Annotated in this window: 61 protein-coding genes and 1 riboswitch (2 of these 62 running past the window's edge); of the genes, 47 read left to right on the top strand and 14 right to left on the bottom strand. The window is 33.9% G+C overall.

All coding sequences use genetic code 11. The features are described from left to right. A protein-coding gene (locus ACWA1B_RS06045) for a hypothetical protein (RefSeq protein WP_456905066.1) crosses the window boundary here: on the top strand, positions 1-238 show its final stretch. 566 nt of this gene lie to the left of the window's left edge; only the last 238 of its 804 coding nucleotides appear in the window; the start codon falls outside the window, past its left edge; it ends in the stop codon at positions 236-238. A gap of 68 nt (positions 239-306) precedes the next feature. Here ACWA1B_RS06045 and ACWA1B_RS06040 read toward each other — a convergent pair whose 3' ends face one another. Beyond that, positions 307-783 (bottom strand): DUF6680 family protein, encoded by a 477-nt coding sequence (locus ACWA1B_RS06040; protein ID WP_456905064.1) that lies wholly within the window; start codon positions 781-783, stop codon positions 307-309. 259 nt (positions 784-1,042) lie between these two features. Further along, positions 1,043-1,288: a hypothetical protein gene (locus ACWA1B_RS06035; RefSeq protein ID WP_456905062.1), complete on the bottom strand. Its 246-nt coding sequence runs from the start codon at positions 1,286-1,288 to the stop codon at positions 1,043-1,045. Positions 1,289-1,325: 37 nt separating this feature from the next. On the opposite strand from ACWA1B_RS06035, the gene ACWA1B_RS06030 reads away from it, so the two are divergent. After that, positions 1,326-1,520 (top strand): hypothetical protein, encoded by a 195-nt coding sequence (locus ACWA1B_RS06030; RefSeq protein WP_456905060.1) that lies wholly within the window; start codon positions 1,326-1,328, stop codon positions 1,518-1,520. Between the two features lie 3 nt (positions 1,521-1,523). On the opposite strand, the gene ACWA1B_RS06025 is transcribed toward ACWA1B_RS06030, so the two are convergent. Beyond that, positions 1,524-2,159 carry a hypothetical protein gene (locus ACWA1B_RS06025; protein ID WP_456905058.1) on the bottom strand — a complete coding sequence of 212 codons (636 nt, stop codon included), beginning with the start codon at positions 2,157-2,159 and terminating at the stop codon, positions 1,524-1,526. A 5-nt stretch (positions 2,160-2,164) separates the two neighbouring features. Further along, positions 2,165-2,677: a hypothetical protein gene (locus tag ACWA1B_RS06020; protein WP_456905056.1), complete on the bottom strand. Its 513-nt coding sequence runs from the start codon at positions 2,675-2,677 to the stop codon at positions 2,165-2,167. 97 nt (positions 2,678-2,774) lie between these two features. On the opposite strand from ACWA1B_RS06020, the gene ACWA1B_RS06015 reads away from it, so the two are divergent. Beyond that, positions 2,775-2,993 carry a helix-turn-helix domain-containing protein gene (locus ACWA1B_RS06015; protein WP_456905054.1) on the top strand — a complete coding sequence of 73 codons (219 nt, stop codon included), beginning with the start codon at positions 2,775-2,777 and terminating at the stop codon, positions 2,991-2,993. Between the two features lie 257 nt (positions 2,994-3,250). Next, positions 3,251-4,222 carry an IS1595 family transposase gene (locus ACWA1B_RS06010; protein WP_456906490.1) on the top strand — a complete coding sequence of 324 codons (972 nt, stop codon included), beginning with the start codon at positions 3,251-3,253 and terminating at the stop codon, positions 4,220-4,222. A 166-nt stretch (positions 4,223-4,388) separates the two neighbouring features. On the opposite strand, the gene ACWA1B_RS06005 is transcribed toward ACWA1B_RS06010, so the two are convergent. Further along, the gene (locus ACWA1B_RS06005; protein WP_456905052.1) at positions 4,389-4,547 is read right to left on the bottom strand and encodes a hypothetical protein; all 159 of its coding nucleotides are present in this window, start codon (positions 4,545-4,547) and stop codon (positions 4,389-4,391) included. 62 nt (positions 4,548-4,609) lie between these two features. On the opposite strand from ACWA1B_RS06005, the gene ACWA1B_RS06000 reads away from it, so the two are divergent. From ACWA1B_RS06000 to ACWA1B_RS05990, 3 genes are all read left to right on the top strand, one after another. Further along, a complete protein-coding gene (locus ACWA1B_RS06000; protein ID WP_456905051.1) occupies positions 4,610-4,882 on the top strand; it encodes a hypothetical protein in 273 nt (90 codons plus the stop codon). Positions 4,883-5,073: 191 nt separating this feature from the next. After that, positions 5,074-5,220, top strand: coding sequence for a hypothetical protein (locus ACWA1B_RS05995; protein WP_456905049.1), 147 nt, complete (start codon positions 5,074-5,076; stop codon positions 5,218-5,220). Positions 5,221-5,543: 323 nt separating this feature from the next. Then, complete coding sequence (locus ACWA1B_RS05990) at positions 5,544-5,948, top strand: hypothetical protein (protein WP_456905047.1); 405 nt, start codon at positions 5,544-5,546, stop codon at positions 5,946-5,948. Between the two features lie 249 nt (positions 5,949-6,197). On the opposite strand, the gene ACWA1B_RS05985 is transcribed toward ACWA1B_RS05990, so the two are convergent. From ACWA1B_RS05985 to ACWA1B_RS05975, 3 genes are read right to left on the bottom strand one after another with little or no spacing between them, the layout of a single operon-like run. Then, the gene (locus tag ACWA1B_RS05985; protein WP_456905045.1) at positions 6,198-6,809 is read right to left on the bottom strand and encodes a dual OB domain-containing protein; all 612 of its coding nucleotides are present in this window, start codon (positions 6,807-6,809) and stop codon (positions 6,198-6,200) included. Positions 6,810-6,813: 4 nt separating this feature from the next. Continuing rightward, positions 6,814-7,293 (bottom strand): DUF488 family protein, encoded by a 480-nt coding sequence (locus tag ACWA1B_RS05980; RefSeq protein WP_456905043.1) that lies wholly within the window; start codon positions 7,291-7,293, stop codon positions 6,814-6,816. A 5-nt stretch (positions 7,294-7,298) separates the two neighbouring features. Beyond that, entirely contained in the window at positions 7,299-7,844 is a 546-nt protein-coding gene (locus tag ACWA1B_RS05975) for a DUF488 domain-containing protein (RefSeq protein ID WP_456905041.1), read from the bottom strand. A 279-nt stretch (positions 7,845-8,123) separates the two neighbouring features. On the opposite strand from ACWA1B_RS05975, the gene ACWA1B_RS05970 reads away from it, so the two are divergent. The 8 genes from ACWA1B_RS05970 to ACWA1B_RS05935 all read left to right on the top strand — a co-directional run bounded on the left by ACWA1B_RS05970 (position 8,124) and on the right by ACWA1B_RS05935 (position 15,853). Continuing rightward, on the top strand, positions 8,124-8,867 hold the full coding sequence (locus ACWA1B_RS05970) for an SDR family NAD(P)-dependent oxidoreductase (RefSeq protein WP_456905039.1): 744 nt from the start codon (positions 8,124-8,126) through the stop codon (positions 8,865-8,867). Positions 8,868-9,220: 353 nt separating this feature from the next. Continuing rightward, the gene (locus ACWA1B_RS05965; protein ID WP_456905037.1) at positions 9,221-10,528 is read left to right on the top strand and encodes an epoxide hydrolase family protein; all 1,308 of its coding nucleotides are present in this window, start codon (positions 9,221-9,223) and stop codon (positions 10,526-10,528) included. A 34-nt stretch (positions 10,529-10,562) separates the two neighbouring features. Next, on the top strand, positions 10,563-10,976 hold the full coding sequence (locus tag ACWA1B_RS05960; protein ID WP_456905035.1) for a cupin domain-containing protein: 414 nt from the start codon (positions 10,563-10,565) through the stop codon (positions 10,974-10,976). A 326-nt stretch (positions 10,977-11,302) separates the two neighbouring features. Continuing rightward, positions 11,303-12,313 carry an alpha/beta fold hydrolase gene (locus ACWA1B_RS05955; RefSeq protein WP_456905033.1) on the top strand — a complete coding sequence of 337 codons (1,011 nt, stop codon included), beginning with the start codon at positions 11,303-11,305 and terminating at the stop codon, positions 12,311-12,313. Between the two features lie 130 nt (positions 12,314-12,443). Continuing rightward, a complete protein-coding gene (locus ACWA1B_RS05950; RefSeq protein WP_142449052.1) occupies positions 12,444-12,854 on the top strand; it encodes an organic hydroperoxide resistance protein in 411 nt (136 codons plus the stop codon). A gap of 93 nt (positions 12,855-12,947) precedes the next feature. Beyond that, complete coding sequence (locus ACWA1B_RS05945) at positions 12,948-13,709, top strand: DUF1223 domain-containing protein (RefSeq protein WP_456905031.1); 762 nt, start codon at positions 12,948-12,950, stop codon at positions 13,707-13,709. A gap of 379 nt (positions 13,710-14,088) precedes the next feature. Further along, positions 14,089-15,105, top strand: coding sequence for a sensor histidine kinase (locus tag ACWA1B_RS05940; RefSeq protein ID WP_456905029.1), 1,017 nt, complete (start codon positions 14,089-14,091; stop codon positions 15,103-15,105). Beyond that, entirely contained in the window at positions 15,086-15,853 is a 768-nt protein-coding gene (locus ACWA1B_RS05935; protein ID WP_026729638.1) for a LytR/AlgR family response regulator transcription factor, read from the top strand. Before ACWA1B_RS05940 ends, ACWA1B_RS05935 begins: the two co-directional genes overlap by 20 nt. A 207-nt stretch (positions 15,854-16,060) precedes the next feature. Here the strand turns inward: ACWA1B_RS05935 and ACWA1B_RS05930 are convergent, their stop codons facing one another. Together ACWA1B_RS05930 and ACWA1B_RS05925 are read right to left on the bottom strand one after the other, a co-directional pair. Continuing rightward, on the bottom strand, positions 16,061-17,650 hold the full coding sequence (locus tag ACWA1B_RS05930; protein WP_456905027.1) for an ABC-F family ATP-binding cassette domain-containing protein: 1,590 nt from the start codon (positions 17,648-17,650) through the stop codon (positions 16,061-16,063). Between the two features lie 209 nt (positions 17,651-17,859). Next, positions 17,860-18,258, bottom strand: a complete 399-nt coding sequence (locus ACWA1B_RS05925) for a DoxX family protein (protein WP_456905025.1) — start codon at positions 18,256-18,258, stop codon at positions 17,860-17,862. 163 nt (positions 18,259-18,421) lie between these two features. Here ACWA1B_RS05925 and ACWA1B_RS05920 point away from each other — a divergent pair, with 163 nt between their 5' ends. The 16 genes from ACWA1B_RS05920 (at position 18,422) to ACWA1B_RS05845 (ending at position 34,789) form a co-directional block, all read left to right on the top strand. After that, a complete protein-coding gene (locus tag ACWA1B_RS05920; RefSeq protein ID WP_456905023.1) occupies positions 18,422-18,994 on the top strand; it encodes a Crp/Fnr family transcriptional regulator in 573 nt (190 codons plus the stop codon). A 368-nt stretch (positions 18,995-19,362) separates the two neighbouring features. Next, entirely contained in the window at positions 19,363-19,917 is a 555-nt protein-coding gene (locus ACWA1B_RS05915; protein ID WP_456905021.1) for a YceI family protein, read from the top strand. Between the two features lie 4 nt (positions 19,918-19,921). After that, positions 19,922-20,140, top strand: a complete 219-nt coding sequence (locus tag ACWA1B_RS05910; RefSeq protein ID WP_456905019.1) for a tautomerase family protein — start codon at positions 19,922-19,924, stop codon at positions 20,138-20,140. Between the two features lie 5 nt (positions 20,141-20,145). Further along, positions 20,146-20,877, top strand: coding sequence for an SDR family NAD(P)-dependent oxidoreductase (locus ACWA1B_RS05905; protein WP_456905017.1), 732 nt, complete (start codon positions 20,146-20,148; stop codon positions 20,875-20,877). 5 nt (positions 20,878-20,882) lie between these two features. Beyond that, positions 20,883-21,332, top strand: coding sequence for a nuclear transport factor 2 family protein (locus ACWA1B_RS05900; RefSeq protein WP_456905015.1), 450 nt, complete (start codon positions 20,883-20,885; stop codon positions 21,330-21,332). Positions 21,333-21,349: 17 nt separating this feature from the next. Beyond that, positions 21,350-22,435 (top strand): NAD(P)H-dependent flavin oxidoreductase, encoded by a 1,086-nt coding sequence (locus ACWA1B_RS05895; protein ID WP_456905013.1) that lies wholly within the window; start codon positions 21,350-21,352, stop codon positions 22,433-22,435. A gap of 391 nt (positions 22,436-22,826) precedes the next feature. Continuing rightward, positions 22,827-22,927: riboswitch (SAM riboswitch) on the top strand. Positions 22,928-23,211: 284 nt separating this feature from the next. Continuing rightward, the gene (locus tag ACWA1B_RS05890; protein WP_456905011.1) at positions 23,212-24,210 is read left to right on the top strand and encodes a redoxin domain-containing protein; all 999 of its coding nucleotides are present in this window, start codon (positions 23,212-23,214) and stop codon (positions 24,208-24,210) included. 42 nt (positions 24,211-24,252) lie between these two features. After that, entirely contained in the window at positions 24,253-25,737 is a 1,485-nt protein-coding gene (locus ACWA1B_RS05885; protein WP_456905009.1) for an aminotransferase class V-fold PLP-dependent enzyme, read from the top strand. Positions 25,738-26,140: 403 nt separating this feature from the next. Then, positions 26,141-27,172: a methionine ABC transporter ATP-binding protein MetN gene (metN, locus tag ACWA1B_RS05880; RefSeq protein WP_456905007.1), complete on the top strand. Its 1,032-nt coding sequence runs from the start codon at positions 26,141-26,143 to the stop codon at positions 27,170-27,172. Beyond that, entirely contained in the window at positions 27,165-27,818 is a 654-nt protein-coding gene (locus tag ACWA1B_RS05875; RefSeq protein ID WP_456905005.1) for a methionine ABC transporter permease MetI, read from the top strand. Before metN ends, ACWA1B_RS05875 begins: the two co-directional genes overlap by 8 nt. A 62-nt stretch (positions 27,819-27,880) precedes the next feature. Then, positions 27,881-28,699 carry a methionine ABC transporter substrate-binding lipoprotein MetQ gene (gene metQ / locus ACWA1B_RS05870; protein WP_456905003.1) on the top strand — a complete coding sequence of 273 codons (819 nt, stop codon included), beginning with the start codon at positions 27,881-27,883 and terminating at the stop codon, positions 28,697-28,699. Between the two features lie 523 nt (positions 28,700-29,222). Beyond that, positions 29,223-29,474: a hypothetical protein gene (locus ACWA1B_RS05865; RefSeq protein ID WP_456905001.1), complete on the top strand. Its 252-nt coding sequence runs from the start codon at positions 29,223-29,225 to the stop codon at positions 29,472-29,474. A gap of 529 nt (positions 29,475-30,003) precedes the next feature. Next, positions 30,004-31,233 (top strand): DcaP family trimeric outer membrane transporter, encoded by a 1,230-nt coding sequence (locus tag ACWA1B_RS05860; protein ID WP_456904999.1) that lies wholly within the window; start codon positions 30,004-30,006, stop codon positions 31,231-31,233. Positions 31,234-31,277: 44 nt separating this feature from the next. Further along, complete coding sequence (locus tag ACWA1B_RS05855; protein WP_456904997.1) at positions 31,278-32,726, top strand: aspartate ammonia-lyase; 1,449 nt, start codon at positions 31,278-31,280, stop codon at positions 32,724-32,726. A gap of 22 nt (positions 32,727-32,748) precedes the next feature. Further along, entirely contained in the window at positions 32,749-33,816 is a 1,068-nt protein-coding gene (locus tag ACWA1B_RS05850; RefSeq protein WP_456904996.1) for a type II asparaginase, read from the top strand. 229 nt (positions 33,817-34,045) lie between these two features. Then, a complete protein-coding gene (locus ACWA1B_RS05845) occupies positions 34,046-34,789 on the top strand; it encodes a ZIP family metal transporter (protein ID WP_456904994.1) in 744 nt (247 codons plus the stop codon). A 12-nt stretch (positions 34,790-34,801) separates the two neighbouring features. Here ACWA1B_RS05845 and ACWA1B_RS05840 read toward each other — a convergent pair whose 3' ends face one another. After that, the gene (locus tag ACWA1B_RS05840) at positions 34,802-35,752 is read right to left on the bottom strand and encodes a BamA/TamA family outer membrane protein (RefSeq protein WP_456904992.1); all 951 of its coding nucleotides are present in this window, start codon (positions 35,750-35,752) and stop codon (positions 34,802-34,804) included. A gap of 377 nt (positions 35,753-36,129) precedes the next feature. Between ACWA1B_RS05840 and ACWA1B_RS05835 the strand changes: the two genes are divergently transcribed. From ACWA1B_RS05835 to ACWA1B_RS05815, 5 genes are read left to right on the top strand one after another with little or no spacing between them, the layout of a single operon-like run. Next, complete coding sequence (locus ACWA1B_RS05835) at positions 36,130-37,464, top strand: TolC family protein (protein WP_456904990.1); 1,335 nt, start codon at positions 36,130-36,132, stop codon at positions 37,462-37,464. Between the two features lie 11 nt (positions 37,465-37,475). Further along, positions 37,476-38,537, top strand: coding sequence for an HlyD family secretion protein (locus ACWA1B_RS05830; protein WP_456904988.1), 1,062 nt, complete (start codon positions 37,476-37,478; stop codon positions 38,535-38,537). 3 nt (positions 38,538-38,540) lie between these two features. Then, positions 38,541-40,109, top strand: coding sequence for an efflux MFS transporter permease (locus tag ACWA1B_RS05825; protein ID WP_456904986.1), 1,569 nt, complete (start codon positions 38,541-38,543; stop codon positions 40,107-40,109). A gap of 30 nt (positions 40,110-40,139) precedes the next feature. Then, positions 40,140-40,835 carry an ion channel gene (locus tag ACWA1B_RS05820; RefSeq protein WP_456904984.1) on the top strand — a complete coding sequence of 232 codons (696 nt, stop codon included), beginning with the start codon at positions 40,140-40,142 and terminating at the stop codon, positions 40,833-40,835. Positions 40,836-40,871: 36 nt separating this feature from the next. Further along, positions 40,872-41,966 carry an AI-2E family transporter gene (locus ACWA1B_RS05815; RefSeq protein WP_456904982.1) on the top strand — a complete coding sequence of 365 codons (1,095 nt, stop codon included), beginning with the start codon at positions 40,872-40,874 and terminating at the stop codon, positions 41,964-41,966. 87 nt (positions 41,967-42,053) lie between these two features. On the opposite strand, the gene ACWA1B_RS05810 is transcribed toward ACWA1B_RS05815, so the two are convergent. Beyond that, a complete protein-coding gene (locus ACWA1B_RS05810) occupies positions 42,054-42,674 on the bottom strand; it encodes a hypothetical protein (protein WP_456904980.1) in 621 nt (206 codons plus the stop codon). Between the two features lie 181 nt (positions 42,675-42,855). Continuing rightward, on the bottom strand, positions 42,856-43,431 hold the full coding sequence (locus ACWA1B_RS05805; protein ID WP_456904978.1) for a phospholipid scramblase-related protein: 576 nt from the start codon (positions 43,429-43,431) through the stop codon (positions 42,856-42,858). Between the two features lie 473 nt (positions 43,432-43,904). Between ACWA1B_RS05805 and ACWA1B_RS05800 the strand changes: the two genes are divergently transcribed. The 11 genes from ACWA1B_RS05800 (at position 43,905) to ACWA1B_RS05750 (ending at position 56,618) form a co-directional block, all read left to right on the top strand. Beyond that, a complete protein-coding gene (locus ACWA1B_RS05800) occupies positions 43,905-44,309 on the top strand; it encodes a hypothetical protein (RefSeq protein ID WP_456904976.1) in 405 nt (134 codons plus the stop codon). Between the two features lie 102 nt (positions 44,310-44,411). Then, on the top strand, positions 44,412-46,067 hold the full coding sequence (locus tag ACWA1B_RS05795) for a peptidase domain-containing ABC transporter (RefSeq protein ID WP_456904974.1): 1,656 nt from the start codon (positions 44,412-44,414) through the stop codon (positions 46,065-46,067). Between the two features lie 2 nt (positions 46,068-46,069). Then, positions 46,070-47,425: an HlyD family secretion protein gene (locus ACWA1B_RS05790; RefSeq protein ID WP_456904972.1), complete on the top strand. Its 1,356-nt coding sequence runs from the start codon at positions 46,070-46,072 to the stop codon at positions 47,423-47,425. Then, entirely contained in the window at positions 47,406-48,824 is a 1,419-nt protein-coding gene (locus ACWA1B_RS05785) for a TolC family protein (RefSeq protein ID WP_456904970.1), read from the top strand. The genes ACWA1B_RS05790 and ACWA1B_RS05785 overlap by 20 nt, the downstream gene beginning before the upstream one ends. Before the next feature lie 333 nt (positions 48,825-49,157). Continuing rightward, positions 49,158-51,143: an ATP-binding protein gene (locus ACWA1B_RS05780; RefSeq protein ID WP_456904968.1), complete on the top strand. Its 1,986-nt coding sequence runs from the start codon at positions 49,158-49,160 to the stop codon at positions 51,141-51,143. A 74-nt stretch (positions 51,144-51,217) separates the two neighbouring features. Next, positions 51,218-51,583: a response regulator transcription factor gene (locus ACWA1B_RS05775; protein ID WP_456904966.1), complete on the top strand. Its 366-nt coding sequence runs from the start codon at positions 51,218-51,220 to the stop codon at positions 51,581-51,583. After that, positions 51,583-52,797, top strand: coding sequence for a YaiO family outer membrane beta-barrel protein (locus tag ACWA1B_RS05770; RefSeq protein WP_456904964.1), 1,215 nt, complete (start codon positions 51,583-51,585; stop codon positions 52,795-52,797). Before ACWA1B_RS05775 ends, ACWA1B_RS05770 begins: the two co-directional genes overlap by 1 nt. A 1-nt stretch (position 52,798) precedes the next feature. Beyond that, a complete protein-coding gene (locus ACWA1B_RS05765; RefSeq protein ID WP_456904962.1) occupies positions 52,799-53,620 on the top strand; it encodes a hypothetical protein in 822 nt (273 codons plus the stop codon). Between the two features lie 10 nt (positions 53,621-53,630). After that, positions 53,631-55,064 (top strand): glycosyltransferase family 2 protein, encoded by a 1,434-nt coding sequence (locus ACWA1B_RS05760; RefSeq protein ID WP_456904960.1) that lies wholly within the window; start codon positions 53,631-53,633, stop codon positions 55,062-55,064. Positions 55,065-55,105: 41 nt separating this feature from the next. After that, positions 55,106-55,918 carry a helix-turn-helix domain-containing protein gene (locus ACWA1B_RS05755; RefSeq protein ID WP_456904958.1) on the top strand — a complete coding sequence of 271 codons (813 nt, stop codon included), beginning with the start codon at positions 55,106-55,108 and terminating at the stop codon, positions 55,916-55,918. Between the two features lie 79 nt (positions 55,919-55,997). Next, positions 55,998-56,618, top strand: coding sequence for a DUF417 family protein (locus ACWA1B_RS05750; protein WP_456904956.1), 621 nt, complete (start codon positions 55,998-56,000; stop codon positions 56,616-56,618). 58 nt (positions 56,619-56,676) lie between these two features. Here ACWA1B_RS05750 and ACWA1B_RS05745 read toward each other — a convergent pair whose 3' ends face one another. Next, positions 56,677-57,288 carry the final stretch of a glycoside hydrolase family 97 protein gene (locus tag ACWA1B_RS05745; RefSeq protein WP_456904955.1) on the bottom strand. 1,332 nt of this gene lie beyond the right edge of the window, so the window shows 612 of its 1,944 coding nt (coding positions 1,333-1,944); its start codon lies off the right edge, out of view — the gene reads right to left on this strand; it ends in the stop codon at positions 56,677-56,679.

Genomic DNA, 57,288 nt, shown 5'->3' with positions numbered 1-57,288 from the left:
TGCTTATCTTCCATCATTTGCAGGAAAAAAAATTATATTAGTTCCCAAATTTTTGATTGGAGGAGAGAGAGCTTACACAAGTGCGTTTAATTGGTTTATATCTAGTAACTATCTATCTAAAGAAATTTTAGCTGGAACATTAAAGACTAGTAATTCAAAAGGATTTATTAATAAATTAAAAAATGGGACCAGAAGAGCGATTATTAAAAATATGGTAAGTATACCCACTTTACACTAGAAAACAAATAACAACTTTAATCCGCTATTCTTGGCGGATTTTTTAATTTCGGTAAGTTATGACAAGAGTTATTCTTCTCTTTTTGCACCAAAGTGTTCAGAATTTTTTAAAACTCTGTAATATTCAGAATAATATTGACGTTGAAAAACTAAATCATCCTCTCTTTGCTGAGTTGAATAGTATCTGCCAATGTCAATCGAGTCAAGATTGTTATATTTTAAAACTTTCGCCATCTGAAAAAGCATTTCATTTAAGTACTTCCCATTGTCTGAGAGTTCTGGATGATTCGGCAAAGTCACTTCATAGAATTTCTTCCATTTCTCAAGAACTTTCGTGTTATTATAATAAACAATGTCAATCTGATTTAAAGCTATGATGAATTCATTACTTCGAGGATACATACCTCGTTGCCCCATTAGAATCTTAAAAATTTCCATTTTCCTATTTTTATCTTCTTTTACTTTATCAAGCAATTTTGTTACTTGAACTGCAATTAAAGGAGAAGATAAGACAGACAGAATAGTAATGATTTCGTATGCACTCATAATTGATTTTTAAGCAAATTTAAAAATAAAAAAGGTAAGCGCAAACTTACCTTTATAAATGAATCACACAAACCAAAACAATCGAAGCTTGATGTTGAAGTTAAAGTGATAAATCTTCTTTTGCAATCTTTTTCCCATCCTCTGAATTTTAAGTTAATAAAAATTGAACTCTATTTATTTTTGTCAGAATGGGCATTGCATTTTTCAAATATATTAAAAGCGTAATAACACAAACTAGGTATAAATACCTGTTTTTAAATTAGAAAAGTTTAGAATTATTAATTCTTGATTGCCAAGAATCATCACTAATTAAAATGAAAGCTGAGCCTAAAGGTTTTATTTCATCAGACAATCCACTTTTACCATCTTTAAGATACTCTTCTAAATTGTTTATAACAATATAGCTGTCTTTTGATTGGGATAAAGCGCACGTAAAAACTTGAGGATAAGGTAATTTCTCAAATTTTATTGTTTCAAAAACTAAATAATATTGAAATTTAAGCATTATGTACAAATTTAAGATTAATACAAAAGATAAATATATGAAAAGGTCTAAAACTATCATAGACCCTCACACACAAACAATAGGAAAAATTGATATTTCAGATATTTTAAACTCTTCAATTCCTCGTGAACTTCATTATATTGGTGCTGGCAGAATTGAAAAACTAAAACAAGGAGAAAGTATTACAGTGACAGTGCATACCATAACTACTATTCAAATTCAGAAATACTAATAATTAGTCTGTTGGAATAATATTAGGAGCAGAATCTCCAATTATATAAACATACCTCTTAGTACTGCTATTAGTGTCGTAAAAGATTATAAACCTAAGATAGCTATCTAACAGAATTGATCCAAAGTTTGAATCATAGACATACATGTTCGCTTCCGAATTAAAATTTTTGAAAACTTGTCCTCTGCATAGCCATTTATTTTGCCCGCGCTTAAACCGCACTATATCCTTATCAAAAAACAAATAACTATTAGATTTTTCTTCTTTAATTGTTTTCCATTTTCCGTTTTCAAATATTTGTTCTTCAATTAATGGAACATTATAACTACCACTCAAAGCAGTGGTAACATTAATTTGATAGCTGTTTGAAGAGTTGTTGTTTTGTTTGGTAGAAATCAAAGGCAAATTTAGAGGCGTTTGTATTGGATAGACATTATCTCTTGGCAATGTACCAGCCTTTCCTGTATAAGGGTTAATATTACCCTCGGTTGTATAATTATTATTGACAGTGTAATCACGGTTAGTTCTATAATGTGCAGGAACAACAGTACCATCTGTACGGACATAAGAATTTACCCAAACATCTTGCGCAAAAGAGCTTAAACAGGATAAAAACAGCAATAAAAAACACTTTTTCATAGCGTTTAAAAATTGGTTTTAGTAATTTCTCCTGTATAACTTCCTGTCATAGTGCCAACACTTGTGACATAATTAAAATCAAAAGTATAGTTTGTGCTTGAGTTTTTTGTCAATATAACTCTACTCACTACACCTATGAAATCTTTTTCATTAGTTACCACGTTGCTTGTGCCGTCTGCATTGTATTTAATTAAACTTGAACCTAGTAATCTAGAACCGCTTTCTCTATATGAATAAGTTGTCGGGAGTAAATCAGAATCACCAGAAAGAGAGTTTGCATTTGAATATCTTATGCCAAAACCTAGACGATTAGTTAAAGGTGTGTTTTGCATTTCCACAGTGAAATCTACTACTCCAGTTTTAATACTTCTTGTGATTTTAACATTATCAAAGTAATATTTTGAACCGTTTATTTCAACGAAATTAGTTTTGTTTCCAGAACTATCGCTTGATTCTTTATTATCCGATGAACAACTTAAAAAGATGATTGCTAGGAAAACTAATGCAAGTTTTTTCATGGTGAAATTGTTTAAAGTTTTAGCAAGAATACAAAAAACATTAAAAAGACACAAATATGTGTCAAGTTATTTTGTGATATAAATAGAAATTTAAATCGTGATAGAAAATGATGAAATAGCACTAGTAAAATCTGTAGGTGAAAAAATCCGAATGAGGAGGTTAGAAATTAACTTGTCTCAGGAAACACTATCTTATGACGCAAATATACCACGTAACCAAATTGGCAGAATAGAGCGTGGAGAAATATCTACAACAGTCACAACACTTCATAAAATCTGCAAAGCTCTTAAAATTGAAATAAGAGATTTGTTTTAACAAAACATAAATTTTTATAGCCAACATACTCTGCAAATAAAAGCGGAGGCACCTCATATGATTATATCTTTCCTATGGCATTTACATGGGCTTGATAACATACTATTATATGAAATTTAATGAGTTTGAACATAAGAAATATCCTGCTTACATTTGTATTGCGGTCTAAAAAATAGTTAAAATTAGAATTTAGTTACACTAAAATTTTGTTTAAGTGTAAAAAAGTTCTAAATTTGATAAAGAAAAAATCAAGACCTATGTTTAATAAGGATTTTAATTCGATACTTGAAGTGGCAAGGGAATTTGCTACAGAAGAAAAGTGTATAGAACATTTAGAAGCACTTTATTGGAATAATGTTCCTATAAGCCCTTTTCACGAAGATAGCACTGTGTACAAATGCAAAGGCAATAAATACAAATGCAAAACAAGCGGAAAGTATTTTACAGTTAAAACAGGCTCTATGTTTGACAACACTAAAATTGAATTGCCTAAATGGTTTATGGCTATCTTTTTAGTTACAAACCATAAAAAAGGAATCAGTTCTGTACAGCTTGGAAAAGATTTGCAAATCAGCCAAAAATCTGCTTGGTTTATGCTTATGAGAATCAGAAAATGTTTTGGAATTGAAAACGATATTGATGATAAGTTTGAAGGTATTTGTGAAGCTGATGAATCATTTTTTGGCGGAAAAAATAAAAACAGACATAAAGACAAAAAAGTAGAACAATCCCAAGGTAGAAGCTTTAAAGACAAAACACCTGTAATCGGAGTACTGCAAAGAGGAGAATCTGAAATAATCGACGGCAAAAAAGTGATGATTTCACCAAGTAAAGTGAAATGTATTGTTGCGCCAAACACTAAAAGAGAATCAATACAACCGTTTATAAAATCATTTGTAGAAAAAGACAGTGTTTTAATCTCAGATGAATGGCACGGATACAGAGGATTAGAAAATCATTACGACCATCATATAGTAGACCACGCAAAGAAACAATATGTAGACTTTGATAACCCAGAAATACACAGCAACTCAATCGAGGGATTTTGGGGAATAATGAAAAGAAGCTACAATGGAATCTATAATTGGTGGTCAAGAAAGCACATTCAGAATTACGTTAATGAACATGTATACAGATTTAATCTAAGAGAGCAGAGCAACTCAGAAAGATTCAATTATATCATTGCAAACTCGCAAATAAGAACGAAGTACAAACAATTAACAGCATAAAAAAATGGAAGATGACTATTATCACTTGAAACATAATTACGACTACGCCGAGTTTTTAAAATTTCTCAAAAACGAGGGAAGCGAAAAAGCAAATCGAATGCTATCTAAGTTAGAATCTTTGAATCAAAAAGATTCACAAGAATATGCACATTTTAAAGCAGAACTTTTATATAAGCTCTTTTTGCAAGTTTTCTAATTCTCTTATTAATTTCCACATATATTCTTTTTCTTGTGGATTTCGTGGAGTGTTCGTATATTCTCGTGACAAAATTTTAATGATTACTGATTGAGCCTTAATAATTTCAATTAGTTTTTCTGTTTCCATAATAAAGAGTTTTACTCAAAGATAGAATTTATTCACTAATTTTGAACTTTAAATATTATGATTTGAAAATATTAGAAAAAGATAAGCTTTTGCAGGACGAAAGCATACACAAGACAGAATTTGAGAAACAATGGTATTTCAGTCTTGAAGATATGGCAACATACTTAGAAGAGGATTTATCAGAGGTTGAAAATATAGAACTTCCATTATTAATTGATGGAAAACGAAAGACAGTTAAAACAGCAACTTTTGAAGATATTGAAAAAGGGCGTAAAAAAGAAGAACTGTCAGAGTTTAATAAAGCGCTTCTAAAAGCTAGACACTTTAAGAAATAAAACAGGTATTTGTACGTATTTTGTAATCTAAACTAAAAAAATTAACACTTATTTTATAGTTCGAATCTATATTTTTCATAATATTACAATAACCAAAAAATAATTTCCAAATTTAATTGACTGATTTTAAATATTATAGTGTACCTTTGCACCCATTTTTAAAATTATTCAGTTTCTAAAAACAAACTATTATGAAAACTACCACAATTGACATGAGCAAAGCAACTGGTAATAATGTTTTTACTGGTGCTGTATGGACAAAAGCAACAGCCAAAGAAATATCTGAGGCATTTGCAGCAATCGCCAGAGTTAATAATTCACGCGTAGAGATGGCTTAATATGACATACGATATAACCGAACAAGAGCTCTATAATAGAGCTTTTTTTAATTTTCACTTTGATGGAATTTTGATAAATGCTGTTTTCGAGAATTACGATGAATCAAGTCACGACTACATGTTTATAGTATTTACGGAGGATGGTCATTATTTAGACGATCTAACACACGCTGATTTTATTAATCCACTAAGTGAAATATTATACAGATTCGATAATAATCGTAAATTAAAGTATAAGATATTAGTAACTTGTTAATTATAAAGCCTCTTTAATTAGAGGCTTTTTTATTTATGTATATTTGAGAAACTTAAAAAACTCAATTATGGAAGTCTTTATAGGTGTTGCAGGATTACTTATAGCGTGGTTAACATACCATAAAACTTTCAATTCTAAGCCTGATGAAGAAAGAAATAATCTATTAGGTGTTTTTATCACCACTCAAAAACTACATTTAGAGGTACAATCCATAATTCAAAAATACATTGACGACAATGATGGAGCAGAGCACTTAATTTACCCTAACATAACATTTCAGAAAATGTTGGATATGTATAAACAAGAGTTTGAAAAAGGATTATCTGATAAAGTTTATCAAGAGTTAAAGAATAATCAAACCTATACTAAAAGTAATATTGCTACTTTTCAAAATATGATTGACACTCAACATAATGCATTATTACAATTTAAAAATCAATTACTATTTTTAACGCCACCCGCAAAAAACTAGAAAACAGAAAATTCTAGTGTAAAGTGGGTATACTTACCAAAAATATTAATAAACATTTCAAAAAGCCTAAAGGTGAATTAGTTGATTTTGTAAAAAAATACAATGGTTCTCTTTTAGAATTTCAAATGCATATTAAGAATAATTTTCCAAATATAACTGATAATCAATTATTATTAATGCTCAGTTGATTTGAATTATGCTACGATTGCTCCAAATTTAAAAAGTCCAACATCGTAAATGTTGGACTTTTTAATACCATCCGGAAAGCTGAAGATAGCATCTCTTCTCCATAGAAGGATTATCAGGTGGATTCCACCATTTAGCTAAAGATAATCGTATTAATGTACCAGCTGGAATGGTATCGATGGCAAGAACTTCACCTTTATATGGAACTTTTTTATTTCTTTTTAGAATACTGTTATAATTGTAACTATAGCAAGGTTTTCCAAAATTATCACTTAGGGTTAGATCTTTATCAGTTTGCCAAAATCCAACACTATTTAAAGGAAGATCATTTGGGTTATCTAAAAAACCTTTTCCATTATTCCATTTTAGTTTTGAATCATAAACATCATTTAAATCGCCTTTCCAGATTTTACAATTATCTATAATATATTGATTTGGATTTACTGTTTCAATATGCGTTTTTAAAATCACTCGAACATCTTCTATATGAGGAGGAATGCCAGGAGTTGGTTTATAAGTAATGTCCCATATTTGACCTACTTTGAATTGAGCGTTATGTGGTTGATAGCCACCATTTAAGTCCATTAGACGTAAATATTTATTTGTATTAATTTCAATTCCTCCCACGCAAAAATATTCTCCCCATTTTGTTTTTGCCACAATTAGTACATCCATGATATTACAAATGATTAATAATTAAGTTAAATTCATTCTTTATCTTTTCTGTAATTAAAGACCTATGACAAGCACTAGAGTTTTCTTCTACACAGAATAAAACTATTTTTGAGGAATTTTGCTTTTGAAGGTGATCGATAAAATATTTTAAATCAAAATTATCTAAGATAAGATTTCGGTACGCATTTTTAAAAGAGGTATCTAATTCTTCACGACTTTGTTTTAGCTCATTTTTTTCGACATCTGCTTTTTTCTGTAATTCTCTTACTTGAATTGATGGGGCTAAATCTAATTGATGAATATATTTTATGTTTAAAAAGAATAATTTTTCTTGTAATTTAGTACTATTTACGAATGAATATTTTGCTCCTCTAACACCTCTTCTTTGTCTTACATCGATAAATGTATCAATTTTATTATTAATAAGCTTTTTAAAGAAAGCATCTTCAGTTGAATTATAAACACCGATAGTATAAATTTCCATAATTACTAATATTTTTTTCTTGATGTTAAAATTTCATCTCCAAATAAATTTGTTAAGTTCTTACCTTGCATTAGCTCACTCATTACTTTCTCTTGATCTTTAGTTGTATTTATATCAATAATATGATTAATGGAGATATTGTGTTTTAATAATTCTTGGCCTATTAACTTACTTCTATGACAAGTTTCAGGTTTTGATTCACTACACATTAATGCAATTACTACTTTTTCACCATTTGCTTCTAAAATTGTATTTATTCCTACTTTGAAAAAGTCTTTTTCTTTAACTTTTTCGTAATCAACTTTTCCTTTTACGTAACAGCTTATGTCAGAAGGTAAACCACCTAAATAATCTCCCGCATAGACATATGTTACATTGTTTTGTGTGAGCTCAGCTTCTAGCAAATCTTTATTAAAATGAGGATTAAATTTAGAATATGGTTTAGACCTTACATCAAACAAAAATTCTATTTTATAAGTATGTAATTCTTCAATAAATTTTTCTAAAGTTTTGTTTCCATGTCCAATAGAATATATTGTATTGTGGTCCATATTTTTTCTGATTAAATTGAGTATCACAAATATAAAAACCATTATTGTGATGTTCAGTTAAATTAATCTTTAATTTATATTCATATTATAAGTTTTAAGGGGATTTGTAAATTTTTAAAACATTTTGACAAGTTTAGTGAAAAATTGAAATCTTAAATAGAGTATTTCTACGGTATTTCATAAAACAAAATCTAAACTCGAGTATACTCCATGATACCACCAAAAAACCAACCTAATTTCCAATCTAACTTTGTCTCATTAATTTAAAAACATAAAACAATGGACAATTTAAAAGATAAAGTAGCCGTAATAACAGGCGGAAACAGCGGTATAGGTTACGCCACAGCAAAACAATTAAAAGAGCAAGGCGCTCAGGTTATTATTACCGGAAGACGAAAAGAAGCAATTGAAAAAGCAGCACAAGAATTAGGCGTAAAAGCAGTTACAGCAGATCAGTCAAATGTTTCAGATATTGAGAATCTGGTTGCTAAAGTAAAAGCAGATTTCGGTACGGTTGATATTCTTTTTATCAATGCCGGAATTGCGGGTCTGGGAACTATCGAACAAACTTCTGAGGAATTGTATGATAGTATTATGAATGTCAACTTGAAAGGCGCTTATTTTACTTTAAGCAAATTTATTCCGGTTTTAAAAGACGGTGCTTCAGTGGTATTTCTTTCTTCGAATACTGCGAGTATGCCGGGGCCGGGATCTTCGGTTTATTCGGCGAGCAAAACGGCTTTGAATTCGGTTATGAAATCGGCGGCGTTGGAATTAGCGCCACGAAAAATAAGAGTGAATTCTGTTAGTCCGGGACCAACAGAAACAGAAGTAATGAAAAAAGTCGGTTTAGACGAAACCACCGTAAAAGGTATTATGGATGTTGTAGTCGAAAAAGTGCCGCTTAAAGAAATGGGCAAAGCGGAAGATGTTGCTAAAATGGTTTCCTATTTAACCAGCGACGCAGCAAAATTCATCACCGGTGCTGATTTTATTATGGATGGGGGAATGGTGCTTGCTTAAAAGTTATGAATTATGAGTTGATTTTTAACCGCAAAATTTTTTAACCGCAAAGCGCGCTACGGTTTACGCAAAGGTCGCAAAGTTATGAACACATAGCTTTGCGATTTTTGCGTTTTTTTAAGCCAGATGAGTTGAAAATCCTTGCTCCCGATAGCTGTCGGGATTGCAGTTAAATCACCAGCATTCAAAAACTCATAATTCATAATTCATAATTCAAAACTCCTAACTCACAGACTGTCCATTTCATCTCAAACTTTGTCCGCTTGGACTGTTTTCTGATTTCGTAAGAAGGGTTATCGAAATACTTTTGACGAAGAAATTAACTGATAACTCATAATTTAAAAATCAAAAAAATGAAAACACTTCAAAAAAACAGACACAGTTTTATAAACGCAATTGCAACCGGCGCTTTTATATTGGCAGCTTCCGTTTCTTTTGCTCAAAATAAAGACAAACAATCTCCATCAGATGCTACTTTAATTCGTCCGTACCACATCAGTATTTCAGAGGAAGCGATTACAGATCTTCGTAATCGTGTAAATGCTACCAGATGGCCGGAAAAAGAAACGGTAACAGATCAAGCGCAGGGAGTAAAACTAGATCAGATTCAGAACTTGGTTAAATATTGGGGAACCGATTACGATTGGCACAAAACAGAAGACAAATTAAATGCACTTCCTCAATTTGTAACCAACATCGACGGACTGGATATTCAATTCATCCACATCAAATCAAAACAGAAAAATGCTTTACCGTTGATCATTACTCACGGATGGCCGGGTTCATTTTTTGAACTTTTAAAAGTAATTGGACCATTGACAGATCCAACTGCTTATGGCGGAAAAGCCGAAGATGCTTTTGATTTGGTTATTCCATCAATGCCAGGTTATGGTTTTTCTGAAAAACCAAAAGGAACAGGTTGGGGGCCAGAAAAAATTGGAAACGCCTGGGATGTTTTAATGAAACGTTTGGGGTACAAACATTATGTTTCGCAAGGTGGTGACTGGGGGTCTGTAATTGCTGATGCTATGGCGCGCCAAGCTCCGGAAGGTTTATTGGGAATTCACGTAAACATGCCGGCAACAGTTCCTGCAGATATTGCCAAAGCTTTAAAAAATGGTGATTCAGCTCCCGCAGGATTATCGGTTAAGGAAAAAGCGGCGTTTAATTCGCTTAACAAATTATATACAAAAGGTGGTGGTTATGCCGGAATGATGGTAACGCGTCCGCAGACTTTGGGTTATGGATTGACAGATTCTCCAGTTGGTTTGGCTTCATTTTTCTTAGACAAATTTAACGATTGGACCTACAGCGGAGGAAATGCCGAAAAATCGCTTACAAAAGACGAAATGCTGGATGATATTTCATTGTATTGGTTGACCAATACGGCTAATTCTTCGGCACAATTGTATTGGGAGAACAACAACAATAATTTCAATGCTTTGGAACAAAAAACAGCCGATATTAAAATTCCGGTTGCGATTACAGTTTTTCCTGGAGAGATTTATCAGGCACCAAAAAGCTGGGCTGAAAAAGCATATAAAAACCTGTCTTACTACAATGAAGTGAACAAAGGCGGACATTTCGCATCATGGGAAGAACCACAAATCTTTACAGTTGAACTTCGCGACGCTTTTAGAGGACTAAGAGGAAAACACTAATGCTAAAAATTAACGAATCACTAAATAAAAAGTTATGGAAACGAAAAAACAAAAAACCTGGGTTATAATTGCGATCATCATTTTAGGAATAATAGCCTTTTTGATTCCGAATCAAATTGCAGCTCAAAACGGAATAAAACGTATCGATTTACAAAAACACGATTTAAGCGTTCCGGGACGCGAAGCGGTTCAGGCCAGAATAGATTTTGAAGCACATTCGGCTTTTGGGAAACATTTCCACCCAGGAGAAGAGATTATTTATGTACTCGAAGGTTCATTAGAATATGAAGTTGAAGGTCAGGCGCCGGTCACACTAAAAGCCGGAGAAGTACTTTTTATTCCTGCAGGCGTGGTGCATTCAGCAAGAAATAATACAAATGCAAAAGCTTCTGAACTGGCAACTTATGTTGTAGAAAAAGGAAAACCTATTTTGGTTTTGAAGAAATAGTTTCAAGTTCCAATTTTCAGGTTTCAGGTTGAACTACGAATAGTTTAACCGCAAAGAACGCTAAGGCATACGCAAAGTTTTGTTCAACATCTAGCTTTGCGTTCTTTGCGCTTTTACAAAGCCTTACGAGCAAAAAAAACTTTGCGTGCTTTGCGGTTAAATCACAGCATTCAATAACTCATAATTCATAACTCATAACCAAAATCCTGTCCATTTCACCTCAAACTTTGTCCACTTCACCTTTTTTCTGCTTTTAAAACGAGGATTGTCAAGATACCTTTGACGAAGAAATTAACTGATAATCAACTAGTCAAAAAAATAAAATTATGAAAACGCTATTAAAAATTACAAACAACATTTTTGCAAAATCAATCTTAATTGCCATTCTTTTTATGAATGTGAATGTAACGAATGCACAAGCTCCAAAACAAACAATCGAAGCAAGCAGTTCACTTGGAACTTTAAAACAAATCAACGCTGGTTTATTAAACGTAGGTTATACAGAAGCAGGTCCATCAAATGGCACTCCGGTGATTTTACTTCACGGCTGGCCTTATGATATTCACAGTTATAACGAAGTCGTTCCGATTTTGGTTGCAAAAGGATATCACGTTTTTACGCCTTATTTAAGAGGTTTTGGAACAACAACCTTTCTTTCAAAAGATACCTTCAGAAATGGCCAACAAGCAGCTTTAGCGAGTGATATTATTGCTTTTATGGATGCGCTTAAAATAGACAAAGCCGTAATTGGCGGATTTGATTGGGGAGCGAGAACAGCAGTTGTGGTTTCAGCACTTTGGCCAGAACGCGTAAAAGGTTTGGTTTCTGTAAGCGGTTATTTGGTGGTAAATTTAGAAGCGAATTTAAAACCACTTCCGCCAACAGCCGAATTAGGATGGTGGTACCAATATTACTTCGCAACCGAAAGAGGAAAACAAGGTTATACTCAAAATACGTACGATTTCAATAAATTAATCTGGAAAATTGCTTCTCCGTTATGGAATTTCGATAAAGCAACTTACGATCAAACTGCGCAATCTTTTGACAATCCAGATCATGTGGCGATTGTGATTCACAATTACAGATGGAGACAATCTCTTGAAGCAGGAGAATCAAAATATGACAATCTTGAAAAACGTCTGGCTTCAAAACCTGCGATTAAAGTTCCAACAATTACAATTGGAAGCGATTTCGACGGCGCTTTCGCGGATGGAAAAGCGTATGCCAACAAATTCACAGGAAAATACGAACACAGAATATTAAAAGGAATCGGGCATAATGTGCCACAAGAAGATCCAAAGGCATTTGCTCAAGCAATAATAGACGTTGCTAAATAATGCTGAATTGTAAATGGTGAATGGTTAATTATTTTTCGCAATTCACTTTTACATTCAATAAAAATCAACATAAGGCATATAAAAATTAACAATTAACAATTTACAACTCACAATTAACAATTAAAAAGTCATGGAAACAAAAGTTTTATACACAGGAAAAACACACACAACAGGTGGTAGAGAAGGAGCTTCTCAAAGTTCAGATGAACAATTGAATATCAAATTAAGTTCGCCGGGATCTTCACGTCCGGGAACAAATCCAGAACAATTATTTGCTGCGGGCTGGTCAGCTTGCTTTATTGGAGCTTTAGGAATCGCTGCTTCAAAACAAGGAATTAAACTTCCAGCTGATACTGCAGTAGACGCTGAGGTTGATTTATGTGTAACGGAAGGCGAATATTCTTTACAGGCAAGATTAAATATCAGTTTGCCAGGTTTGGATCTCGAAACTTCTAAAGCATTAGCAGCTCAGGCGCATCAAACTTGTCCTTATTCAAAAGCGACAAGAGGGAACATTAATGTTGAGCTTAATATTCTTTAAAAAGTTATAAGTTATGAATTAGGAGTTATGAGTTGTTTTTGAAACTAACTTTTAACTCCTAACTGATAACGTCTAACTCTTAACTTTACAATCATGAAAAAGACAAAAATAATAAGCGCTTTTATAATACTGTTTTTCTTAATTGGGAATAGTATTTTCAGCCAAAATAATAAAGACAAAAAAGGTTTTGCTTTTTTAGAATTATACACTTCTGAAGGCTGTTCAAGCTGTCCACCGGCAGATGAATTGATGGGAAAAATCCAGAATCAATACAAAGACAGCAATGTTTATGTTTTATCGTATCATGTTGATTATTGGGATAAACAAGGCTGGAAAGATGTTTTTAGCAATGCAGCAAACACAAAACGACAATATGATTACGCTAAATTCATGGAAAAAGATCCTATTTACACGCCACAACTTATTATCAACGGCAAAATAGACTATATCGGTTCTCAGGAAACAGCAGTTCAAAACGGAATCCGGACAGCGCTTCTAAAACCTGCTGTTGCGGAAATAACTCTGGAAGCCAGCCAGCAGGAGAATAAACTGAATTTAAATTACAACATAAACAAGATTTCAAAAAACAATCGTTTGTATGTTGCTGTGGTTCAAAAATCGGCTAAAAGCAATGTGAAAAGAGGAGAGAACGCCAATCGTGTTTTGTCACATTTTCAAATTGTCAGAAGTCTGAATGGTTTCGCTTTGACCGGAAATCAAAAAGGGAATGTTTCCTTGTCTTTACCAAAAGGTTTTAATTCTAAAGATTTTGAAATTATTGGCTTCGTTCAGGACATGAATTCGGGAATTATTTTGGGAGCAAACAGAGCAGTTTTTACACAAAATTTATTGTAAAATAGAGGAGAGGTTAAGATGGTTTTTGTTGTAAAGTAGAAATGTCTTTTAAGAAGATAGTTGAATTATTCTGTCAACTGGAAAAACTTCTATTTTGAGCAGAAATTAGTCTGGAAAATAGCTTTTTTTTAACTCTGACGAAATGTCAGTATGTGGTTTTGTTTATATGTTAAACTTCTGAATACCAGTTTTTTTAATTTTTTAATATAAAGTAAAAGATTAATATTGATGTGTGCTGAAATAGAGATGAAGCATGATTTTAAATTCTTTGTTTTTTGCTATAAAAACCCCGTTATTTTATCGTTATCTTTGGCAAAGTATATCGAACTTGAAACTTGTCCCGATAGTTATCGCGATAAAACTTGAAACAAAAAAATATATGGAAAAAGTAAAACGCTTTCAGGTTTCCCAACGTGTAATTTGGGGAAGTTCTATAGCACTTGCAATTCTTGCCTCAATACCCAAATTGTTCGACATGGTTTCAACACCTGGCGATCTGGTAATCAATTCTTCGATTACTTTGTTATTTTCCCTTTTTATTTGGTATTACAATATTTACAGCTTGCCAAAATTTTCAGCCCAACGCACTAATAAAAGCTTGTTTAACTGGAAGTTATTGTTGAGTGTTGTATTGGGGATTTTGCTTATGGTTGTACTGGTGATCGCGCATCAGGAGCTTTTTCAGGTTTCGAAAATGGATGCACCAATAATGTTTGAACTGCGTGGTGTTTTGATTAATCTGATTGTATATATGTTTTTGCATTTGCTTTTTCAGAATTATCAGACGCAACAAATTGGAGTTGAGCTTGAACGAACCAAAGCCTTAAATCTTGGTGCGCAATACGAACTTTTGAAGCAGCAGGTGAATCCGCACTTTTTATTTAATAGTTTAAATACGCTAAAATCAATGGTGGATATGCAGGATCCGCAGAGTTCTGATTTTATTTTAAAATTATCTGATTTTTACCGTTTTACACTAGAGAGCCGAAAGCTTGACTTGATATCCTTGAAAGAAGAAATTCAGATTCTGGATTCGTATGTTTATTTGCTTAAAGCACGATTTGAAGACGGATTTGAAGTGATAAATGAGATTGATCAAAAACAATACGATTGTGCCATTCCGCCTTTTTCGTTGCAGTTGCTGATTGAAAATTGCATCAAGCACAACGTAGTTTCTTTGGATAAGCCACTGCGAATTAAATTGTATACTGAAAATGATTTTCTGGTAATTGAAAACCCAATTCAATTGAAAAGAGGGGCTTTGTCAACAGGCGTTGGGTTGGATAATATTAATCAGCGTTTTATGCATTTGGTTCACAAGGAAATCGAAATTGATAAAAACGACACGACTTTTAAAGTAAAAATACCCCTTATTTATGAATATCGTAATAATTGAAGATGAAGTAAAAACGGCCAAAGCACTTGGTCAGCTTATTTTGAGTATCAGACCTGACGCTCAGATTTTATCGTACATTCAAAGTATTGATGGCGCGGTGAGTTATCTTATGGAAAATGATCAGCCCGATCTTATTTTTATGGACATTCAGCTGGCGGACGGACTTTGTTTTGAGATTTTTAAAAACGTTGAGGTTTTGTCTCCGGTGATATTCTGTACGGCTTTTGACGATTATGCGATTGAAGCTTTTAAATCAAACGGAATTGATTATGTATTGAAGCCTTTCTCGCGAGACAGCATTTCGCAGGCTATTAAAAAAGCGGGAGAATTGAAGAATTTCTTCCAAAGAAATAAAAAGATGATGCCCGATTTCGATTATCTTTTAACAAGAACAGGTGAAAATACAGGTAAAAGCAGTTTTTTGGTTTTTAAAAACAATAAATACCAAACGATTCAGACAGAGAATATTGCGTTTTTCTTCATCAAAAATGAAACGCCAACGATTATGACCTTTGATAAAAATGAATATCAGATCACGCAGTCGTTAGATGAGGTGCACAAGCTGTTGTCGCCAATTCAGTTTTTCAGAATGAACAGGCAATATTTAGTGAATTTTTCGGCAATAAGAGAAGCGGAGCATTACTTTTCGCGCAAGCTGATTATTAAACTTACCATTCCAACAGAGGAGAAATTATTGGTGGGAAAAGAGAAAGCGACGGCTTTTTTGAGCTGGCTGGAAAACCGTTGATAATTATTAAATGTAAATAGTTTAACCGCAAAGCACGCTAAGATTTTTACATTCAAGACTTAGTATAACCGCAAAGCACGCAAAGCTATTTGTAAAAAACTTTGCGAACTTGGCGTAAACCTTTGCGTCCTTTGCGGTTAGATTATCTATCTTTCAGTATGAAATGTTTATAAAATAGATTTTAAGTTTTTGTTTATATGAGTATTTCTAAAGTAAACAAATACTGTTGTTTACGTTTATTTCTTTTAAGAATATTTCATCGTGTGAAACTACAATTAAAGTTCCCTGATATTCATTTAAAGCAGCAGTCAGAATTTCGATATTCTGCAAATCGAGATTGTTTGTTGGTTCATCTAAAATGATTAAATCCGGGGCTTGGTTTGTGATGGTCAAACCACAAAGCATTAAACGCATTCTTTCTCCTCCGCTTAAAAATTGGCAAGGTTTATCCCAATCTGATTTGCCGAAAAGAAAACGGTTCAGCCTCATTTTGATATCGTGTTCTTCTAAACCTGAAGCATTGCTTTGTCGCGCCTGTTCATAAACCGTTAACGTGTTATTGATTAAGGAATAATCCTGGTCGATATAAACGCTTTTGCAATCTGCAATTTTCAGATTTCCTGATTTTGGCTCTAATTCTTTTAAAATTAATTTAATCAGCGTTGTTTTTCCGGAACCGTTATTTCCTTTTAAAGCAAGCCTATCGCCGGAAAGAATCTGAAAATTCAAATCGGTTTTCCAAATTTTTTCTGCGTTGTAACTATAATTCAGCGATTCAGAATTTACTAGTATTTTTCCTTTGTGCAAATGCGAATTATCAAGTCCGAATTTCATTTTGTCCAAACTCGAAACATTTTCACGCAGTTCGCGCAATTCCTGTGAAATACCGCCAATTTTCTCTTCATGAACGCTTTTAGTTTTCGAAGTACTGTTTTCGGCCTTATTCTTTAGCGTATTCATCATAATGCGGGCAACTCCGGCTTTTTCCTGTTTCTTTTTGCCTTTAGCATCTGATTTTTGTTGCCTTTCAATCGTTTCGCGTTGTTTTTCTTTGGCTTTTTGAAGTGCCTTTTCTTTCGAATGGATATCAAGTGCTAAAGCATTCTTTTCGATTTTTTTCTGTTCAAGGAAAAAATCATAATTACCGCCGTAACTTTTGATTCCGTTTGACTTTAATTCGCAGGTTGTATCGAGCAAATTCAGCAGTTTGCGATCGTGGCTTACTATCAGCATCGTTGCCGTCGAAGCTTTTATAAATTGATATAGCAAATTTCGTCCTTCAACATCAAGATGATTGCTGGGTTCGTCCAATAAAATGAGTTTAGGCTGATGAATAGCAATTCCGGCAAGAAAAACTTTTGTTTTCTGTCCTCCGCTTAAAAGTTCCATCTTCTGATTTAAATCTAAACCATTTAATTTCCAGTAATTTAAAGCTTCATTGCAACGATCTTCAATGGTCCAGTCGTCGTTGAGAAGATTTAAATTAGTTTCGCTTACGTTTCCACTCAGAATTTCATGAAAAGCGATAAGTTTTTGATCTATTTGTAAAGCCTCTGCAATCGTTAAATGATTGTATTGTCCGAAGATTTGCGGAATATAATACGGTTCAGTCTCAATTTTGATTGTTCCGTCTGACGGAAATAATTCTTTTGCTATAATTTTAAGCAAAGTTGATTTTCCAGCACCGTTATGTCCTGTTAAGGCTATTTTATTGCCTGTATTTACTGTTAAACTGATTGCGTCGAACAGCAATTCTGTATTAGAATGTGTATATGAAATGTTTTGCAGAATGATCATAATCTCTTTCTTAAGCATTAATAAATCAGCAAAAACCAAGTTTGGCTTGCTGTCTCTATATCTGAAAGAAATTATTTATTCACATGTACGGAAGTAGTTTATTTGAAAGTGCAAAGATAATAAATGTTTTAAAAACTCATAACAAAACAAAAAGCGTCTGAGAAGCTCTTAGACGCTTTTGTATTTTTTGGTCTTAAAAAGCCTTAAAATTAGCCTACAATTGCATTTTTAGAATAATTAGCTGAATATAATTCTCTAAACATGGCGTATGTTACGCTTACCATCGCAAAAGCAATAATAGCATCGATTGTGGCAGGAAAGCCCAGTACCACTAATTTTGAAAAGAAAGCAAAAGTGATGTCAAAGAAAATTCCGGCAAAGACCCATTCTTTCAATCGCAATAATTTATTCGGAATTAATAATGTGATTACTCCAGCGACTTTAAATACGCCAAGGATGTAAATAAAATGCGCCGGATAACCCAATTGTTGTGTAATTTCCCAAACTAATTTGTTAGTTGTAAGTTCGAAAAATCCGCTGGCACCAAACCATAAAGAAGTTAAAATAATTCCTGTCCAATAAATAATTTTTGTCGTTTTTGTGTTCATGATTTTAATTTTTAAGTTGTTAAACAGGACAAAATTGCGTTACATGCAAGAGAAAACATATGAGTTTTTTTGTGAAACGGACAAATTGATTTCTGAAATAGACAATCCGAAAGTTCATCTGATTTCATAACTTTACAGAATACTTTAAAACCGAAATTCAATAATGGAAGCCAAAGCCCTTTTGCAACAACATATCGCCAAAACTGCTGTATTGACAGAAGAGGAATTCGATTATTTCTATTCTCATTTTAAGCCTTTGTCTTTTAAAAAAGGTCAAACCATTATTAGTGCCGGAGATAAAGTAAACTGTGAATATTTTGTGATTTCAGGTTGTCTGAAAGCGTTTTTTATAAATGATGAGATTAAAATGTACATTTTACAGTTTGCAATGCCAACGTGGTGGACATCTGATTACAGTGCTTTGTACAATCAAACTGAAGCAACCATAAACGTTGACTGCATTACTGATGCTGAAGTGCTTTGCCTGTCAAACGAAGACCGCGAAAAACTCTGTAAAGAATATCACCAAGTGGAGCATTTCTTCCGTTGGAGAACGAACAAAGGATATATCGCCTCTCAAAAAAGACTTTTATCGTTTATGAATAATAATGTCAAAGCACGTTACGAAGAGCTTTTGGCATTATATCCTCAATTGTATAATCTTGTACCAAAGCATTTAATAGCCGCATATTTAGGAGTTTCCAGAGAAACACTAAGCAGGCTTTATAATTCGTAGTTTTTTGCCACAGATTGTATAGATTAAATATGATTTTTTATTAGTTCCTGTTTTTTCTTGTAGTTTGTCATCCCGAGGAACGAGGGATCTCCGCAAGAAGCTCCTCATGCAAAATCACCAATCTTTGTCGAGTTACTCGCGGAGATCCCTCGTTCCTCGGGATGACAAAAATAGTCGAAAATCGTTGCGTTCCAACGGTTGAAACCACTGTCTATGTTTTAGTTTTATTGCGTTAGAAAACCTTAGCACCTTAGAATCTTAGCCCCTTAGAACCTTAAAAAAAAGAATGTGATGTAGGTCACGTAACCCATTTCCATAGTCGTCGTTCCTTTGTACTGTAATTTTAAATACACTTAAATACAATCACAATGGAAACAACAAATTATAAAATCGTAAGCTCAAACAGCAACGTAGAATGGACCGGAAGAAAAGTAACCGGAGCACATAATGGTACAATTGGTATCAAAGAAGGTAATTTCATCTTACAAGATGGAAAAGTAAAAGGCGGGAAAGTTGTAATTGATACCGCTTCTATTAAAATTCTGGATGTAACAGATCCGGCAACAAACACACAATTCGGAGGTCATCTTGCCTCAGATGATTTTTTCTCAATCGAAAAATTTCCAACTGCAACTTTTGATGTTCTTTCTGTAAAAGAATTATCAGACAGCACTTTTTATCTTGAAGGTAATCTTACCATAAAAGATATTACTCATGTTGCAGGTTTTGAAGCAACGTTAGAAAACAATAGAAATGCAATTGCACTTACTGGTAAATTGATTATTGACCGCACCAAATACGATATCAAATTCCGTTCAGGAAATTTCTTCAAAGATTTGGGAGACACTTTAATTTACAATGACTTCGAATTGGATTTTAATATCACTGCTGAAGCCATTTTTTCAGAACAATCTAAAAACTAAAGCCATGCCTTACGTAAAATTAGAATTGACTCGCGAAGGTGTAACACGCGAGCAAAAACAGAAATTAATAAGCGGAATAACCAATTTGATTACTGATGTTTTAAACAAAGATCCGCATTTGACTCATGTTGTAATTCAGGAAGTTGAATTAGATGATTGGGGTTACGCAGGAGAACAAGTATCCGTATTAAGAGAAAAAGGCATCACAGCCGATAAAAAATAAATATCATGAAAAAACAAACTATAATCGTTACTGGAGCAGCATCTGGCATAGGAAAAGGAATCGCAAAATACTTTTTGGACAGAGGAGATAATGTTGTCATCAATTCGGTAACACCAGCGTCATTAGAAAATGCTTTTAATGAATTTGGCGGAGGCGATAATTTGGCAATGTATGCCGGAGATATCAGCAACAAACAAACAGGGGAACAATTAGTAAAAATTGCAATTGAAAAATTCGGTTCAGTTGATATTTTAGTTAACAATGCCGGAATCTTTGACAGCAAACCCTTTTTGGAAGTTGATGAAGCTTATTTAGATAAATTTTTGACAACCAACTTAAAAGGAACGTATTTCACAACTCAGGCTGTGGTTCCTCAAATGCTGGAACAAAAAGGTGGTGTTGTAATTAATATTGGAACACCACTTGTAAATCACGGTTTGGGCGGATGGCCGGCTTCGGCGCCAATAGCAAGTAAAGGAGCTATTCACGCTATTACAGTTCAATTAGCGGCAGAATTTGGTAAACAAAACATTCGTTTCAATACAGTTGCTCCAGGAGTAATCAGAACGCCAATGCACGGTGATAATGCTGATGCGTCTGCTGGTTTACACTTACTAAATCGAGTTGGAGAAATTGACGATGTTGCCGAAATGGTGTACACTGTTGCCAAAAGTAATTTTATTACCGGTGCCATTATCAATGTTGACGGTGGAAAAGCAGCAGGGCACAACTTATAATTAAAATGAAAACTATTTTATTAACTGCTTTTATGCTCTGGATTTTTCAGGGCATAAAAGCTCAAAATACGATCAAAATGGAAAATCAGACCGAAATTGCAGCGATAAGAGCTACGGTTGAAAACTATTATTTTAAAGGAATTTATGAAGGCGATGTGTTGCTTTTGGGAAGTATTTTTTATCCGGGAAGTTTTGTTTTTGGAGATGTAAAAGGTCAGCCGTATTTTAAAACTGCCGATCTTTATTTAGATGGCGTAAAAAACAGACAAAGTCCAAAAGATTCAGGAAAACCTTTTAAAGGTGAAATTTTGAATATAAAAGTCGTAAATTCAATCGCTGTTGCAGAACTAAATGTGAAAATGTACGATTTTAATTATCGTGATTTTTTATCTTTCCATAAGATCAATGGAAAATGGCTTATTGTCAACAAAATGCTAACTGATGTAAGTGAATAATTTTAAATTTTAAAGCGATGTGGTACAATACAAAAGCTTCAGAATTATTAGGAATCAAATATCCAATTATGCAGGGGCCATTTGGCGGAAATCTGTCAACGCCTGAACTTACTGCGGCCGTTTCAAACGCTGGCGGTTTAGGAGGATATGGTGCGTATACCATGAGCCCACAGGAGATTTATGAAGCTGACAAACAGATAAAAGCTTTAACCAATAAACCTTACAATTTAAATCTTTGGGTTTCGGATTCTGATATGGATCCGAGTGGAATCACAGACGAACAATATAATAAAGCAAAAGAATTGTTTAAACCTTATTTTGATGAAGTCGGAATTCCGTTGCCAGAAAAACCGGCGTCCTTTCAATCCCGATTTGAAAATCAGCTGCAAGTCGTTCTGGATATTCGTCCGAAGGTTTTTAGTTTTATGTTTGGAACGCTTTCTACAGCTATTTTGGAACAATGTAAAAAATTAGGAATTGTAACCGTTGGCGCCGCAACAACTCTGGACGAAGCTATATTTTTAGAAAATGCCGGCGTCGATATGATTATCGCATCAGGTTTTGAAGCAGGAGGGCACCGACCTTCATTTTTGGCTTCTGCCGAATCTTCCGTAACTGGAACTTTTGTTTTATTGCAATTAATTAGAGAAAAAGTAAAAGTGCCTGTTATTGCTGCAGGCGGAATTGCAAACGGAAAAGGAATTGCCGCAGCATTAGCTTTAGGAGCAAGCGCCGCGCAGCTGGGAACCGCATTTTTAGCCACCGAAGAATCAAACGCATTGCCAATTCACAGAGAGATGTTATTTTCAGATGCATCAAAATATACCACTTTATCACGCGCTTATACAGGAAGACTAGGTCGTGGTATCACAAGCCGAATTGCAAAAGAAATTATGGGAAAAGAAGCAGCTGTTCTACCGTTTCCGTTGCAGACTACTTTTATGTCGCATTTGCGAAAAGCGGCATTGGATCAGGAAAAATGGGATATGATACTTTTTTGGGGCGGACAGATTTCGCCAATTCTAAAACACAGAAGGGCAGAGGAGTTGATGCATTCTTTGATTGAAGAAACAACAGCTTATTTTGATGAATTGAAATTTTAAATTCAATTAAGAATGAATATTTCGCTATAAATATTACGCCTTTACAAGGCTGTACAGTCAACTCCATAGGAGTGTTATATTTGTAGAAAGAATTATAAAGTTAAAGTTTTAGTCCCATCGGGGCAATATAGTATTAGGAATAGAAAAGGATTAAAGCTCATTTCAGAAGCGGAATGAGTTTTTTTTATGTCTTTTTTGAACTATAAACCTTAAAACAGGCTTAATTGAATGCGTAGCAATTCAATTTTAATATTGTATAAATCATTGTTTTTGAGTTTATTATTGAGTTAAGTTCACTTATTTTAAAATAAAATTCAAAAAAAGTAATTTTAAACTTGACTAATTCGGTAGAATTAATATATATTTGTAACGCAGAATATTTCTGTAATGATACTTATCCAGAAAGACTGAGGGAGTAGGCCCTGTGAAGTCTTAGCAACCTGTTGCTAAACAAGGTGCTAAATCCTTCCCGCCTTGCGGGACAGATAAGAAAGATTTCTAAAACAAATCTGAATGAGATCATCAGTATTAAAATTTATTTAAAAAAAATGAAAACCAAATCAGTTCTATTACACGCCGATTCTGATCGTTTCAATTTGTTCATTCAAGAAAATAATATTGAAGTTTTCCGAATGCAAAGGTTTTAGATTTTCATTTTTCTTTTAAAACAAGTTTTGCCAAGTCTTTCAGGATTGGCACAGGAATTCTTTTTTTCAATTTAAAAACACAATTCAAAAATCATCATAAACTTAGTAATCACTAAAAATCAAAAACAAATGAAAAAAATACTATTAGGTTTTGCTTTATTTTTTGGAACAATCCAAATTCAGGCGCAAGAAAGCAATTTGCAGTTAAAAGGAACTGTTGTCGATACCGTTGCACAATATGTGTATTTGCAAAAGTTTCATAATAAAATGTTTACCACAATTGATTCGGTAAAAGTAAAAGATGGAAATTTTAGTTTTAAAACAAAAGTAAAAACACCAGAATTATACGGTTTAAGCGTAAATACTGCAGATTCTCCATTGTATATTTTTCTTGAGAAAGGGCCAATTACAGTTAAATTAAGTCCGAAAAAGTATTATACAAATTCAGTTGTTGAAGGTTCTGCTGCGCAAGATTTGTTTGAAACGTATAAAAAATCAAAAGATGTAGAAATCAGCAAATTCATTACTGAAAACCCAAAATCGATTGTTTCAGCTTATGTTTTGTATAGAAACTGGTCGTATCGATTGACTCCGGAACAAATCACTCAAAATATTGCTTTATTGGATAAAAGTCTTCAGAATATTACTTATGTGAAAGAACTAAAAGATTTGGCTATTGTATTAGACGGATTAGCGGTTGGTAAAAAAGCGCCAGATTTTACAGCCAATGATACAGAAGGAAAACCGGTTCATTTTTCTGAAAACCTGAAAGGTTACACTTTAGTTGATTTTTGGGCTTCTTGGTGTGGTCCATGCCGAAGAGAAAATCCAAATATTGTAGCAGCTTACAAAGAATTTCACGATAAAGGATTTAATATAATTGCCGTTTCTTTAGACAAAAAGAAAGAAAACTGGATTAAAGGAATTCAGGACGATAAACTAACATGGACGCACGTTTCTGATTTGCTTTTCTGGAACAGCGCAGTTGCAAAATTATATGGAGTAAGAGCCATTCCGGCGAATTACTTAGTGGATTCTAAAGGAACAATTATAGCTAAAAATCTTCATGGAGAAGAGTTGCAATCTACTTTGAAATCGCTTTTAGATAAAAAAGTCAGCAACAACTAATCAATCGATAATACAATTTGTTAATTTAAAAATGATAGGGAAATGAATGCTATTGAGCCAACAACAAAACCAACAGAGTCTGAGTGTTACTTTAATAAGTTTAGAGAAAACACATTAGGAATTGATCATATTTTCGAATCGGTTTACGGAAAACAAAATTTGCTTTACGCAGATTGGGTTGCAAGTGGAAGATTATACGTCCCGATCGAAGATATTATGCTCAATAAAGTTGGTCCGATGATTGCCAATACGCATTCGTTTTCAAGTCAAACCGGAAAAGCTTCGACTTATGCTTATCAAAGAGCAAGGGATATTATTAAAAAGTCGGTTAATGCAAATGAAGCTGATGTTTTAGTGACAACCGGAACCGGAATGACTGCTGCTTTGTCGAAATTGCAGCGTATTATCGGTTTGAGAAAGAATCATCAAAAAGAAAATGCAAATGATAAACCTGTTGTTTTTATCACACACATGGAGCATCATTCGAATCAGGTTTCCTGGTATGAAACTAATGCTGATGTTGTGATTCTGCCTCCGGATGAAAACAACTTAGTCGATCCGGAAATTCTTTCTTCAGAAATAAAAAAATACGCTGACAGAAGTGTAAAAATCGGTTCTTTTACGGCATGCTCAAACGTTACTGGAATTATTACACCTTATTATGAATTAGCCAAAATCATGCATCAAAACGGTGGATTGTGTTTTGTAGATTTTGCCGCTTCGGCACCTTACGTCAAAATCGATATGCATCCAAAAGATCCAGAACAGCAATTGGATGCGATTTTCTTTTCGCCTCACAAATTTTTGGGCGGACCAGGAACTTGCGGTATTTTGGTTTTTAATGAAAAATTATACCAATCTGATTTTCCTGATAATCCGGGCGGAGGAAATGTAAAATGGACAAATCCGTTAGGGAAATATTCATACAGTGACATAATTGAAGTAAGAGAAGACGGCGGAACTCCGGGATTTTTGCAAGTGATTCGAACTGCTTTGGCAATAGAATTAAAAGAAAAAATGGGAGTCGAGCAGATTGCAAAAAGAGAGAAAGAATTAGTAGAGGTTTGTTTTTCTAAACTTCAAAAAATACAAGGTCTATCTATTTTAGGAGACTTAAAAAGCAAGCGTATTGGTTGTGTTTCTTTTGTGATCGAAGATATTCATTACAATTTAATCGTAAGACTTTTAAATGATCGTTTCGGAATTCAGGTTCGCGGTGGCTGGTCGTGTGCGAGTACTTATGCGCATTATCTGTTCAATATTGATGAAAAACGTTCTAACTTGATTACCAATGAATTATTGGATAAAAATCAAACCAGTAAACCAGGTTGGGTGCGTTTGTCACTTCATCCAATTACTACAGATGAAGAACTTTTATTTATTTGCGATGCGATTAAGCAAGTGGCTTTGTATTATAAAGAATGGGAGAAAGATTACGTGTATAACCCTGCAACAAATGAATTTGAAAATCCTGAAATAAAAGATACCATTTCGAGAGAAGTGAACGATTGGTTTAGATTGAGTTAATTGTTTTAACACTTATAGACATAGAGTTTTTAATGTTTGAGAAGTTAAGTAGATAAAAACTAGTTTCTTACACATAGCTATTTTTATTTTGACAAATCAAATGCCTTTAACATAAAGCTAAACTATGATTCTATGTGTTTAAAATAATTTAGTCTATTATTTTGATAGGAAAATAAAAGTTTTAATGATTTTTGTACTAAAATTGGAAATTACTACTTAAATTTGCAATCGCTATGAGAAAAAATGACCAGAATATGAAGAATTATTATAACAGCAGTATGATGTGCTGTGTTATTGTAATGCGATTTATTGAGCTGGCTTCGATATAAAATGATATTATTTATTTCAAAAAGCCTTTCACGAACATTTGAAAGGCTTTTTTGTTTTTAACCTTGATTGAAAAATGATTGAATTAAAAAATGTAACCAAAACTTTTCATCAGAAAGACAGAGTTGTTACTGCTTTGTCTGATGTCTCGTTGAGAGTTCCGCAGGGGAAAATTTTTGGTGTTATTGGAACTTCGGGTGCTGGAAAAAGTACTTTGATCCGATGTGTGAATTTGTTGGAAAGACCAACTTCAGGAGAAATTATTGTGGATGGAAAACCGTTGATGCAACTTTCAAACAGAGCGTTAGCAATTGAAAGAAGACAAATCGGAATGATTTTTCAGCATTTCAATTTGCTTTCTTCAAGAACTGTTTTCGAGAATGTTGCTTTTCCGTTAGAATTGGCTGGAACTTCAAAAAGCGAAATCAAAACACGTGTTTTAGAATTGTTGCAATTAGTAGGTTTGGCTGAAAAAGCAAACGATTATCCAGCAAGTCTTTCTGGTGGACAAAAACAAAGAGTCGCGATTGCGAGAACTTTGGCTAATAATCCAAAAGTATTATTGTGTGATGAGGCGACGAGCGCTTTAGATCCCGCAACAACACGTTCTATTTTAAATTTATTGAAAGATATCAATAAACGTTTGAACATCACAGTTTTGCTTATTACTCACCAAATGGAAGTCGTAAAATCGATTTGTGATGAAGTCGCCGTTATCAGTCACGGAAAACTAATAGAACAGGGAAGTGTCGCAGAAATTTTCGCTGACCCAAAAGAGGAATTGACCAGAGAATTTATTTCTTCTTCTTTACATATAGAAGTTCCGTCGGTTTATCAGGAAAAATTGCAAAAAGAAGATAATGGAAATCTGAATCCGTTATTAAAATTAGAAATGACCGGAAAATCAGTTAACGAACCTGTTATTTCAGAAGTTTCAAGACTTTTTGATACTGATTTCAAAATTGTAAGTGCACAAATGGATCAGGCTGGCGAGGTAAATTTTGGTGTTATGCTGATTGAACTTTCAGGAAAACGCGAAAATTACGATGCTGCGATTCAATATTTCAATTCAAAACACATTAAAACAGAAATTTTAGGTTATGTCTGATTCAATTATAGATTTATTAGTAAAAGGAACATGGGAAACCATAGTTATGACTTTTGTATCGGGATTTTTTGGGTTTTTATTGGGGCTTCCAACAGGAATTTTACTTTTCCTGACGCGTAAAAATCAAATTTTAGAGCAGCCTTTTTTAAACAGAACTTTATCGGTTTTGGTGAATATTTTTCGTTCCATTCCCTTCATCATTTTAATTGTTTGGATGATTCCGTTTACACGTGCTATTGTTGGAACTTCAATTGGTGTTAGTGCGGCTTTAGTTCCATTGAGCATTGGCGCAGCGCCATTTATTGCTCGTTTGGTAGAAAACAGTTTGTTAAGTCTTCCTTCAGGATTGATTGAAGCTGCAAGAGCTTTAGGTGCAACTCCGTTTCAAATTGTTTATAAAGTTTTGCTTCCGGAAGCTTTGCCTTCTTTAATTAATGCGGCTTCCATTACGTTAATTACGCTTGTAGGATATTCAGCAATGGGTGGAGCTGTTGGCGCTGGCGGATTAGGACAAGTTGGTTACCAATACGGATATATCGGTTATGATGCGATAACGATGAATTCGGTTTTGGGTTTACTGGTAATTTTGGTATTCCTGATTCAGTTTGCCGGAGATCGATTATCAAAACGATTTGATCACCGATAGGAATTATGAATTACGAGTTAGAACTTGAAACTTGAAACAGAACATTAAAAATTAATATAGAAATGAAAAATAAATTAAATATTTTAAGAACGGCTGGAGTTTTGGCTTTGTCGCTTGTTTTATCAAATTGTGGAAATGATAAAAAGAATGATCCACATTTTATTAAGGTTGGAGTTGCTGCCGGACCAGAATTAAAAGTGGCGGAAGCTGCTAAAAAAGTAGCAAAAGAAAAATTTGGATTAGAAGTGGAATTGGTTTCTTTTAATGATTATGTAATTCCAAATGAAGCTTTAAGCCAAGGTGATATCGATGCGAATGCTTTTCAACATAAGCCATACATGGACGAACAGTCTAAACAACGTGGTTATAAATTGGCCATCATCGGGAAAACTTTTGTTTATCCAATTGCGGCTTATTCGAAAAAAATAAAAAACCTTTCAGAATTAAAAAACGAAAGCACGATTATTATTCCGAATGATCCGACAAACGGAGGACGTTCATTATTGCTTTTGCAGAAAAATGGTTTGTTGAAGTTGAAAGATGGTGTAGGTTTATTGCCAAAAGTAACAGACATTATAAGTAATCCTAAAAACTTGAAAATTTTAGAATTAGAAGCACCACAATTACCAAGAGCTTTAGATGATGCAAATGTTTCAATTGCGATTATAAACAATACGTTTGCTTCTCAGGCAGGATTGGTTCCTTCACGTGATGCTTTATTTGTTGAAGATAAAGAATCACCTTATGTGAATTTGGTGGTTAGTCGTGAAGACAATAAAAATGAGGAGAAAGTAAAACAATTTTTACAGGCTTTTCAATCTCCGGAAGTTGAAAAGGCAGCTGAACGCGAATTTAAAGGCGGTGCAGTAAAAGGCTGGTAATAAATTAAATTGCTGAATAAAAGAAAGACGAATGGTATCAACAGTGATATTATTCGTCTTTTTTTCTTTGATGAGTAGAGAAGGAAGATTAATTTTTAAGATTTTGAAAATCATTATTGCATTTTGCTTTTTTAAATGAAATAATGGATAAAAGTAATTCGTACAATTCTAAAAAATATATTTTAAGACCAAAATATAATAATGGCATTCAATTATCATAAATAGACATTTGATTATGTACTGAAAAACAGCTACCAGCTTACGATTGTTAAATTTTTACACTAAAAGTTCCTTTTAACAGAAATGATGCATTTTAAGCTGTTAAAAAACTTTAGGTTTCATTTTATAATATGGAACAGACTTGCGCTAGAAAAATATATTTTAAATTTTAATGCTTCTTAACTTTATACTTTGATAAGAGCACATAATGTTGAAATACAGTTTTTTAGTTTCTAATGCAGAAAGTTGGTTTTCAAAGGCTTTAGTACAATCAAAATTCATTTAATTTTATAAATTGTATAGTATGTCTGTTCCCAAAGAATTATATAATTTAAAATTTTCAGAATACTTAGAATCTTTAAAGGTCTTGTATTTGATAGACGATAATTTTAAAACGATCTGCGATGACTATTGTTCCAATATACTTAAAACAGAGAAGTACAAGAAAAAATTTGAAAAATACTTTCAGCACAAACTAGAAGCCGAAAATTTAGCGAAAGAATTAGAAGAAGAAATCTTAATTTATTTGATAAGAAATGGTTGGGATAAAAAATAAGAATTTATAGAAATTTGTTTCGTTTATTTAATTAGTAAGTTGTAAAAACTCATTTCATTAGAAATGAGTTTTTTTTTGAATGAAAGACGTAAAATCAATCGCTGTCTTTAACTATTGTTTAAGGTGTGTTTTTAAAGTTACAGTCCTATTTTTCGTCTATTTTTTAAAATTACCAGTATTTGCAGTGCTTTGCAGTGTGTGTTTCTAAAAAAAAGAATACTTTTCAAGATGTTTCAAGTTATAAAATGAAACAAAATAATATATTCTTATGTGAATTTACTTCGTAATTTTATGCTTTATTTAAGATAAAATTAAAAACGCAATTATTTGTAAATTAATGTATTAGTTGCTGTTTTTGAAATTGACTACTACATGAAATAAAAGAAATTTTGTAAACTCCGATTCATAACAATTCTGTTGCAAATCCTTTTTTAAATGCCTAGTTCCTAGAAATATAAGCCAGACTTTTACCCCATAAGAGACAAGTTTTAGTTCATTATTAAACAAACAATTTTAAACTATAATCATTATGAAAAAAAAGTTTTTAAATCTGGTTAAGATTAGGCATCTGACCATTTTAATTTGTCTTCTGATCATAAACCTCATACATGGTCAGGACGATGGTGCTAAAAAAAGCATGGAAATCTATGGATTTATCATGACTGATGTTGGCTATAATTTTAATCAGATTCAATCTGATTGGTATGATGTAGTAAGACCTACGAAATTACCCTCTTACAAAGATGAATATGGCGTTGATGGAAGTTACTACGCATCTGTACGTCAGACCAGATTCGGTATAAAAAATTATTTTGATACCGGAATTGGAGAATTAAAAACTCATTTTGAATTTGAATTGTTCGGGACCGGAGTTGATGCGGGGCAAACCACTTTTCGTTTGCGCCACGCTTACGCCGAATTAGGAAAGTTTGGAGCTGGACAAACCTGGAGCCCTTTCATGGATATCGACGTATTTCCTAACACATTGGAATATTGGGGTCCAACAGGAATGGTCTTTTTCCGAAACATCCAAATTCGTTATATGCCAATTCAAGGCGACACTCGTTTAACCATTGCATTAGAAAGACCTGGAGCAAGTGCTGATCAGGGAATTTATGATGATCGTATCGAACTTCAGGGCGTGCGTGCAAGATTTCCATTTCCAGACTTATCAGCAGAATATCGCCATGCATTCAATTGGGGCTATCTTGAATTAGCTGGAATTTTAAGAAAGATAGAGTGGAAAGATCAAAACAATGATCAATATGATTTATCTGGAGATGCAGTTGGCTGGGGATTAAACCTGAGTACAAATGTCAAATTTGGTAAAAATGATGTTTTCAGAGGACAGGTTGTTTATGGAGAAGGTATTCAGAACTACATGAATGATGCTCCGGTTGATGTCGGAATTGAAAATAATTTTGGTAATACGGCAAAACCTATAAAAGGTGTTGCACTTCCTTTGCTTGGAATAGTTGCTTTTCTCGATCATTCCTGGAATGATAAATTTACAAGTTCAGTAGGCTATTCAATGATTGATATTGACAACTCTGATGCAATGACTAATGATGCCTTCAAAAAAGGGCAATACATTGTAGCAAATGTGCTTTATTCTCCGGCAAAAAACTGCTTGGTTGGGGGGGAGTTTCAATGGGGTGACCGTGATAATTTTAGAGATGGATGGAGTACTTCGATTACAAAAGTGCAATTTTCGTTTAAATACAATTTCTCAGAAACATTCTATAGGAAAAATCAATAGTTAATAACTGTTGAATGTTCCCATTAAAAAAAAAAATAGAAACCATGTATAAAAAAATACAATACATACTACTGTGCGGTCTTTGTATTACCTCCCTACAAGCTCAAACCCGAACTGAAAAAGATCTTTTGGGCGATAAACAAATTCCCGCAAATGCTTATTACGGAGTTCAAACGGCTCGTGCGCTGGAAAACTTCCAGATCAGCGGAATGACAACACAATTTTACCCTGACTATGTTAGAGCTTTTGCAATGGTAAAATTAGCAGCCGCCAGAGCGAATGCGGATGTTGGCCGACTGAAAAAAGATCGACTTGCCGCGATCGAAAAAGCATGTCAGGCTGTTATAGACGGAAAATACCATGATCAGTTTCTTGTTGATTTGTATCAAGGAGGAGCGGGTACGTCAGCAAATATGAATGTGAACGAAGTTCTTGCCAATATCGCTTTAGAAATGAGTGGTCATAAAAAAGGAGAATATCAATATATAGAACCTCATGATGATTTAAATATGGGACAATCTACAAATGATGTTTACCCAACAGCGATAAAAGTGGCATTATTGCTTCATAATGATAAACTTGTAAAAGAAGCAGATTTGCTTGCTCAGGCTTTTCATAAAAAAGGAGACGAATTCAAGGATGTCTTAAAAATGGGACGTACAGAAGGACAGGATGCTGTTCCAATGACTGTTGGACAGGAGTTTCACGCTTTTGGAAATCAGCTGGATGCTGAAGTGAATACCTTGCGCAAAGTCGAAGTTTTTTTATGTGAGCAAAATATGGGAGCAACTGCGATTGGTACAGGAATTACAGCTTCGCCAGGTTATGCGGAAAAGGTTGCAACACATTTGGCAAAAATCACAGGAAAACCAATTGTAATGAGTAAAGATCTTATTGCTGCGACAACCAGTCAACAAGGATTTGTGCTGTATTCCTCGGCACTAAAAAGTATGGCGGTTGCGGTGTCCAAAATTAGTAGTGATCTTATTATTCTAACTTCCGGACCTCGTACAGGTATTTTTGAGATCAATTTGCCTGCGCTTCAGCCGGGATCTTCAATTATGCCAGGAAAAGTAAATCCAGTAATGCCGGAACTTATGAATCAGCTTTGTTTTAAAGTAATGGGAAATGATCTTACAGTGACTCTCGCAGCGCATTCTGGTTTATTGCAGTTAAATGCATATGAACCAATTGAAGCTATTGCAATGATGGAATCACAAGGATTGTTTTTTAAATCTTTCCCCTTATTCAGAAAAAATTGTATCGATGGCATAACGGTAAATAAAGACGTTCTGAATCATTACATGGAAAGAAGTGTAGGTATTGTTACGGCGCTGAATCCGGTATTGGGATATGAAAAAACTACTGAACTAGCCAAAGAAGCACTTGCTACAAATAAAGGAATTCTGGAGCTTATTCGCGAAAAGAAATTGCTGACAGAAGATCAAATCAAAAAACTTTTGGATCCTGCAAGCTTAACAGGTCAAAAATAACATCAACTTAAAAGTAAAAAACATGAAATCAAATATAAATTTTTATAAAGGAATGCTTCTTTTGGTGATGTTGTCACTAAGTATCAGCATGTTTGGACAGGCAAAGCCTAAAGTTCTTATTTTGGCAACCGGAGGTACAATTGCCGGAGCAGCTAAAAGCGGCGTACAATCAGGATATACGTCGGGTCAGGTTACTATTGATGCAATGGTAAATGCGGTTCCAGATGCACTGAAATTGGCAGATATAAAAGGAGAGCAGATTGCCAATGTTGGCTCTCAGGATATGTCATTTGAAATCATGCTGAAATTAGCAAATAGAATTAATGAATTGGCTCCGAGCAAAGATGTAGATGGTTTCGTAATTACACACGGAACAGATACTATGGAAGAAACGGCCTATTTTTTAAATCTAGTTGTAAAAACAGATAAACCAGTAGTTCTTGTAGGTTCAATGCGTCCTTCAACAGCTATTAGCGCAGACGGACCATTGAATTTATATAACGGAATTGCAGTAGCAGCTGATCCTCAGGCAAAAGGGCATGGTGTGCTTTTGGTAATGAACGACTGGATACATTCTGCACAATCATTGACAAAAGTGAGCACTACAGCTGTTCAGACTTTTATGTCACCTATACGCGGACTTATAGGAACAACTGCATATGGAGTAAATGATTTCTACCATTATCCTGATCAAAAATTTGGAAAAGCTTCAGAATTTGATGTAAAAGGCGTAACTTCTTTTCCACGAGTAGATATAATTTATGCTGATGCAGATATGAAACCAGATTTAATCGATGCTTCGATTGAAAAAGGAGCCAAAGGAATTGTAATTGCCGGAGTTGGAAATGGAAATATGAATAAAGCATCTCTTGATGCCTGTGCCAGAGCCAGTAAAAAAGGAATTATAGTGGTACGAAGCACACGCGTAGCAACTGGTATAGTAGGACGAAACGTAGAATGCAATGATGATGAATTAGGATTAATAGCTTCTTATGGATTAAATCCACAAAAGGCCAGAATTTTATTGACAGTGGCTTTGCTGAAGCCTCGAAAACTAGATGAACTTCAAAAAATATTTTTAGAATATTAAGAATAAAGAACATACCAATACTCAATTTTTGAGCTATATTTTAAATTCATTATTTAGATAAAAAAAATTAGTTTATTGCCCCTTATAGCACTTTAATCATTGTTTCGTTTTTTTTATAATTGGTTTAGTTAATGATGGCAGAGTAGGTTTTATTATATATTGGGGTTTAAAATAAAACCTATGAAGCTGTCTTTTTAAAATCATAAAACTTGAATTTTAAGCAATTACTATGGTGCAGGCTTTTTTACTTGGTTTATTAGCGACATCTTCTTTAATTCTGGGAGGGATTATTGCAATTCGGTTTAATTTAAGTAATCGTCTTATTGGAAAAATTATGGGTTTTGGAGCCGGAACTTTGATTTCGGCTATTTCTTATGAATTGATTTTTGAAGCAGTTAAATTAGGAAGAGGCAGCCATTATCCTGCTTTTGGTTTTTTTGGCGGAGCGCTGTTGTTTTATGGAGCAGATAGGCTTATAGGCCATTTTGGAGCTAAAAACCGTTTGCAACTTGGCGCAGCAAAAGAATCAAATTTAATTGTTCCAATGGTTTTGGCTATTATTCTCGATGGAATTCCGGAATCAATAATCATAGGTTTAGGTTTTTTCAAACATCAGACAGGAAGTCTGGCAATGCTTGTTGCTGTTTTTATCTCGAATCTGCCTGAAGCTATCGCTGGTTCATCAGGAATGAAAAAAGGAAATTGGAGCAAATTAAAAATTATCTCACTTTGGATATTTATTACGGTTCTGTGCGCTTTGGCTTCTTTGGCCGGATATGCATTTTTTGGCGATGCCTCAAATGAATGGCTTTCCTTTATTCAGGCTTTTGCAGGTGGTGCTATCTTGATGATGCTCGCAAATTCAATGATTCCCGAAGCGTATGAACACGGACATAAATCGGCTGGGGTTTATACAGTAATTGGTTTTTTTGTTTCGGTTTGTGTTGTGGTTTACGAAAATGGGGCACATTGATTTTGAGTTTTTTTAGAAAGCCTCTCCAATTCTGAAATAAATTCCCCAATCACCTTTTCCTACCGCGCCATCAAGCCCCACGTTGAATTTTTCATTTTTGAATGCTCTGTATCGGTAACCCACGCCAGCGCCGGGATATAATTTCCAGTCAAAACTTGGTGTATCAGATCCGTAAATTGTTGCGACTCCGGCAAAACCAACAACGCCCATTCTTTTATGAAAATTGTATCGGTATTCACCTTGTATGGCCATTAGTCCGTCTCCACGATATTTTCCTTCAGAATAGCCTCTGATATCATCATTACCAATTGTGACCTGCTGTTCAAAAGAAATATTTCCCAATCCGAATTTGCCGGCAAAACGCGCTGCAATTACATCTGTTTTATTGCGTACAGAAAAATAGGAATTATATTCAGAGATAATTTTATTAGCATTGACTTCATTTCCAAACCATTCAGGATAAGTGATCCATCTTGCTCTTATTTTGTTTCCTTTGGTTGGATAATAAATTGCATCTCGGGTATCGTAGAGCATAATCATTTGTAAACCATTGGTATGAGTGGTGGAGGCAGGTTGAATATCATCTTGATAAGTGGTGTCATAATGGGCATACGAATAACCTATTCCGCCATAAAATGATTTGAAGATTTTTCGCAGTACACTCAAACTTACTAAAGTTGTTTTAGTGCTATAATCATAAAAAGTAGAAGTATCAAAATCATCCATGAAAAATTGTGAATTTTGATTTCCGGTCATAGCAAAAAGTTGAGCACGCCATTTGTCTTCATTGAAATGCCATTTGTTGAAAGAGCATACAAAATAGGATTTGTTTGTTGTGTAAATAGCGGTTAAACCAGAAAGCGATTTTGGCGAAATGGTGTCGGCTTTATCCGTTTTATACATCATCATCGGAATTGCGCCAAACATAAAATCCAAAGTTCTGTTATAACTGATATAAGGCATAATATTAAAGTCAATGTTTTTGTTTTTAGCCTTTGTTATTAAAGAGTCAGCAACTTTTTCCTGTGATTGGGAATAGGCAAAGAAGAGTGAAAGAATTATACTAAACAAAGATTTTTGCATGTGATTTCAGAAATGAGGTCGTTACGGCTAATTGCTTGACATCTAATTTAAAACCAATTTATTTTCCATGAAACTTACGAAGTATTTAAGATGTTCCATTTTATAAAATGGAACAAGTTATTAGAATTTAGCGTTCAAGAATTCTCTAAATTTAATTCTTAAAATAATCCTAAAAAAGTTAAAATTATCAACGAGTAATGTTGGCTTCTGAAGGTTTAGAACAATTCCCAAAAATCAAATTAAATGCATAAAATTCGATGAGGTATTGGCAATCAATAGACTTAAAGTTAAAGTTTCTGACTTTGGCATTTTGCTGTTTCAATTTGATTTTTGCACAGCAGGATAGTCTTGAAAATGCAAAAATAATTAAGCTTGATGAAGCAATAGCATTAGGAATTCAGAATAACCGTCAGCTCAAAATTGCTAATACAGATTTAGCCATAGCCAATGAAAATGTCGATCAGGCAAAAATGGCAAAAATGCCGCGCATAGGTGTAAACGGAGGATACACTTACATTGGCGATCCTAAAATTTATAAAGGTTTTTATGAGAGCAATATTTCGGTAGATTACTATAATCATCAGGCTTTCGCCAATATTATTTCATCATTGCCCATTTACGCCGGAAGCGCCATTAATAAGCGAATTGACCAGCAGGAGCTTTTAAGCCAAATGCAACTGTCAGCTGTTAAAATGACCGAAGCAGATGTAAAAAACGCAATTACAGAGCAATATTTTACACTTGAAAAATTATACCGACAAATTGAAGTAACCAAACAGAATATCATTAATACAGATCTTCGAATTAGACAATTGAAATCGCGTGTGGATAATGGTCAAAACATAAAAAGTGATCTTTTGAGAACCGAATTGCAGCAGTCTAATTTTAAAGTTTCGGTTTTTAGAAGCACCAATACAATTGAATTGATTAGCAATTATCTGGATATTTTAATTGGTTTTCCAACGAATACAATCCTGAAACCAGTAGTTGCGGAAAGCATGCTTCCAACTGAAAATATAAATCTGCAGGAAAGCTTGGCAGAAGCTTTTCAAAATAGAGAAGAAATAAAACGCGCCGAAGTAAAAATCAAATTATCTGAATCTTCATTGAGTTTGACCAAAAGTGGTTTTATGCCTAATATAAATGCCAATCTTATCCTGAATACGGAATATCCCGCACAATGGCCGAATTACGTAAATATTCTGAATTACTGGGCAGCTGGCGTTTCATTGAATTGGGATGTTTCGAGTTTTTACAATTTAAAACATCGTATTTCAGGTGATCGTTTGGAAATTGACAAAAGTAATATTGCACTTCAGGTCACAAAAGATCAAATCAGTACGGAGGTTAAGAATGCTTACGTCAGATATGCAGAAAGCAAGGAAAACATTAAAACGTATAAGAAAGATGTTGAGCTTTCAATGAGCAATTATAAAATTGTAAAAAGCCGGTATGACAATGATTTTGCGTTAATCAGCGAAATAGTCGATGCCGAATTACAGTTAAACAATTCCAGAATTTCATTGGTTAATGCCAATTTAGATTTAATCATTCAATATTATTCGCTGCAATATGCAATGGGAAAACTTTAATATAAAATAGTATGAGCGAAGCAAATGCACAAAGTGAAAACATTCAGAAAGATAAAAGGAGAAATACCGTTTTGACTGTCCTGTCTTTTGCTTTTTTGATAGCAGGCGGTTTGTGGATTTTGAGTTTGTTTTTTGACTTCAGTACTTATGAAACGACCAATAATGCTCAGGTCGAAGCTTATATCAACAGTGTTGCTGCAAGAGCGACAGGACATATTAAAGAAATCAGATTTGAAGCCAATCAATGGGTTCATAAAGGAGATACACTGGTCGTTTTAGATGATTCAGAATATGTGATAAAAGTCATGCAGGCCGAAGCAGATTTGGCCATAGCCGAAGGTAATCTTCATTCATTGGAACAAAATATTACCACATCAGCATCCAATCAGGCTTCCGGAAAAGAAAAACTGGCAGGCGATATGGCAAGTCTCGAAAAAGCACAGAAAGATTATCAGCGTTTCAAAAATATGTATGCCGATTCGGCCGTGACAAGAAATCAATACGATCAGGTAATTTCAAAATTAAAATCGGAGGAAGCCTATGTAAAAGCCGGTCAAAAAAATCTTGAAGCAAGCACTTCGGTAACGAAACAAAGTACTATTAATCTTGAAGCAGCAAGAGCAACCGTTGCACGTAAAAAAGCAGATTTAGCGGCCGCAAAACTACAATTATCCTATACAAATATTATTGCGCCAAGTGATGGATTTGTTGGTGAACGCAATTTATCAATTGGTGAATTAATTAATACCAATCAGACCGTGGCAACAATTGTTCTCAATCAAAAATTATGGATTTCGGCCAATTTCAAAGAAACCCAAATTGAAAAAATCAAAAGCGGGCAAGAAGTTACCATTACAATCGATGCTCTCGACGGAAAAGAGTTTAAAGGAAAAGTAGTTGGATTTTCTCCGGCAACAGGCGCAAAATTTTCAATGGTAGAACCGGACAATTCAACAGGAAATTTTGTAAAAATCACGCAAAGAATTCCAGTTAAAATTGAATTTGAAACACCAGCAAAAGAGTTGCAGGACGTAAGACCAGGAATGAATGTAACCGTTGACGTAAAAAAATAAAAGATGTTTGCAGGAAAAAAAGGAAGCGTTTTTACTCTCATAGGATTATACATCCTTACAATTCCTTTTTTTAATGGTCTCAACGTGACCACTTACGATAATTCTCAAGTTATGGGCCATTTTGGAGCTTCCACTACTGTATTTACGTATTCGGTTTATATTCCAATTTTTGTGATGCTTGGTTTTATGCCTTTGGGATTAAAATTAGGAAAACAGATAAAAGTTCGCACCATGATTTTATCTGCTGGTTTTTTGTCGTTGATTTTTAATTCGGCTTTATTATTTGTGCAAAGTATCGAATGGTTTGTCTTTTTTAGGTCGCTTTTGGCGATTGTTTCTGTGATTGGAATATTTGCTTCAATGGTGCCTATTTTAATAAAATATAATCCTGCTTTTAATATGGCTTTGCTGTACGGAATATTTCAGTTTATTCAAAAAGGAAGCCAGCATCTTTATCAATATTTTGGTGCTCATTTTACTAGTTTCCACAATTGGACTTTCGGAATTTACTTTTTAAATGTCAACTTTTTGATCTGTATTTTATTGGCTTGGTATTTTTATAAAGCCGATGTTTCTCCAATGAAAACGGCCTTTCAATTTGATTGGCGCGGCTGGATTATCATGCTTTTATTTTTTCTGATTATTCTTTTTCTATGTGCCGAAGGACAAACCAGAAATTGGCTTAATGACTCTAAAATTGTATTAGCATTAGGCCTTTTATTTATAATGGCTGGAATTTATCTGTTGCATGTTCGTTTTACTAACGATCCGATTATTAATCCGGATGTTTATAAATTCAAAAATGTAGTTATAGGTGCTTTTTTGATGTTTTATATCGGAATAATAAACGGAACGGGAAGCGTTGTAACAGGCTACATGACAAATGTTTTGGGTTTTGATTCGGTGCTTAATGCATTAACCCATTTGGCAATATTGTTTGGGTTATGTATTTCGATTCCGCTTTCGACTTATCTTTTGTACAAACGAATCTATTTAGCAACAATTTGGATTATGGGTTTTGCCTGTTATGGATTCTATCATATTATTCTATTTTTTAGATTTTATCCCGGAATTGATTCTTCAGATTTTTTTATTCCTCTCGTTTTTAAAGGTTTAGGAATGGGATTTCTATTTCCAGTTTCTCTATTATATATTTCTGAAGGCGTGCCGCCACAATTGAGCACTTCAAGAATGATGAGCGGAATTATCGCACAGGCTATTTTTGCGTCATTATTAGGCGGTGCTGTTTTAGGAACTTTTATTTCGAATATGAATGTGCAGCATAAAACAGGTTTGAGCCAGCAATTGTCTGAAGTCAATAAAATGGCAGAAAATCAATTGGAAAGCTATAAAAAGAATTTTTTATACATGGGATTATCGGATGCCGAAGCACAAAAAAAAGCCGAAAAAAGCCTTTCAAACCAAACCTCGCAAGCTTCAATGTTATTAGCCTATAAAGACGTTTATCTCGTTATGTCGGCAATATGTTTTTTGCCCATTTTTATAATTCTTCTCTTTAAACTTTGGCGAAGACCAATAGGAAAAGTAGAAGTAGAGCCCATACCAATTTAAATTATTACATAAAAATAGTAACAAAAAATTATGATGACAGTAAGAAAAGAAAGGTTTTTATATGGCTTATGGCAAAAGGAAAGCGGACTCGGCGGTATGCTGATTTTGCTATGCATTATGCATTTTATTGCCATTCCATTTTTTGGAAGCTATCCGCATTTTATGATCGGACTTAATATTTTTTGGATGTTGTTTTTGTTTGCTGGAATTTTTTCGCTTTCAAAGCACAAAAAGCAGGCCTTTATTATTTCGATCATTCCCATTTTGTTCGTCATCATTCAGTGGATCGATTATTTTAAGAGAAACATCATTATTTTATTTGCTGACCTCTTTTTGACAATAGCAGTCATGGGGCTTTTAATTATGCTGGTTCTGCGAAAGGTTTTAGAGCCCGGACCCGTAACAACTTATCGCATTATAGGTTCGGTTGTAGTTTATATGTTGCTGGTGCAGCTTTGGTGTACGCTGTATTTATTTCTTTTTAGACATATCGAAGGTTCTTTTAACATCGCTAAATCTCAATTTGAAATTAATAGCGATCAGGCCAGTTTTATGTATTTCAGTTATGTCAGTATTACTTCGACAGGTTTTGGCGAAATAGTGCCATTGCATCCTTTGGCACGTTCTTTAGTTCAAATCGAAGTTCTTACCGGAGTTTTGTACCCTGTAATCTTAATAGGAAGATTGGTTTCCGATGCCAACTTTTCTATCAAAAAACAAGAATAATCAAATTAAACCAATCATATCTAAATCAAAATAAACATGGAAACAACAAATTCAAATAAACGCAAAGAGCTCTTTGATACTCTTTTACAATTATTTTTCATTTTCCTAATTGTTGGATTTTGCCTCAAATTATTGTTGCCCTTTTTTATGCCCATTCTTTGGGCGGTAATATTATCGGTTGTATTTTTTCCTTTATTTGATTTTCTGCAGAAAGCTTTAAAGGGACGAAAAACATTGGCATCCGTGATTATAACTATTGTAATTATCGCTATAATGTTAGTGCCCTTAATTTATTTTTTAAAGGCGGCAACTGCTAATTTTTTAGAACTGAAAAGCAGTTTTGAAGCAGGAACACTTAAAATTTCGCCTCCGGGTCAATCCATAAAAGAGTGGCCGATAATAGGGAAACCTTTGTATGAATTTTTGCTTGCTATGTCAACAGATCTGGAGCAAGGAGTAATTAAATACCAAGACCAAATAAAAGAATTTTCGGCAAAAATTATGGGAAGTATTTTAAGTTCAGGCGCGGCATTTCTGCAATTTATATTATCCGTTATTATCGCAGGAATTTTGTTGGTGACACCTGGAGCTAAAGGCTTTGCAATGAAATTTCTACGAAAAATTGCCGGTAATGAAGCAGATGAAATCATGACTATTTCAGTTTCGACAATTTATCAGGTTGTGAAAGGAATATTAGGAGTTGCGGTTATCCAAACCATTATTCAGGCAATCGGGTTGTTTTTAGCCGATATTCCGTATGCTGGAATTTTGACCTTAATTTGTCTGATATTTTCAATTTTACAGATTGGGCCAATCATAATAAATATTGGCGTTATTGTTTATTTATTTTCTACCGGAGATTCGGGTTATGCTATTTTCTGGACGATATTTTTCATCATAAGCGGACTTTCGGATAATGTTTTAAAACCGCTATTGCTTGGTAAAGGTGCGCTCGTGCCAATGCTTGTTATTTTCCTCGGAGTTATAGGGGGATTTATTATGTCTGGATTTATTGGATTGTTTGTCGGGCCAATCGTTTTTTCAATTGGATATAAATTATTTATTGCTTGGGTTGACGATCATCAAGAACCTGTAGTTGATCCTTTGGAAATTCCAGAACCTTTGGAATAAATTTGTTTTGAATTAGTATAGAACTAAAAATCCCGCTTTTATAGAAAGCGGGATTTTTGATTTCTGTTTTTATTTCTTAAGCCTGAATTATTCTTTATACAGAACAATTGTGGCTTTATATCCAGTTCCAACATTCCATTGGCTGGATTCAATTACTGCGCCTTTGTCATCATACACTTGGAATTCCGCAGTATTTGGTGAAGCTGAACCTTCGTTTAAAGCTTCGAAATCAATTTTATTAATTCCAGGTACCAATGTTATTTTAAAACCTTGATATTCTCCATTCATTGTAACTTCAGGCTCAATTACCTTATCGTTTAAATATACTTTTATTTTATCGCCATCTACAAAAGCAGCGTCGCGATAACGAATTGTTGAGGTAAAAGTTGAGGTTTTAAAGCTTCCCAAAAATTGATTTTGTCTGTAAAAAATCCCTTCTACATTTGCTGGTGACTTATACAAATTGGTATCCTTGAATAATTCTTTTGGATCAATTTTCGAAGGATCTGGCTTTTCAACAGGTGCTGGCGGATTAACTTTTGGAGCTTCTTCTTTTGGCGGAACAACTTCTTTTGCTTTTGGAGTTTTCGCCGGAATTGGCTTGTATTTGTTATCCAGTTCTTTTTGCGCATAACCTTGAATCGAAATTCCGATTACAAGAATTAAAGTCAAAAATCCTATTCTATTTTTCAATTGTACTAAATGCATATATTCTTAAAATTAATTTGTTTATCTCTATTATGTATAAACATTTAATTAAAGTATTTATTGCCTTTTAAGTCTATTTTAGAGGATTAATAGAATGACTTTTTTCAACTCTACTAAACTTTTAATTCAATCAAAATAAATTTCAATATGTAAAACAATCTAAATAATATTAAGATGCCTTCTAGCTTAAAAAGCACATATTAAGAACAATTGCGCTAGATAAAACAGCTATCTTTTCTTCATATTTAGAATAATTTGGCATGACACTTATTTTGTAACTGTCTGTAGCTGTAGTTGTTTTTTTCAGAGTTCCGTTCCAGTTGTTGTTTATTGATCCAATCTGATTTTCGGAGGAATCATTAATAATAAAATTAGATTTTTTCCAGACATCACAAATTTCTGCAATAACATGATTGGAAGTGTTTAGAATCTTAAATTCAGGTTTTGAAAAGCTGAATTTTGGATTTATAATTCCTATTTTTTTTCCAGTACTATCCTGAATTACAATTTCCGATTTTAAGAAATTGCCTCTTTTTGAAATAGTAGCTTCTAAACCGCCATTTGCACTTCTAATTTCAATATTGAAAGGAAGTATTGCTTTGCTAATAACTGCTGGAAGGATTTTTTGAATAAAACTGAATTTTTGTTTAATTCGGCCTATTCTTTCTCTTCTTTCGTTATAAATATGACAGCTTTCCTGAAAGCCATTTTTTTTGTCTACAAAATAGTTATTAGTTTCAAAGAAATCTGAGATCATAGTTTTAAACTGGTTGGTTATTTTTTTGGTACTCAAAAATAGAACTTAAGTTACAGTTATAAATAAGTATAAATACCCGTTTGTATCTCAAAAGATAAAAATAATAACTTATTGAGAGAAAATAACTACACTGATAATCATTGTATTAAACTGTGCGAGGCAAACTTTCTTTTAAAGAACCGCTAATGATTGAAATTACATTTTTAGTAATAATAATTATACTTATTATGTTCATTTGATACTCCTTTCGGCAAACAGAACTGCATTCAAATAATTGTTAGCAAGCGCTCTCCAAAAAAGAAAAATTTTTAAGCATTTGGGCCAAAAATAAAATGAGAAGAAAATGCAACCAATACCATTTTTGAACCTCTTTTTTTTAAGAAAAAAATAACAAAACCAGATTCAATTCTAATGTTATTTTAATGTAGCGCCGAAAATTTCGTCCTAACTTGCGCTCCATTAAGAGTAGAAAAATGTTAGAAAAAATTAGAAATAGTATTGCTTGTAAATGCCTTCATGCATTGCTGATTGGCTATTTTTTAATGAACAGTATTAATTTTTCCGGAACATTTGTCAGAATTGTAAATAATAATACCGAACAACATTCTGTCAAAGGAATGACATGCAATTTCTTAAAAAAATTATTCAAATGTGACAGTATTTCGGAAGAATTGGACGATTATGAAACAAAGGAAACCAAATCAACAAAACAAGCAAAAGGTATTCCATTGTTTGAATATATAATTCCATTTGATTCCTCATTGACTGATTTATATTTTCAGTTTCATGTCAATGGAAAAAATTATATCAATAATCACATTTTCTCTTTTGGATTTCATGGCAAGATTCATCTGCGCCCTCCTCAGAATATTGTATAAATAGTATTTTTTCTGTTGCAAAAAAATATATACTAAATCCATAGTATAAGTTTTTTCGTATATAAATAATTATCTATTAATGTAATATCTATACATAAATTAATGACACCTCTTAAACGTTTTTACAACTTGCTTACATTGGATAAGCGCGATGTATATCAAATAATATTTTATGCCGCATTTGCCGGTTTAGTAAATCTTTCGCTTCCGCTAGGAATTCAGGCCATTATCAATTTTATTCAAAGCGGACAGCTGAGTGTTTCCTGGATTATTCTCGTAATTCTGGTAACCATCGGAGTTGGTTTTGGTGGCGTTTTGACCATTTTACAGCTTCGAATTGTAGAGAATTTGCAACAGCGAATTTTTGTGCGTTCATCATTTGAGTTTGCTTACAGAATGCCTTTAATTAAATTTAAAGAAATGTATTCTGAGTATGCACCCGAAAAAGCGAACCGATTTTTCGATACGCTGATGGTTCAAAAAGGAACTGCAAAATTGCTTCTGGATTTCTGTACTGCTTTTTTGCAAGTTGGTCTGGGAATCATTTTATTGGCTTTATATCATTCCTTTTTTATGGTAATTGGGCTTTTGTTTATTGCCATTTTATACATCATTTTTAAATTTTCGTATAAAGACGGTTTGGAAACAAGTCTTAACGAATCAAAATTTAAATATAAAGTAGCGGCCTGGCTTCAGGAAATTGCCCGAAATCGTGATAGCTTTCGTAAAAAAGGCGGTTTCGAATATGCGCTGAAACGCAATGACGGCTATGTAACGAAATACATAGATAATCGTGAAAAGCACTTTCAGGTAATGAAAAAACAATACATTCAGCTTACTATTTTTAAGGTAATTGTTACGGCTGCCTTGTTGTCTATTGGTGGTTTTCTGGTAATTCACCATCAAATGAACATTGGGCAGTTTGTAGCAGCTGAAATTGTTATTGTGTTGTTAATCAATTCAGTAGAAAAAATCATTTTCGGACTAGAATCTTTTTATGATGTATTGACATCTGTAGAAAAAATTGGTCAGGTGACTGATATGGAAACTTCGTGTATTCCAGAAAAGACTGCAATCAGTGAAGCCGGAATTACAATCGAAACCGAAAGTGTTACGTACAATTATCCAGATCACAATAAAAAATCTCTTAAAAATATCAATCTGAAAATAAATCAAGGTGAAAAAATAATATTGCGAGGAACGAATGGTGCAGGAAAAAGTACTTTGGTTAGGCTACTTGCAGGTTTGCTGGAGCCCGAAAGTGGCGCCATGTATGTGACGGATACTTTTATGAACCGACTTGATGAAGATAGTTATAGAGCACAGGCTGGTACTTATTTGCAGGGCGATACACTTTTTGCCGGTACAATTAGAGAGAATATTCTTTTTGGAAATGAAGAACTAAATAATGATGACTTGAAGTGGGCTTTAGACAGTGTTGGTCTGACGCCGGATATTAAAACATTCCCTAACGGTCTGGAGCATCAGGTTCATCCGGGCGGACATGAACTTTCGGCATCCGATATTCAAAAGATTTTGCTTGCCAGAAGTATTGTTCACAAACCAAATATATTATTCCTTGAAGATCCTGTTGATAAAATGGACGAACTGACATCGGGAAAAATTGTTGATTTTTTACTTTCTCAGGAAAATGACTGGACGGTAATCGTAACTTCTAAAAATGATATTTGGAAGAATAAATGCGACCGAATGATAACCATTGACGACGGAAAAATCATTAACGACATAAAGCTATAATCATGCTCAATATATCAAAAGACAATAATATTCTTATAACTCCGGGAAAGTATACTTCGATAACAAGTGTTGCCCGAAGACCTCATTATAAAATTTTAAACAGAGTCATCATCGGATTTTTATTGTTCTCTGTAGGTTGTTTGTTTCTTCCCTGGACACAGAATATTTCAGGAAGTGGTTCGGTTACGACTTTAAAACCAGATCAAAGACCGCAAACGGTTCACAACGCCATTGCCGGAAGAATCGAGAAGTGGTATGTGCAGGAAGGTGATTATGTAAAAAAAGGCGATACGATTGTTTTTATTTCTGAAGTAAAAGAAGATTATCTGGATCCAAACCTTGTTGGTAATACAAAACAGCAGGTTGACGCTAAAAAGATGGCGGTTGAATCCTATGGCGACAAGGTAAATTCTCTTGAAGTTCAGGCAAAATCGCTTAGTACAGAAAGAGAATTAAAACTACAGCAGGCGCAAAATAAAATAAAACAGTCACAGCTTAAAATTAAAAGTGACAGTATGGATCTTGAAGCTGTAAAAACACAGTTAAGAATTGCTAAAACACAATTTGATCGTTCAACTGCTTTAAATAAAGAAGGTTTAAAACCGCTGACAGATGTCGAACAAAAAAGACTGAAACTTCAGGAATCGGAAGCATATATCATTACGCAGCAAAATAAGCTTTTAAGCAGCAAAAACGAATTGATAAACGCAAGAGTTGAAATTAACCGAATTACGGCTGAATATGCTGAGAAAATTTCGAAATCAAGAAGTGATAAATTCACCGCTCTTAGCACACAATATGACACAGAAGCTCAGGTAAATAAACTTGAAAATCAATATGTAAATTACAGTCTGAGAAACGGTTTGTATTACATAACAGCACCTCAAAGTGGTTATGTAAACCGTGCTTTGCTGGCTGGTTTGGGAGAAACGATTAAAGAAGGAACTCCAATTGTAAGTATCATGCCGTCAAGTTATGATATTGCGGTTGAAACTTACGTCGATCCAATCGACCTTCCGTTAGTACATCGCGGTGCAAAAGTAAGAGTTTGGTTTGACGGATGGCCAAGAATCGTGTTCTCAGGATGGCCAGGTTTATCATACGGAACTTATGGCGGAAGAATTGTAGCAATTGAAAATTTTATTAGTTCCAACGGAAAATACAGAGTACTTATTTCTCCCGATGGTCCTGACAATAAATGGCCTAAAGAATTAAGTATTGGAGCAGGAGCACAAAGTATTGCTTTGCTGGAAACCGTTTCGGTTTGGTATGAAATATGGCGAAATCTGAATGGTTTTCCACCAAATTATTATAAGTCAGATGTAAAAGAGGCAAAATATGAAAAGGACAAAAAATAAATTGAAATACGGTGTAAGACTGTTTTCTCTTTTATTTTTATTCAGTTTTTCTGTTTCATACGGTCAGGATTTTAATAAAGAGGAATTAAGTTACAGCGAATTTTTAGGATACGTCAAAAAATACCATCCGCTGGTAAAACAGGCTAATCTTGAAATCAGTAATGCACAGGCGGCATTGATGGTTGCACGTGGCGGATTTGATCCTAAAATTGAAGTTGATTACAGCAAAAAAGAATTTAAAGGAACGGAATATTATTCGCTATTAAACAGCAGTTTCAAAATCCCAACTTGGTACGGAATTGAAATAAAAGCAGGTTTTGACGATACTGATGGACAATATTTTAATCCGCAGAATAAAACTCCTGAGGCGGGTTTGACTTCTTTGGGAATAAATGTTGCTTTAGGACAAGGAATGTTCATCAATCAAAGAATGGCGGATGTTCGCGAAGGAAAACTGCAATTAAAATTGAGCGATGCACAACGAAAATTAAAAGCAATTGAAGTGTTGTACAAAGCAAGCGAGGCGTATTTTGAATGGAGAAAAAGTTATAACGAAGCCGAACTTTACAATCGATATTTAGGCTTTGCAAGCAAACGTTTTGAAGGCGTAAAAAAGTTAATTGAATTAGGTGACGCGCCTGCAATTGACAGTGTTGAAGCCGGAATTACAGTAAGAAATAGACAACTGAATGTTGAAAATGGAAACCTGAAATTGGCCAAAGCCAAATTATATCTGTCTAATTATTTATGGATTGAAAATGTTCCTGTAGAACTGGAAGATAATGTAAAACCAGAAGAGAACCTGATTCAGACATTGGAAACAACCTTAAAAACCGATGCGATGATGGTTGAAGTTGAAGGCCTAGAATCACATCCAAAACTTCAGGCTTTAGAAACGAAGATGGATATGTTGGAAATTAATAGAAAATTGAAGGCTAATTCGTTGCTTCCTAAGTTGAATGTTGGCTACAATTATATTTCAGAGCCTTCTTATTGGAACTCATTCAACGCCGATGATTATAAGTTTAATGTCGATTTTAGTATTCCGATTTTTTTGAGAAAAGAAAGAGGAAGCCTTAAACTGGCAAAATTCAAAATTCAGGATATAAAGTTTGATATCGAACAGCAAAGATTGGAGCTGAAAAATAAAATTAAAGCCCAGCAAACTGAAATATCGTCTTTAAAAAGACAAAAAAAGGTAATTGATAATTTGGTAAAGGATTATGTAACAATGCTAAATTCAGAGGAAAAACTGTTTTCATTTGGCGAAAGTTCGATTTTCCTCATTAATTCCAGAGAAAATAATTTGGTAAGCGCAAAACTGTCACAAATCAGCATTGAAAATCAATTTTACATTTCAAATGCAGAATTATACAAAATACTGGCAAATCCAGATTAGAGAAGTTTATTTGTTCGCTTAGTTGTTGGTTATATTAGGAGAAAACAGCAGTAATTTTTGTTACTGCTGTTTTTGTTTTTAATAATTTTTAACCATTTGTAAATGGCACACAGATAACACGGATTAAACAGATTTTATAAATAATCAGTGAAAATCCCTTTAATCCGTGTTATCTGTGTGCTTTATTAAGCTATTAGTCACTCACGTGAAGTCTGAAACCGATTACATTTTTTCTGTATGGAATATTATAGCGTAAAACATTGCCTTGAAAAGGCAATTTATGCTGAATTTTGGCAGAAATGCTGTAACTTTATAGCCTTTACCACTTAATTAATGAGTACAGAAAATCCAATTCCAGAAAACGAATTTGAACGTTTAGCAGCCCTAAAACGTTATAATATCTTAGACACACTCCCAGATCATGCTTTTGACGATGCTACGAAGCTTGTTTCTTATATCTGCGGTGTGCCAATTGCCCATATTTCTTTTATTGATGAGAGCAGACAATGGTTCAAATCTGAAATCGGAATAGGCGTTTCTGAAGTTCCCCGCGAAATCAGTTTTTGTAAATACACGATTATGGAATCAGAAATGATCGAAATTAGCGACACATTTTTGAACGACCGTTTTAAAGATGACCCTAATGTTACAGGAGGTTTTAAAGTGCGATTCTATGCCGGAATTCCACTTACAACGCCTGACGGATTTAATATTGGAACTATTTGCGCCATAGATCATGTTACAAAAACATTAGATGAAAATCAACGAAATGCACTTTCGATTGTTGCAAAACACGTAATAAATCAGCTGGAAGTTCGGACTAAAAATATTGAGTTGGCCGCTCAGAAAAAAATTGCAGAACGTGCTGTTTTGGCAAAAGACAGTTTTTTGGCCAATATGAGTCACGAAATCCGTACGCCATTAAACGCCATAATTGGTTTTACAGATCTTTTGGCCCAAACGGAACTTGATGAAACACAACGCGATTATATTGAAAGTGTCCAAATTGCAGGAGAAAATCTGCTTTTGATTGTAAATGATATTTTGGATCTTTCTAAAATGGAATCAGGAAATTTAACCATCGATGCTGAGCCTTTTAATCTGAAAAAAACCCTCAAACATGTTTATAATCTATTAAAAGTAAAAGCGCATAAAGAAGTTGAATTCAATCTCTTTTTAGATGCTGATATGCCCGATATAGTTATTGGCGATCAAGGAAGATTGAATCAAATTTTAGTAAATCTTATCGGAAATGCGCTAAAGTTTACGCATGATGGTGATGTAACGGTTTCTGTGAAAAAGGTGGAAGAAACAGAAGAACATTATTCCCTTCGATTTTCTGTAAAAGATACCGGAATCGGAATTCCTGAAGATAAACTTAATTCCATTTTTGAACGTTTTACCCAAGCTGAAGAAAGTACAACGCGTAGATTTGGTGGCACTGGACTCGGATTAAACATTGTAAAACAGTTGATTGAACTTCAAAAATCTGAAATTCAAGTTAAAAGCAAGGAAGGTCGCGGTTCAGAATTTTCTTTTGTCCTTTCGTATAAAAAAGCAGATGCGAAAGTAGATTCAGTTAAAACAATATCAAAAAATGATCTTGGAAATCTGAAAATTTTGCTTTGCGAAGACAACGTGCTAAATCAGAAATTAGCAAAAAGCGTAGTGCAGAACTTTGGTTTTGAATTAGACATCGCTGAAAATGGAGAAGAAGGCATTGAACTTTTATCGAAGCACCAATACGATTTAGTTTTGATGGATCTTCAAATGCCAATTAAAGATGGTTATCAGACAACGGAATACATCAGAAATGAAATGAAATCAGATATTCCGATTATTGCCATGACAGCACATTCTCTTGTTGGAGAGCAGGAACGTTGTTATAAAGTTGGAATGAATGCTTATGTACCAAAACCTTTTAAACAGTCTGTTCTTTTAAAAGCGATAAAAACGGTTATGAGCCAAGATGCTGATCGTGGAAGAAGAAGAATTATTGATTTTTCTATTTTGGATGAAATGGCATGCGGAAGCCCAGATTTTAGAAAAGAAATGATTGATCTTTTTTTAGATAAAATTCCGAGTCAAACGGCTCAGCTTGAAGAAGCATTTAAAAATGAAGATCATGATGCAGTTAAGAAATTAGCGCATAATATGAAATCCAGTTTAGATATTTTTATGCTAACTGATTTGACAAATTGTTTGTCGATTATTGAAGAAGAAGCCATAAATAATGAATTTACTTCTGAAAGTGAAAACAAAATAAATATACTGCATTACGGAATCGAGGAGACCGTTAAAATCCTGAAGGAGCTTTGATAAAAAAGAAATAAGCCTTAGCTTTACATATAAGCCAAATATAAATTGAATTTTTGCCTCAAAATATCATAACAATGAGAATCATTTTAGCCGAAGATAATGATATCTTACGCAAATCATTATCATTTTTTCTAGAGTCCAAAGGATTTGCTGTTGACCAGTTTTCTGATGGAAAAGATGCGCTTGAAGCCATCGAAAAAAACAATTACGACTTGATTTTGACCGATATAAACATGCCAGGCATTAGCGGAATGGAAATTACGCAATATGTCAGGGAAACTATTAATTCAGATCTTCCTATAATCATACTTACTTCTTCCGGTGTTGAACAGACAGAATTGGATTCTTTTGATATTGGCGCAAATGAATTTATTGCAAAGCCAATCAGTCCTGCCGTTCTTTTAGTGCGAATTAATAAGCTCCTAAAAATCAAATCGTAATGAAATTTCTATATTATTCAATTGTTTTGTTGTTTGTTTCATCCATTTCTTTTGGACAGGAAATAAATATCGATGCCGTCTTGGCTCAGGTAAAACAAGAAACAGAAAAAGGAAATTTTGATAAAGCATTATCCTTAATTGAACCTTTGGGTGCTAAATTCCCTGAAAACGAAGATATTCAGGTGTATGCAGGACGAATTTACAGCTGGAAAAAAGACTATCCTTCATCAATAAAAATGTTGGCGCCATTAACAGACAGAACAAATCCGAATCCTGATGCTGTACAGGCAATTATCAATACTTATTTTTGGTCGGAACAATATGAAAAATGTATTGTGTATTGCGATAAATATTTGGCAATTGATCCAAAATCGGTAGATGTAGTTAAAACAAAAGCAAGTTGTCTTGAAAAACTAAATCGCGATCAGGAAGCGCTGGAAGTTATTGAAAAAGCATCAATTGCAGATAATAGTACTCAGCCGTTTAAAAGCATTCGAACGCTTATAGGTAAAAAAGCTAAAAATGCAATCGCAGCGTCTTATCTTAATATTTCTACTTCAGAACCAGGGCAATCGCCTTTGCATTATGGGTATGTTGAATATTCACATAAATTCAGCAAATCGGCTATTGTGGGGCGCGCAAACATTGGAAACACAGGCAATGACACACAAATGCTTTTTGAAACTGATTTCTACCAAACATTTTCAAACAAAAGCTATTTATATGCCAACGCCGGACTTTCAACAGGTGAAACATTATTTCCCGTTGGAAAGGCAGGTTTAGAATATTATTTTGCACCAGTTAAAAAATTTGATTTTGCATTTGGAGCTCGATTTATGCATTTTGAATCAGATGATATAACGTTATTGACTGGTCAGGTTGCATACAATACAGGAAGTTATATATTGGCATACAGACCATATTATGATACAGGAAATTCATTGTTTTCTCATGTTTTAAGTTTACAGAGAACCAATGAAGAAAAAGAAAGAATCATAAGATTGGAACTTCAATACGGAACAGTTCCGTACTTGTATCTTTATAACGGTTTCACACAACCATTAGAAGCTTTTAGAGTTGGATTGCAATATCAGCATCGTTTAGGCGATTCGTTTTTCGTGCGCCCAATTTTTCTTTACGAGCGCGAAGAATATACGCCAGGAGAATACAGAAACAGATTTAATGTCCAGTTAATTGTAACTAAACGCTTTTGATATGAAAAAAGTTTTGGAATTATATGAAAAAGGTGACTGGGTTGTACCGTTTCTGATTTTTTCAATATACTTATTTATTGGAGCTTCTTTTGTTTTGTATCTTGTAATTGTTTGGAGTCGAAATAAAAATATAAAGAGAGAAAAACGCAGAATTGAATATAGTGAATTTATTGAAAAATTAATGTCGGCTGTTGTTTTTGAAAATGTGACTTTTTCGGTTATTAATGAAGATAAAAATTCGATAGCGCTTTTTAAAAAAGCCTTTTTCAGAGAAGTTGTAATGGAAACGATTATAAATCTTCATAAAAATTATGATGGCGTTTTTGCCCAAAAATTGGAACAATTTTATCAAGATTCAGGTTTGATAAAAGATTCGTTCAAAAAACTTCGAAATTTTAGATGGGAAGTAAAATGCAAAGGAATTACAGAATTGGCGGAATTTAATATAAACGAAGCATTTGAAACAATCATAACATTTTCAAAAGCCCGAAAAAAGACGTTGAAAATCACATCAATTAATGCTTGTATAAAACTTGCAGGAACAAAAGGCATAGTGCACCTCGCTGAGCATACTGACCCTATTGATGATTGGATGCAGCTAAACATTATTGGCGCTTTTAAAAAGCATGATATTGGAGATACAAAAGGAGTAGAACTTTTATTGGAATCTAAAAACACAACGGTTATTACACTCGGATTAAAACTTATAAAAGAGCTGAAACTTACCCAGAAACTTCCTTATGTATCGCAATTGATCGATCACGCACCGAATACATTAATTCAGTATGAAGCGCAAAACGTATTACAGACATTAACAGTTTAATTACAAGCCAATGAGTCTTTTAAACAGCGAATTAATATGGTTTTTGGATGTATACATAGTACTTATTTTGGGCTATGCTATATTGATCATGTCTTCGTATCTAATATTAGCCTATCTTTCTACAAAAGAACTCAGGAGTTATCTTAAAAAAAATAGTTTTGTTGATTATGAAGTATTGCTTACAAGCGATTATGCACCTAAACTTTCGTTAATTGCGCCTGCTTACAATGAAGGTTTTACAATTGAAGAAAATGTAAAATCCCTGCTTTCATTGAATTACAATAATTATGAGGTAATTGTGGTAAATGACGGAAGTAAAGACAATTCGATGGAAATTCTGATCAAGAAGTATGATCTTGTTTTGACCGATTTTGATTTTCACGAACAAATCGAAACCAAAAAACTAAAAGGAATTTATACTTCAAGAAATGCCGCTTTCAAGAAATTAATTGTGGCCGACAAAGAAAATGGTGGTAAAGCCGATGCCCTGAATGTAGGTTTAAATATTGCACAAAACCCGTATGTAGTTTGTATCGATGTGGATTGTATTTTGGATAAAGATTCCCTTTTGAAACTGGCAAAACCTTTCCTGGAATCGCACGGAAAACGCATTATTGCAACGGGCGGTGTAGTCAGAATTGCAAATCAGTGTATTATTAAAAATGGCCGTTTGGTCGAGGTAAATATTCCAGACAGCATGATTCCGAGAATTCAGGTTTTAGAATACTTGCGCGCTTTTCTTTTAGGAAGAATGGCGTGGGGAAGACTGGATGGATTATTGCTGATTTCCGGTGCATTCGGTGCATTTGATAAAGAAATTGCTTTATTGTCTGGAGGTTATAGTACAAAAACAGTAGGTGAAGACATGGAATTGGTCGTGAGAATGCGTCGTTATATGCTTGAAAATAAATTGCCCTATTCGGTAAGCTATATTCCTGATCCACTTTGTTGGACAGAAGCCCCAGAAGATTTCAAAATATTCAAAAAACAGCGCAGCCGCTGGATGAGAGGAACAATTGAAACACTTAGTTTTCATAAAAGAATGTTTATGAATCCTAAATACAAAATACTAGGAATGGTAAGTGTGCCTTATTGGACATTCTTTGAATTTTTGGCGCCAGGAATTGAGTTTATTGGTCTTTTAATAACGGTTATATTCGTACTTTTTGGTTTGCTAAATTGGCATTTTTTCCTTTTATTGTTGCTTTTTGTGTACACTTTTGCCGTTTTCTTTTCCGTTTTGGCATTGTTTAGTGAAGAACGTACTTTTCATAAATACCCAAAACATGCCGACTTTTTCAAACTTCTTTTAGCTGCTTTTATTGAACCTTTGTATTTTCATCCGATGACCGTTTATTCTGCATTAGTGGGATATAAAGAAAAAATTAAGGGAACGCATGGCTGGGGCGAAATGACCAGAAAAGGATTTACTAAAAAAGAATAAACTATTTTGTATTGTCCGATTTCTGAAAAAGAAGCTCAGCTATGAAAATTGAATTAAAGAAAACCGATTTTATTGCAAAAGAAATAAACGAACCGTATTATTATATTCTGATATTTGAGGGAGAAGCTTCTTTTTCAGTTGATTTAACGGCTTATGAATGCGACGGAAAAAGTCTTGTCTTTTTATCTCCATATCAATTCTTTAAATGGAATAATTCTTCAGCGCCTTTTATAAACGAGGTCAGTTTTCATGGGGATTTTTATTGTATTGAATATCACAAAAAAGAAGTGGCCTGCAACGGAATTTTGTTTAATGATATTTACAGAGAACCTTTTGTAAACATCTCTGATTTTATTTACGAGGAAATTATCAGCATCATTGAAAGAATGAAAAAGGTGGAAGATTCCAAACTTGATTATGATGATTCGATACTAAAATCTTATTTGCAGGTTGTTTTAGCATTGAGCAGCAAAGAAAAACAGTTGAAAATGCCTTCTGAAATTCAGGAATCAATTGGAAATGCAACTATTTTACAGTTTCAGCATTTGCTGGACGAACATTTTCGGGAAGCCAAAGAAGTAGCTTTTTACGCTTCTAAATACAAACTGACGGTCAATACATTCAGCAAAAGAATTAAAAAGCATTTCGGAAAATCACCTTCGCAACTTATTCAGGATCGCATTGTTTTGGAAGCCAAAAAATTGTTGCATTTAACGGTCAAGCCGATAAGAGAAATTGCCGTTGATCTTAATTTTGAAGATGAATTTTACTTCAGCCGTTATTTTAAAAAGAATGTTGGAATTTCCCCGAAGGATTTCCGAAAAGAAGTCGGTATTTCTATTGTGGCAAAATAGTCCATGTAAACTCCTTTACGTCCATTTTTATCCAGGCACTTGTAAACTAATTTTGGTGTGTATTTAAAACATAATCAAAATGGAAAAATTTATAAGATTTATTGCTGGCGGACAAAACAATTTTGTTCACTTTTTAAGAATTGCTATTTTCGTTGTAATGGCTTGGATTGGAGGCTTAAAAGCTTTTAAATATGAAGCTGACGGAATTGTTCCCTTGGTTGCAAATAGTCCTTTTATGAGTTTCTTTTACAAAGATGCCAATAAAATGGTTGCCAATAATGAAGGAAAACAAGTCAAAGCGTACACCTTACACAAAAATTTAGAAGGCAAAACAGTCGAAAAAAACATAAAATGGCAGGAAGAGAATGGCACTTATATTTTTTCGTACGGATTGGGAACTGTCATTGTTTCGATTGGTTTATTGGTTCTTTTAGGAATTTGGTTTCCTAAAATTGGATTTTGGGGCGGACTCTTAACTTTCGGAATGTCTTTTGTTACTTTGTCTTTCTTGATTACAACGCCCGAAGTTTACGTCCCAAATTTAGGAGGAGATTTCCCGACACCAGAGTTTGGTTTTCCTTATCTTTCTGTCGGAGGACGACTGGTTTTAAAAGATATAATTATGATGGGCGGTGGTTTGATTATAGCTTCTGACAGTGCAAAAAAGATTCTTAGCAAAGCAAAAATGCTAATTCAGTAAAAATAAAAAATCCCCGCGTATAAAGTGCGCAGGGATTTTTGTATTTTTTTTAGAAAAATTAAGGCATAAACAAAACCGTTCCGCCATTTGCAGACAGTTCAAGATTGAACGAAGTATTATCCAATTTCTTTGTACTGAATTTTGAATCCTGGCCTTCACCATCACTTATAATAGAAACATTTTTACCTTTTAGCATTGGTAAATTTACCGTGATATTTTTTGGTGCGTTTTCGCCATTAATGGCAGCGATATACCATTTTGTGTTTTTTCTGCGGGCAATTACACAATATTTTCCAGGATAACCGTCTATATATACAGTTTCATCCCAAACGGTTGGAACATTTTTTAGATAATCAAATAAGTAAGTTGGTTTTTCTTTTAAGTTTTCCGGCGTTAATCCCCAATGTTGAACAGCGGAAAAGAAAACAACTGCTGTTGCCATTTCAAAAGCATCCGTTGTTTTTCGCGTTGTGCCTTTATTTGGTTCGCGATGCAGACGTTTGTTCAGAAAAACGGGACCAAAATCCATTGAAGCTACCGCATTTCTTGTAAAAGGATAAATAGTAGCTGTTGAAGGATATCGATCACTAAATCCTTGTTGGAAAACCAAATTTTCAGAAGCAAGAACAGCCTCACTCGTCATATAATTTGGATACATTCTTTCCCAACC

Source organism: Flavobacterium xizangense, from assembly GCF_054075145.1.
This window is presented reverse-complemented; position numbering and strand designations above follow the sequence as displayed.

Coding starts and splice junctions, on each gene's coding strand:
- ACWA1B_RS05985 (WP_456905045.1), bottom strand. CDS start 6,809: ATGGATGTACTAATTGTGGCAAAAACAAAATGGGGAGAATATTTTTGC.
- ACWA1B_RS05795 (WP_456904974.1), top strand. CDS start 44,412: ATGACACCTCTTAAACGTTTTTACAACTTGCTTACATTGGATAAGCGC.
- ACWA1B_RS06030 (WP_456905060.1), top strand. CDS start 1,326: ATGAAAAGGTCTAAAACTATCATAGACCCTCACACACAAACAATAGGA.
- ACWA1B_RS05820 (WP_456904984.1), top strand. CDS start 40,140: ATGATGACAGTAAGAAAAGAAAGGTTTTTATATGGCTTATGGCAAAAG.
- ACWA1B_RS05785 (WP_456904970.1), top strand. CDS start 47,406: ATGAAAAGGACAAAAAATAAATTGAAATACGGTGTAAGACTGTTTTCT.
- ACWA1B_RS05935 (WP_026729638.1), top strand. CDS start 15,086: ATGAATATCGTAATAATTGAAGATGAAGTAAAAACGGCCAAAGCACTT.
- metN (WP_456905007.1), top strand. CDS start 26,141: ATGATTGAATTAAAAAATGTAACCAAAACTTTTCATCAGAAAGACAGA.
- ACWA1B_RS05875 (WP_456905005.1), top strand. CDS start 27,165: ATGTCTGATTCAATTATAGATTTATTAGTAAAAGGAACATGGGAAACC.
- ACWA1B_RS05860 (WP_456904999.1), top strand. CDS start 30,004: ATGAAAAAAAAGTTTTTAAATCTGGTTAAGATTAGGCATCTGACCATT.
- ACWA1B_RS05770 (WP_456904964.1), top strand. CDS start 51,583: ATGAAATTTCTATATTATTCAATTGTTTTGTTGTTTGTTTCATCCATT.
- ACWA1B_RS05955 (WP_456905033.1), top strand. CDS start 11,303: ATGAAAACGCTATTAAAAATTACAAACAACATTTTTGCAAAATCAATC.
- ACWA1B_RS05910 (WP_456905019.1), top strand. CDS start 19,922: ATGCCTTACGTAAAATTAGAATTGACTCGCGAAGGTGTAACACGCGAG.
- ACWA1B_RS05995 (WP_456905049.1), top strand. CDS start 5,074: ATGAAAACTACCACAATTGACATGAGCAAAGCAACTGGTAATAATGTT.
- ACWA1B_RS05925 (WP_456905025.1), bottom strand. CDS start 18,258: ATGAACACAAAAACGACAAAAATTATTTATTGGACAGGAATTATTTTA.
- ACWA1B_RS05800 (WP_456904976.1), top strand. CDS start 43,905: ATGTTAGAAAAAATTAGAAATAGTATTGCTTGTAAATGCCTTCATGCA.
- ACWA1B_RS06040 (WP_456905064.1), bottom strand. CDS start 783: ATGAGTGCATACGAAATCATTACTATTCTGTCTGTCTTATCTTCTCCT.
- ACWA1B_RS06010 (WP_456906490.1), top strand. CDS start 3,251: ATGTTTAATAAGGATTTTAATTCGATACTTGAAGTGGCAAGGGAATTT.
- ACWA1B_RS05825 (WP_456904986.1), top strand. CDS start 38,541: ATGTTTGCAGGAAAAAAAGGAAGCGTTTTTACTCTCATAGGATTATAC.
- ACWA1B_RS06020 (WP_456905056.1), bottom strand. CDS start 2,677: ATGAAAAAACTTGCATTAGTTTTCCTAGCAATCATCTTTTTAAGTTGT.
- ACWA1B_RS05765 (WP_456904962.1), top strand. CDS start 52,799: ATGAAAAAAGTTTTGGAATTATATGAAAAAGGTGACTGGGTTGTACCG.
- ACWA1B_RS05990 (WP_456905047.1), top strand. CDS start 5,544: ATGGAAGTCTTTATAGGTGTTGCAGGATTACTTATAGCGTGGTTAACA.
- ACWA1B_RS05890 (WP_456905011.1), top strand. CDS start 23,212: ATGAAAAAAATACTATTAGGTTTTGCTTTATTTTTTGGAACAATCCAA.
- ACWA1B_RS05850 (WP_456904996.1), top strand. CDS start 32,749: ATGAAATCAAATATAAATTTTTATAAAGGAATGCTTCTTTTGGTGATG.
- ACWA1B_RS05945 (WP_456905031.1), top strand. CDS start 12,948: ATGAAAAAGACAAAAATAATAAGCGCTTTTATAATACTGTTTTTCTTA.
- ACWA1B_RS05900 (WP_456905015.1), top strand. CDS start 20,883: ATGAAAACTATTTTATTAACTGCTTTTATGCTCTGGATTTTTCAGGGC.
- ACWA1B_RS05855 (WP_456904997.1), top strand. CDS start 31,278: ATGTATAAAAAAATACAATACATACTACTGTGCGGTCTTTGTATTACC.
- ACWA1B_RS05975 (WP_456905041.1), bottom strand. CDS start 7,844: ATGGACCACAATACAATATATTCTATTGGACATGGAAACAAAACTTTA.
- ACWA1B_RS06005 (WP_456905052.1), bottom strand. CDS start 4,547: ATGGAAACAGAAAAACTAATTGAAATTATTAAGGCTCAATCAGTAATC.
- ACWA1B_RS05905 (WP_456905017.1), top strand. CDS start 20,146: ATGAAAAAACAAACTATAATCGTTACTGGAGCAGCATCTGGCATAGGA.
- ACWA1B_RS05760 (WP_456904960.1), top strand. CDS start 53,631: ATGAGTCTTTTAAACAGCGAATTAATATGGTTTTTGGATGTATACATA.
- ACWA1B_RS05810 (WP_456904980.1), bottom strand. CDS start 42,674: ATGCATTTAGTACAATTGAAAAATAGAATAGGATTTTTGACTTTAATT.
- ACWA1B_RS05950 (WP_142449052.1), top strand. CDS start 12,444: ATGGAAACAAAAGTTTTATACACAGGAAAAACACACACAACAGGTGGT.
- metQ (WP_456905003.1), top strand. CDS start 27,881: ATGAAAAATAAATTAAATATTTTAAGAACGGCTGGAGTTTTGGCTTTG.
- ACWA1B_RS05940 (WP_456905029.1), top strand. CDS start 14,089: ATGGAAAAAGTAAAACGCTTTCAGGTTTCCCAACGTGTAATTTGGGGA.
- ACWA1B_RS05970 (WP_456905039.1), top strand. CDS start 8,124: ATGGACAATTTAAAAGATAAAGTAGCCGTAATAACAGGCGGAAACAGC.
- ACWA1B_RS05805 (WP_456904978.1), bottom strand. CDS start 43,431: ATGATCTCAGATTTCTTTGAAACTAATAACTATTTTGTAGACAAAAAA.
- ACWA1B_RS05830 (WP_456904988.1), top strand. CDS start 37,476: ATGAGCGAAGCAAATGCACAAAGTGAAAACATTCAGAAAGATAAAAGG.
- ACWA1B_RS05865 (WP_456905001.1), top strand. CDS start 29,223: ATGTCTGTTCCCAAAGAATTATATAATTTAAAATTTTCAGAATACTTA.
- ACWA1B_RS05965 (WP_456905037.1), top strand. CDS start 9,221: ATGAAAACACTTCAAAAAAACAGACACAGTTTTATAAACGCAATTGCA.
- ACWA1B_RS05845 (WP_456904994.1), top strand. CDS start 34,046: ATGGTGCAGGCTTTTTTACTTGGTTTATTAGCGACATCTTCTTTAATT.
- ACWA1B_RS05780 (WP_456904968.1), top strand. CDS start 49,158: ATGAGTACAGAAAATCCAATTCCAGAAAACGAATTTGAACGTTTAGCA.
- ACWA1B_RS05915 (WP_456905021.1), top strand. CDS start 19,363: ATGGAAACAACAAATTATAAAATCGTAAGCTCAAACAGCAACGTAGAA.
- ACWA1B_RS05815 (WP_456904982.1), top strand. CDS start 40,872: ATGGAAACAACAAATTCAAATAAACGCAAAGAGCTCTTTGATACTCTT.
- ACWA1B_RS06035 (WP_456905062.1), bottom strand. CDS start 1,288: ATGCTTAAATTTCAATATTATTTAGTTTTTGAAACAATAAAATTTGAG.
- ACWA1B_RS05885 (WP_456905009.1), top strand. CDS start 24,253: ATGAATGCTATTGAGCCAACAACAAAACCAACAGAGTCTGAGTGTTAC.
- ACWA1B_RS05835 (WP_456904990.1), top strand. CDS start 36,130: ATGAGGTATTGGCAATCAATAGACTTAAAGTTAAAGTTTCTGACTTTG.
- ACWA1B_RS05840 (WP_456904992.1), bottom strand. CDS start 35,752: ATGCCTTATATCAGTTATAACAGAACTTTGGATTTTATGTTTGGCGCA.
- ACWA1B_RS05775 (WP_456904966.1), top strand. CDS start 51,218: ATGAGAATCATTTTAGCCGAAGATAATGATATCTTACGCAAATCATTA.
- ACWA1B_RS06025 (WP_456905058.1), bottom strand. CDS start 2,159: ATGAAAAAGTGTTTTTTATTGCTGTTTTTATCCTGTTTAAGCTCTTTT.
- ACWA1B_RS05790 (WP_456904972.1), top strand. CDS start 46,070: ATGCTCAATATATCAAAAGACAATAATATTCTTATAACTCCGGGAAAG.
- ACWA1B_RS05930 (WP_456905027.1), bottom strand. CDS start 17,650: ATGATCATTCTGCAAAACATTTCATATACACATTCTAATACAGAATTG.
- ACWA1B_RS05750 (WP_456904956.1), top strand. CDS start 55,998: ATGGAAAAATTTATAAGATTTATTGCTGGCGGACAAAACAATTTTGTT.
- ACWA1B_RS05755 (WP_456904958.1), top strand. CDS start 55,106: ATGAAAATTGAATTAAAGAAAACCGATTTTATTGCAAAAGAAATAAAC.
- ACWA1B_RS05980 (WP_456905043.1), bottom strand. CDS start 7,293: ATGGAAATTTATACTATCGGTGTTTATAATTCAACTGAAGATGCTTTC.
- ACWA1B_RS05960 (WP_456905035.1), top strand. CDS start 10,563: ATGGAAACGAAAAAACAAAAAACCTGGGTTATAATTGCGATCATCATT.
- ACWA1B_RS05920 (WP_456905023.1), top strand. CDS start 18,422: ATGGAAGCCAAAGCCCTTTTGCAACAACATATCGCCAAAACTGCTGTA.
- ACWA1B_RS05895 (WP_456905013.1), top strand. CDS start 21,350: ATGTGGTACAATACAAAAGCTTCAGAATTATTAGGAATCAAATATCCA.